45 protein-coding genes (1 of these 45 only partly in view) are annotated in these 57,671 nt (G+C 66.3%); 21 read left to right on the top strand and 24 right to left on the bottom strand.

The window, feature by feature from the left end:
• Positions 1 to 42 precede the first annotated feature (42 nt).
• The 12 genes from FHS02_RS13135 to FHS02_RS13080 all read left to right on the top strand — a co-directional run bounded on the left by FHS02_RS13135 (position 43) and on the right by FHS02_RS13080 (position 15,454).
• A complete protein-coding gene (locus FHS02_RS13135; protein ID WP_137317117.1) occupies positions 43 to 318 on the top strand; it encodes a hypothetical protein in 276 nt (91 codons plus the stop codon).
• A 1-nt stretch (position 319) separates the two neighbouring features.
• Positions 320 to 1,504: a GGDEF domain-containing protein gene (locus tag FHS02_RS13130; protein ID WP_137317118.1), complete on the top strand. Its 1,185-nt coding sequence runs from the start codon at positions 320 to 322 to the stop codon at positions 1,502 to 1,504.
• Positions 1,505 to 1,625: 121 nt separating this feature from the next.
• Complete coding sequence (locus FHS02_RS13125) at positions 1,626 to 3,080, top strand: Ppx/GppA phosphatase family protein (RefSeq protein ID WP_137317119.1); 1,455 nt, start codon at positions 1,626 to 1,628, stop codon at positions 3,078 to 3,080.
• Between the two features lie 127 nt (positions 3,081 to 3,207).
• On the top strand, positions 3,208 to 5,607 hold the full coding sequence (locus FHS02_RS13120) for a hybrid sensor histidine kinase/response regulator (protein WP_175424961.1): 2,400 nt from the start codon (positions 3,208 to 3,210) through the stop codon (positions 5,605 to 5,607).
• A gap of 189 nt (positions 5,608 to 5,796) precedes the next feature.
• Positions 5,797 to 6,420: an exopolysaccharide biosynthesis protein gene (locus FHS02_RS13115; RefSeq protein WP_137317121.1), complete on the top strand. Its 624-nt coding sequence runs from the start codon at positions 5,797 to 5,799 to the stop codon at positions 6,418 to 6,420.
• Positions 6,421 to 6,732: 312 nt separating this feature from the next.
• On the top strand, positions 6,733 to 7,479 hold the full coding sequence (locus tag FHS02_RS13110; protein ID WP_137317122.1) for a carbonic anhydrase: 747 nt from the start codon (positions 6,733 to 6,735) through the stop codon (positions 7,477 to 7,479).
• A 113-nt stretch (positions 7,480 to 7,592) separates the two neighbouring features.
• Positions 7,593 to 8,834, top strand: a complete 1,242-nt coding sequence (locus FHS02_RS13105; protein WP_137317123.1) for a Gfo/Idh/MocA family protein — start codon at positions 7,593 to 7,595, stop codon at positions 8,832 to 8,834.
• A 165-nt stretch (positions 8,835 to 8,999) separates the two neighbouring features.
• Positions 9,000 to 9,866 (top strand): transporter substrate-binding domain-containing protein, encoded by an 867-nt coding sequence (locus FHS02_RS13100; protein WP_137317124.1) that lies wholly within the window; start codon positions 9,000 to 9,002, stop codon positions 9,864 to 9,866.
• Entirely contained in the window at positions 9,863 to 13,330 is a 3,468-nt protein-coding gene (locus tag FHS02_RS13095) for a response regulator (protein WP_137317125.1), read from the top strand. The genes FHS02_RS13100 and FHS02_RS13095 overlap by 4 nt, the downstream gene beginning before the upstream one ends.
• Complete coding sequence (locus tag FHS02_RS13090) at positions 13,327 to 13,788, top strand: response regulator (RefSeq protein ID WP_137317126.1); 462 nt, start codon at positions 13,327 to 13,329, stop codon at positions 13,786 to 13,788. Before FHS02_RS13095 ends, FHS02_RS13090 begins: the two co-directional genes overlap by 4 nt.
• A gap of 86 nt (positions 13,789 to 13,874) precedes the next feature.
• Positions 13,875 to 14,525: a hypothetical protein gene (locus tag FHS02_RS13085; RefSeq protein ID WP_137317127.1), complete on the top strand. Its 651-nt coding sequence runs from the start codon at positions 13,875 to 13,877 to the stop codon at positions 14,523 to 14,525.
• Positions 14,526 to 14,671: 146 nt separating this feature from the next.
• Positions 14,672 to 15,454, top strand: a complete 783-nt coding sequence (locus FHS02_RS13080) for a GNAT family N-acetyltransferase (RefSeq protein WP_137317128.1) — start codon at positions 14,672 to 14,674, stop codon at positions 15,452 to 15,454.
• Positions 15,455 to 15,695: 241 nt separating this feature from the next.
• Here the strand turns inward: FHS02_RS13080 and FHS02_RS13075 are convergent, their stop codons facing one another.
• The 8 genes from FHS02_RS13075 to FHS02_RS13040 form a co-directional block, all read right to left on the bottom strand.
• Positions 15,696 to 18,884, bottom strand: coding sequence for an efflux RND transporter permease subunit (locus FHS02_RS13075; protein ID WP_137317129.1), 3,189 nt, complete (start codon positions 18,882 to 18,884; stop codon positions 15,696 to 15,698).
• A 2-nt stretch (positions 18,885 to 18,886) separates the two neighbouring features.
• Complete coding sequence (locus FHS02_RS13070; RefSeq protein ID WP_137317130.1) at positions 18,887 to 20,104, bottom strand: efflux RND transporter periplasmic adaptor subunit; 1,218 nt, start codon at positions 20,102 to 20,104, stop codon at positions 18,887 to 18,889.
• A gap of 380 nt (positions 20,105 to 20,484) precedes the next feature.
• Positions 20,485 to 20,772, bottom strand: a complete 288-nt coding sequence (locus FHS02_RS13065) for a hypothetical protein (protein ID WP_131146637.1) — start codon at positions 20,770 to 20,772, stop codon at positions 20,485 to 20,487.
• Positions 20,773 to 20,908: 136 nt separating this feature from the next.
• Positions 20,909 to 21,589 carry an ABC transporter ATP-binding protein gene (locus FHS02_RS13060; RefSeq protein ID WP_137317131.1) on the bottom strand — a complete coding sequence of 227 codons (681 nt, stop codon included), beginning with the start codon at positions 21,587 to 21,589 and terminating at the stop codon, positions 20,909 to 20,911.
• Between the two features lie 25 nt (positions 21,590 to 21,614).
• On the bottom strand, positions 21,615 to 22,409 hold the full coding sequence (phnE, locus tag FHS02_RS13055; protein WP_137317132.1) for a phosphonate ABC transporter, permease protein PhnE: 795 nt from the start codon (positions 22,407 to 22,409) through the stop codon (positions 21,615 to 21,617).
• Positions 22,406 to 23,251 carry a PhnE/PtxC family ABC transporter permease gene (locus FHS02_RS13050; RefSeq protein WP_137317133.1) on the bottom strand — a complete coding sequence of 282 codons (846 nt, stop codon included), beginning with the start codon at positions 23,249 to 23,251 and terminating at the stop codon, positions 22,406 to 22,408. The genes phnE and FHS02_RS13050 overlap by 4 nt, the downstream gene beginning before the upstream one ends.
• Positions 23,252 to 23,311: 60 nt before the next feature.
• Complete coding sequence (locus FHS02_RS13045; protein WP_229422441.1) at positions 23,312 to 24,160, bottom strand: phosphonate ABC transporter ATP-binding protein; 849 nt, start codon at positions 24,158 to 24,160, stop codon at positions 23,312 to 23,314.
• A gap of 1 nt (position 24,161) precedes the next feature.
• Complete coding sequence (locus FHS02_RS13040; RefSeq protein ID WP_137317134.1) at positions 24,162 to 25,022, bottom strand: putative selenate ABC transporter substrate-binding protein; 861 nt, start codon at positions 25,020 to 25,022, stop codon at positions 24,162 to 24,164.
• A 334-nt stretch (positions 25,023 to 25,356) separates the two neighbouring features.
• Here FHS02_RS13040 and egtD point away from each other — a divergent pair, with 334 nt between their 5' ends.
• Entirely contained in the window at positions 25,357 to 26,325 is a 969-nt protein-coding gene (egtD, locus tag FHS02_RS13035; protein ID WP_371861443.1) for an L-histidine N(alpha)-methyltransferase, read from the top strand.
• Between the two features lie 16 nt (positions 26,326 to 26,341).
• Entirely contained in the window at positions 26,342 to 27,595 is a 1,254-nt protein-coding gene (gene egtB, locus FHS02_RS13030; protein ID WP_137317136.1) for an ergothioneine biosynthesis protein EgtB, read from the top strand.
• A 187-nt stretch (positions 27,596 to 27,782) separates the two neighbouring features.
• Here egtB and leuA read toward each other — a convergent pair whose 3' ends face one another.
• The 3 genes from leuA to senB all read right to left on the bottom strand — a co-directional run bounded on the left by leuA (position 27,783) and on the right by senB (position 32,190).
• Positions 27,783 to 29,480, bottom strand: a complete 1,698-nt coding sequence (leuA, locus tag FHS02_RS13025) for a 2-isopropylmalate synthase (RefSeq protein ID WP_137317137.1) — start codon at positions 29,478 to 29,480, stop codon at positions 27,783 to 27,785.
• Positions 29,481 to 30,142: 662 nt separating this feature from the next.
• On the bottom strand, positions 30,143 to 31,192 hold the full coding sequence (gene selD / locus FHS02_RS13020) for a selenide, water dikinase SelD (protein ID WP_137317138.1): 1,050 nt from the start codon (positions 31,190 to 31,192) through the stop codon (positions 30,143 to 30,145).
• Positions 31,189 to 32,190, bottom strand: coding sequence for a selenoneine biosynthesis selenosugar synthase SenB (gene senB / locus FHS02_RS13015; protein ID WP_137317139.1), 1,002 nt, complete (start codon positions 32,188 to 32,190; stop codon positions 31,189 to 31,191). The genes selD and senB overlap by 4 nt, the downstream gene beginning before the upstream one ends.
• Positions 32,191 to 32,206: 16 nt before the next feature.
• Here senB and senA point away from each other — a divergent pair, with 16 nt between their 5' ends.
• Together senA and mqo are read left to right on the top strand one after the other, a co-directional pair.
• Positions 32,207 to 33,409, top strand: a complete 1,203-nt coding sequence (senA, locus tag FHS02_RS13010) for a selenoneine synthase SenA (RefSeq protein ID WP_229430075.1) — start codon at positions 32,207 to 32,209, stop codon at positions 33,407 to 33,409.
• Between the two features lie 518 nt (positions 33,410 to 33,927).
• Positions 33,928 to 35,526, top strand: a complete 1,599-nt coding sequence (mqo, locus tag FHS02_RS13005) for a malate dehydrogenase (quinone) (protein WP_137317140.1) — start codon at positions 33,928 to 33,930, stop codon at positions 35,524 to 35,526.
• Between the two features lie 109 nt (positions 35,527 to 35,635).
• On the opposite strand, the gene gloA2 is transcribed toward mqo, so the two are convergent.
• From gloA2 to FHS02_RS12975, 6 genes are all read right to left on the bottom strand, one after another.
• The gene (gene gloA2, locus FHS02_RS13000; RefSeq protein ID WP_137317141.1) at positions 35,636 to 36,019 is read right to left on the bottom strand and encodes an SMU1112c/YaeR family gloxylase I-like metalloprotein; all 384 of its coding nucleotides are present in this window, start codon (positions 36,017 to 36,019) and stop codon (positions 35,636 to 35,638) included.
• A gap of 61 nt (positions 36,020 to 36,080) precedes the next feature.
• Positions 36,081 to 38,153, bottom strand: coding sequence for a S9 family peptidase (locus FHS02_RS12995; RefSeq protein ID WP_137317142.1), 2,073 nt, complete (start codon positions 38,151 to 38,153; stop codon positions 36,081 to 36,083).
• Between the two features lie 343 nt (positions 38,154 to 38,496).
• Positions 38,497 to 39,603 carry a catalase family protein gene (locus tag FHS02_RS12990; protein ID WP_137317143.1) on the bottom strand — a complete coding sequence of 369 codons (1,107 nt, stop codon included), beginning with the start codon at positions 39,601 to 39,603 and terminating at the stop codon, positions 38,497 to 38,499.
• Between the two features lie 253 nt (positions 39,604 to 39,856).
• Positions 39,857 to 41,140, bottom strand: a complete 1,284-nt coding sequence (locus FHS02_RS12985; RefSeq protein ID WP_137317144.1) for a Glu/Leu/Phe/Val family dehydrogenase — start codon at positions 41,138 to 41,140, stop codon at positions 39,857 to 39,859.
• A gap of 145 nt (positions 41,141 to 41,285) precedes the next feature.
• Positions 41,286 to 42,257: a LysR family transcriptional regulator gene (locus FHS02_RS12980; protein WP_137317145.1), complete on the bottom strand. Its 972-nt coding sequence runs from the start codon at positions 42,255 to 42,257 to the stop codon at positions 41,286 to 41,288.
• A gap of 114 nt (positions 42,258 to 42,371) precedes the next feature.
• Positions 42,372 to 42,827 carry a MarR family winged helix-turn-helix transcriptional regulator gene (locus tag FHS02_RS12975; RefSeq protein ID WP_137317146.1) on the bottom strand — a complete coding sequence of 152 codons (456 nt, stop codon included), beginning with the start codon at positions 42,825 to 42,827 and terminating at the stop codon, positions 42,372 to 42,374.
• A 121-nt stretch (positions 42,828 to 42,948) separates the two neighbouring features.
• Between FHS02_RS12975 and mepK the strand changes: the two genes are divergently transcribed.
• Positions 42,949 to 43,485 (top strand): peptidoglycan L,D-endopeptidase MepK, encoded by a 537-nt coding sequence (gene mepK / locus FHS02_RS12970; protein ID WP_137317147.1) that lies wholly within the window; start codon positions 42,949 to 42,951, stop codon positions 43,483 to 43,485.
• 136 nt (positions 43,486 to 43,621) lie between these two features.
• Here the strand turns inward: mepK and FHS02_RS12965 are convergent, their stop codons facing one another.
• The 5 genes from FHS02_RS12965 to FHS02_RS12945 form a co-directional block, all read right to left on the bottom strand.
• Positions 43,622 to 44,374: a M23 family metallopeptidase gene (locus tag FHS02_RS12965; protein WP_137317148.1), complete on the bottom strand. Its 753-nt coding sequence runs from the start codon at positions 44,372 to 44,374 to the stop codon at positions 43,622 to 43,624.
• 18 nt (positions 44,375 to 44,392) lie between these two features.
• Positions 44,393 to 45,460: a L,D-transpeptidase family protein gene (locus FHS02_RS12960; RefSeq protein WP_137317149.1), complete on the bottom strand. Its 1,068-nt coding sequence runs from the start codon at positions 45,458 to 45,460 to the stop codon at positions 44,393 to 44,395.
• A 135-nt stretch (positions 45,461 to 45,595) separates the two neighbouring features.
• A complete protein-coding gene (locus FHS02_RS12955) occupies positions 45,596 to 47,116 on the bottom strand; it encodes a DEAD/DEAH box helicase (protein WP_137317150.1) in 1,521 nt (506 codons plus the stop codon).
• A gap of 469 nt (positions 47,117 to 47,585) precedes the next feature.
• Positions 47,586 to 48,377 carry an enoyl-ACP reductase FabI gene (gene fabI / locus FHS02_RS12950; RefSeq protein ID WP_137317151.1) on the bottom strand — a complete coding sequence of 264 codons (792 nt, stop codon included), beginning with the start codon at positions 48,375 to 48,377 and terminating at the stop codon, positions 47,586 to 47,588.
• A 289-nt stretch (positions 48,378 to 48,666) separates the two neighbouring features.
• A complete protein-coding gene (locus FHS02_RS12945; protein ID WP_137317152.1) occupies positions 48,667 to 50,028 on the bottom strand; it encodes a transglycosylase SLT domain-containing protein in 1,362 nt (453 codons plus the stop codon).
• Between the two features lie 258 nt (positions 50,029 to 50,286).
• Here FHS02_RS12945 and FHS02_RS12940 point away from each other — a divergent pair, with 258 nt between their 5' ends.
• Together FHS02_RS12940 and FHS02_RS12935 are read left to right on the top strand one after the other, a co-directional pair.
• Positions 50,287 to 50,862, top strand: a complete 576-nt coding sequence (locus FHS02_RS12940; RefSeq protein WP_137317153.1) for a DUF1415 domain-containing protein — start codon at positions 50,287 to 50,289, stop codon at positions 50,860 to 50,862.
• Complete coding sequence (locus tag FHS02_RS12935; RefSeq protein ID WP_137317154.1) at positions 50,859 to 51,053, top strand: DUF1289 domain-containing protein; 195 nt, start codon at positions 50,859 to 50,861, stop codon at positions 51,051 to 51,053. The genes FHS02_RS12940 and FHS02_RS12935 overlap by 4 nt, the downstream gene beginning before the upstream one ends.
• A gap of 63 nt (positions 51,054 to 51,116) precedes the next feature.
• Here FHS02_RS12935 and FHS02_RS12930 read toward each other — a convergent pair whose 3' ends face one another.
• Entirely contained in the window at positions 51,117 to 51,638 is a 522-nt protein-coding gene (locus FHS02_RS12930; protein ID WP_137317155.1) for a DUF1993 domain-containing protein, read from the bottom strand.
• 188 nt (positions 51,639 to 51,826) lie between these two features.
• Between FHS02_RS12930 and FHS02_RS12925 the strand changes: the two genes are divergently transcribed.
• Together FHS02_RS12925 and FHS02_RS12920 are read left to right on the top strand one after the other, a co-directional pair.
• Entirely contained in the window at positions 51,827 to 54,943 is a 3,117-nt protein-coding gene (locus FHS02_RS12925; protein ID WP_137317156.1) for a bifunctional diguanylate cyclase/phosphodiesterase, read from the top strand.
• Entirely contained in the window at positions 54,944 to 57,214 is a 2,271-nt protein-coding gene (locus tag FHS02_RS12920; RefSeq protein ID WP_137317157.1) for a xanthine dehydrogenase family protein molybdopterin-binding subunit, read from the top strand.
• Between the two features lie 19 nt (positions 57,215 to 57,233).
• Here FHS02_RS12920 and FHS02_RS12915 read toward each other — a convergent pair whose 3' ends face one another.
• A protein-coding gene (locus FHS02_RS12915) for an MFS transporter (RefSeq protein WP_137317158.1) crosses the window boundary here: on the bottom strand, positions 57,234 to 57,671 show its final stretch. The gene runs 744 nt beyond the window's last position; only the last 438 of its 1,182 coding nucleotides appear in the window; its start codon lies beyond the right edge, outside the window — the gene reads right to left on this strand; the stop codon is at positions 57,234 to 57,236.

The following is a 57,671-nucleotide window of genomic DNA, read 5'->3' as shown; positions in this document are numbered from 1 at the left end:
CACTGACCCACCGGCACGGCCGGCTCTCGATGGAGATTACTGATGTTCCTGGACCACCCGACCATTACCGCCACCAACAGCTTCACGGAGCCCGACCGCATCGAGCGCCTGAACCGCGTGTATGGTTATGCGGCCGCGCTGGCCGATGTGGCAGGCCGGCAGAACTTCATCGAGAAATGCAGCCAGCTGCATGACCACAAGGGCACGCTGATCGTGTTCTGGCACGACGCGCCGAGCGAGGAGGAAAAGGAATTCTTCGTCCGGGCGTGGGCATCGAAAGTGGGCGACGGCACCACCAACGTCGAGCACGAGATCTGACGTGGACGTCAGGACGCTGGTCCTCACCCTGGCGCTCGGTAACCTGGCGCTGTGCGCAGCGCTGTTCTTCCACGATACGGACAACCGCCAGCGCGGCGGGCTGGCCAGCTTCGCGCTGGCCCGGCAACTCCAGGCGGTGGCCTGGCTGCTGCTGTATTTCCGCGGTGTGATTCCCGAACTGCTGGCCGGCCCGGTCGCCAACGTGCTGCTGTTTGCCGGCGTGGCGTTCGATGCCGGCGCGCTGTGGGAGCGTGCCGGGCGCCCCGGCTGGCGGCGCGTGGTCCTGCCGGCGCTGGGCGCATGCGCCGCCGCCTGGCTGGCCTGCTTCGTGGCGGGCGTGGAGACCGGTATACGGGTGGCGGCAGGTTCGGCCATCGTCGGCGCGTTCTATCTTGCCGGCGCGGCGGCCCTGGTGTCCGGCTGGCGCCAGGCAACGATGCTGCGGCGTTTCCTGGCGGTGTCGCTGTCGGTGCTGGGGCTGGCGATCGCCGGCCGCGGCCTGCTGGCCATGGCCCTGTCGCTCGGGCTGCTGCAGGGCTGGGCCGGTGTCGCGCCGGTCCACCTGCAGGGCGTGGGCTATGTGGCATTCTACCTGGCGATGCTGATCGGCAGTACCGGCTACCTGCTGCTGGCGCGCGAGACGCTGCAGGGCGAACTGGCGCGTCTGGAAGTGGTGGATGCGCTGACGGACGTACCGAACCGCCGCGGCTTCTACGGGGCGCTGGCGCCGTGGCTGGCGCTGGCGCGCCGCCCCGGCACGCCGACCGCGCTGCTGATCCTCAACCTGGACGGCTTCAAGCGCGTCAACGACCATTACGGCCACGCGGTGGGCGACAAGGTGCTGAAGGCCATGGTCGAAGCCTGTCGCCGCCAGTTGCGCGACAGCGACCTGATGGGCCGGCTGGGCGGCGCCGAGTTCGCGATCCAGCTGCCGCGCACCACGCTGGCCGACGCTGTCCACGTGGCCGAGCGGATCCGCGCCTCGATCGAAGCCAATCCGGTGAAGGCCGAGCGCGCGGTGATCTCGCTGACCGCCAGCCTGGGCGTGACGACGATCCGCGCCGACGATTCCACCGTCAGCCTGTTCAAGCGTGCCGACGAGGCGCTGCAGGCGGCCAAGCTGCGCGGCCGCAACAACGTCGTGGCCGCGCAGCCACCGCAGGAAGGCGAAAGCACGGGCACCTGAGCGGTTCGTCCGCAACCGTGCGCCGGCGGCAATGCCCGCACGCGATCCTGTCATCAAGCCGTCATGCGGGCGGTCTAATGTGATAGGATTTTCTATATAAACAATATAAATGGATTCTCCGATGTATGCAGCGGTCGATCTCGGATCGAACAGTTTCCGCCTGTCGATAGGCAAACACGATGGCGACACGATCCGCGTGCTGAAGAGCATGCGCGAACCCATCCGGCTTGCCGCCGGACTCGATGCCGCCGGCAACCTCACCGAAGCGGCCCAGCAGCGCGCCATCGCCTGCCTGCAGAACTTCGCGATCACGCTGTCGGCCTACCAGCTCGACGCGGTGCGGGTGGTGGCCACGTCCACCATGCGCCAGGCGCAGAATATCGCCACGTTCCTGCCGCAGTGCGAGGAGGCCATTGGTTTTCCGATCGAGATCATTTCCGGCGAGGAAGAGGGCCGGCTGATCTACATGGGCGTGGCCAGCGCGCTGGCCCAGCCGAACGAGCGGCGCCTCGTGGTCGACATCGGCGGCGGCTCGACCGAGCTGATCCTGGGCCGCGGCCCCGACATCGAGCGGGTGGAGTCGTTCAGCGTGGGCAGCGTGAAGCAGAGCCTGGCGTTCTTCGTCAACGGCTATGTCGACGCGCCGTCGTACGAGGCGGCCATCCTGTCCGCGCGCAGCCATTTCGAGGATGGCGCGCCGCCGTACATGCCGCAGTTCTGGAAACGGGCCTACGGCTCGTCCGGCACGATCCGCTCGATCGCCGAGGTCATCGAGAAAAACGGCCTGGGCAAGGGCATCACGCCGGACAGCCTGGAGGCGCTGAAGCAGCGCTTCATCGCGCTGGGCCACGTCAACCGCATCGACCTGCCGGGCCTGCGCCCGGACCGGGCATCGACAGTGGTGGGCGGCCTGGCGATCCTGATCGGCGTGATGCACGAACTCGATATCGACGAGCTGACGCCGATCGAGGCCGGCCTGCGGATGGGCGTGATGTGGGACCTGACCATGCGCGAGATGCGGCGCGACCGCCGCGAGCAGTCGGCGCGCGACTTCGCCCGCAAATTCCACGTGGACGAGGCCCGCGCCGCGCGTGTGGCCGACGATGCGCTGGCGCTGCTCGAGCAGCTGAAGCCGTCCAGCGAGGCCACCAGCCGCCTGCTGTACTGGAGCGCGCTGCTGCACGAGGTGGGGCAGGCCGTGTCGCAGACCGGCCACCACAAGCATGCCGCCTACCTGATCGAGCATGCCGACCTGCCGGGCTTCACGGACCGCGAGCAGCGCACGATGAGCCGGTTGCTGATGGCGCAGAAAGGCAACCTGCGCAAGGTCGAGGAATTCCTCGCCGACGGCGACTTCGCCCGTGCCGTGGTCGCGCTGCGGCTGGCGATCGTCTTCATGCACGCGCGCATCGCCGTGGCCGATGCGCAGCCGAAGCTGCGGATGAAGAACCGCATCGAACTGGAATTGCCGCGCGCGCTCGTCAGCGGTCATCCGACGCTGTCGTACTGGATCGAGAAGGAACAGGAAAACTGGGACGAAGTTGGCGTGGACCTGGGCCTGCGCACCGTGACCTGAAGCCTCGGGCGGGCCGGCGGGCTCGGTGACGCCGTTTTTCGGGAGATTGTGGCATTCTCGGCAGCGATGCTGCTGCCGCGGAACGCCCCGGTGCCGCAGCCCCGTCATCGAGGCCAAGGAACCAGACTTGCACATTTCACCCATCGCCGCGCCCGACTATCAGGCCCTGTTCGATGCCGCGCCCGCGCCTTGCCTGGTGGTCACGGCAACACTGCACGTCGCGTCCGTTAACCAGGCGTACCTGCAGGCGACGAAAACAGTGCGCGACGACATCGCCGGCCGCTACCTGTTCGACGTCTTCCCCGACAATCCCGCCGATCCGTCGGCCACCGGCGTGGCGAACCTGCGGGCATCCCTGCAGCGGGTCCTGCAGGACCGGTGCGCCGACACGATGGCCGTGCAGAGATATCGCATTCCCGTCGCGACGCCGGGCGGTACCCGCGTCGAGGAACGCGACTGGAGCGCCGTCAATACGCCCGTATTCGACGCCGCCGGCGGGATCAGCCATATCAGCCTGTGGTTCGGCGCGTCCGACCTGCACGACCGGAAAATGGCCGAGGCGGCGCTGCGCAAAAGCGAGGAGCGCTATCGCTCGCTGTTCGAGTCGATCGATGAAGGGTTCTGCATCATACGGATGGTGTTCGACGAACGCGGCCACCCTGTCGACTACGTGTTCTGCGCCACCAATCCCAGCTTCCGGCACCAGACCGGCCTGGTCGACGCGGTGGGCAGATCCATGCGCGAACTGGCGCCGGAACACGAATCCCACTGGTTCGACATCTATGGCCGGGTTGCCACGACGGGCGAACCGCTGCGTTTCGAAAACCAGGCCAGGGCCCTCGACCGCTGGTTCGACGTGTTCGCCTTCCGGATCGAGGAAGACGACGGCCCGAGAGTGGCGTTGCTGTTCAAGGACATCACCGAACAGAAGCGCATGACGGAAACGCTGCGCCGCAGCGAGAGCGCCGCCATCGAGTCGGCGCGGCAGGCCGAATCCGAGCGGTACCGGCTGGACGCGCTGTTGCAGGCGGCGCCGGTGGGGATCGTCGTCAGCGATGCAAAGGGTGCGATCCTGCTCGCCAACGCAGCCCACCGCCAGCTATGGGGCGAGCGGCAGCCCGGCGCCACGGACGTCGACCAGTTCGATGCCTGGAAAGGCTGGTGGGCCGATCACTCGGAACGGCACGGAAGGCTGCTGGGGCCCCGCGAATGGACCACTGCCCGCATCCTGGACGGCGAGCAACATCCGCGCGACCTGGTGACGATCGAATCGTTCGACGTGCCCCCGGTCCGTCGCACGGTCCTGATCACGGGCGCCCCGGTGAGGGACCGCGAGGGCGCGATCGTCGGCGCGGTGGTGGCGCAGATGGACATCAGCGACCGCATCAAGGCCGAGGACGCGTTGCGCCAGGCCGACCGGCGCAAGGACGAATTCCTGGCGATGCTGGCCCACGAGTTGCGCAACCCGCTGGCGCCGATCGCCGCGGCGGCCGATCTGCTGGCGCTGGGCAAGGCGGATGAAGCCCGGAACCGGCAAACCAGCGGCATCATCGCGCGCCAGGTCAAGCACATGACCGGGCTGGTCGACGACCTGCTGGACGTTTCGCGCGTCACACGCGGCCTGGTAAAGCTGGACAAGACAAGGCTCGATGCAAAGAAGGTCCTGGCCGATGCCGTCGAACAGGTGCGGCCGCTCATCGAGGCGCGGCGCCACGCGCTGGCCGTGGTGGTGCCGCCGGATCCTGTCTTCGTCATGGGGGATGCCAAGCGGCTCGTCCAGGTTGTTTCCAACCTGCTCAACAACGCGGCCAAATATACGCCGGAGGGCGGCGACATCGAGCTGGCCATGGCGCTCGACGGCGGCGAGGTCGAGCTCGCCGTTGCCGACAGCGGCATCGGCCTGACGCCGGAATTCCAGGCCCTGGCATTCGAGCTGTTCACCCAGGCGGCGCGCACCTCGGACCGGTCGCAGGGCGGCCTCGGCATCGGCCTGGCGCTGGTGCGCAGCCTGGTGGAACTGCATGGCGGCCGCATCGCCGTACACAGCGGCGGCGTCGGCATGGGCAGCCGCTTCGCCGTACGGCTGCCGCGCCTGGACGACGTGGCCGCCAACGTTGTCCTTGAAGCGGGCCCGGCGGCCACGCATGGCGCGTGCCGGAAACTGAAGGTCATGGTGGTGGACGATAATGCCGATGCGGCGCAGATGCTGGGCATCGTCGTCGAAGCGATGGGACACCAGGCGATCGTCGTCAATCACCCGCGCCGGGCGATCGAACGTTCGCGCATCGACTTGCCGGACATTTACCTGCTCGATATCGGCTTGCCCGACATGGACGGTTACGAACTGGCGCGACAGCTCCGGTCGCAGCCCGAGACGGCGCGGGCGACGCTGATCGCCGTCACCGGCTATGGCCAGGAACAGGACCGGCTGGCGGCACTGCGCGCCGGCTTCGACCAGCACTTCGCCAAGCCGATCGACAGCGCACGACTGGCTGCCGTGTTGACGGATTCGGCGTCGGCAACGTGACAGAGCACTGGCTTTTGCCTTGTTGGCAATATTCGCTATACTATGGCGCCGCGCGGCTTGATAAGCGCCATGCATGCCGCATTTAATCGCACATGCAGGCCCATGCAGGTACTTGCGGGTACATGCGTGCATTAGAGTGCGCATGAGGGCACATCAGCGCGCACCAGCGCACAACCACGAAAGAATCTCATGCACGGTGAAACCATTTCACAACGAATCCGCACGCTGGTCCGCTCGCTGCCGCGCACCGGCATCACGCTGAGCGAACTGATCCATCGCGTCGGCAACGACGGCCTGTTGCTGCTGACCGCGCTGCTCACGCTGGTGTTCCTGATTCCCGTATCGATTCCCGGCGTCAGTACCGTGTTCGGCGGCGCGATCCTGCTGATCGGCCTGTCGCGCCTGTTCGGGCGCGAGCTGTGGATTCCGGCAAGGATGCGCGAGAAGGTGATCGGCACCAGGAAGCTGCGCCCGGTATTGCGCAAGGCGCTGCCGTGGTTGCAGAAGATCGAACGCGTCAGCCGCCCCAACCGCATCCGCTGGCTGGTCGCCGATGGCGCCGTGAACCGCATGAACGACGTGTCGATGATCCTGGGCGCCGTGCTGTTGATGATGCCGTTCGGGATGATCCCGTTCAGCAATACCTTCCCGGCCGTGGCGCTGCTGTTCTTCGCCATCGGCCTGCTGCAGCGCGATGGCGTGTGCGTGCTGCTGGGCTACATTGCCAACCTGGTCACGATCGCGTACTTCGGCGTACTCGTCACCGGCGGCGGCCTGGCCGCGCGCGAGGCGTTCAACCGCCTGAGCGCCTGACAAGACTCCCCGTCCGCGTTGCAGCGCCTCGGCCTGAAGGTTCGGCCAGGCGCCGCGTTCATTCGCGTCACTTCGTTCCCGTCACTTCGTTCCCTCCACTTCAGTCCGGCACGGCCTTTCCCCCTGGGAGAGGTGCGCCGCAATCCCGTCGCCGATACTGGCGCCAGTGGCTGCAGCGCGACTTTTAAGTTTCCCCTCATCTTGCCTTAACTAAATGTTAGCGATGATTTCGCTAACGTTGCCGCTGCCGAACCGCGCGGTCATGGGGCCCGCGCGTTCGTCGCCGTAACCTCATTCAACGAACGGATCATCATGAAAAAAACATTGCTGATGCTGGCAGCCGCACTGGCCGCCATGGGAAGTGCACACGCAGCGGACAAGGCCGCCGCGCACTGGGAATACACGGGCAAGTCCGGCAGCGCGCACTGGGGCGAACTGGAACAGGATTTCTCCGCGTGCAAGCTGGGCAAGGCGCAATCGCCGATCGACATCCGCCACGAGAAGGCCGGCATGCCGGCACCGATCGGGTTCGACTACACGGCCAGCACCGCGGACATCGTGAACACCGGCCACACCGTGCAGGTCAACCCGGCACACGGCGGCACTGTGCACCTGGCGAGCGGCGATTACCAGCTCGTGCAGGTTCACTTCCACACCCCCAGCGAAGAGAAAATCCACGGCAAGCGTTATCCGCTGGTCGCCCACATGGTGCACAAGAACGATGCCGGCGAGCTGGCGGTGGTGGCAGTGCTGTTCAGGCAGGGCAGGGAAAATGCCGCGCTGAAGCCGGTATTCGCCGGACTGCCGGCACACGCGGGCGACAAGCATCCCGTTGACGGCGAGTTCGACGCGGGCGCGCTGCTGCCGGCGCAGCATGCCTACTATGCCTACATGGGTTCGCTGACGACGCCGCCGTGCAGCGAGGGCGTGCACTGGCAGGTGCTGAAGCAGCCGGTGGAAGTGTCGAAGGCGCAGCTGTCCGCGTTCCGCAAGCTGTACCCGATGAACGCCCGCCCGGTGCAGCCGCTGAACGGACGGGTGGTCGAAGTAACGGGCTGATCGCGGGCCGGACCGGCTGGCGGGACAGGGCGCTTTGCTGGAAGGCAAGCGAGCGCTGCTGTCCAGGACAGCATGCGAGGATGCCTCCCTTCATCCAGAAAGGAGGGCTTTGCATGAACCGAGACCAGCCGCCGCGCCGCGATTTCCTGCGTTATGTGGGAACCCTGGCCGCCCTGTCCACGCCCGCGCTGCATGCCGGTGCCAGCGAAAAGGACAAGGTGGAATTCCCGCCCATCTATGACAAGTCCGAGAAGCCGGAAAAGACCGAGCCGCCGGCCGACCCGTGGAACGAGCGGGTCGGCATCGCCCTCGTCGGGCTGGGGCGCATCACCGTCAACGAAATGCTGCCCGCGCTTGCGCAATGCAGGCATGCCAAGCCCGTGGCGCTGGTCACCGGGGACCGCGCCAAGGGCCTGAAGATCGCGCACCAGTACAACATTCCCGAGAGCGCGGTGCTCGACTACAAGGACTACGACAGGCTGGCGCAGATGCCGGATGTGCAGGGCGTCTACCTCGGGTTGCCCAATCATATGCACCTCGAATATACCGTGCGCGCCGCCCGCGCCGGCAAGCACGTGCTGTGCGAAAAGCCGATGGCCAACAGCGTGGCCGAGTGCCGCCAGATGATCGACGCCTGCCGCAAGGCCGGACGCAAGCTGATGATCGCCTACCGCAGCCAGTACGAGCCGATGGACCGGGCGCTGGCCGGCATGGTGCGCGAGAAGAAGCTGGGCGCGCTGAAGGAATTCGTGTCCGTCAATTCGCAGAACATGGGCGATCCGCAGCACTGGCGGCTCAAGCGCGCGCTGGCCGGCGGCGGCGCCTTGCCGGACATCGGCCTGTATTGCATCAATGCGGCGCGCTTCCTCAGCGGCGAAGAGCCCAACGAGGTGATCGGCAACATCTGGTCGACACCGGGCGATGCGCGCTTCCGCGAAGTCGAGGAATCCTGCCAGTTCATCCTGCGTTTCCCCAGCGGCTTCATCGCCAGCTGCTCCACCAGCTATGCGGCGCACAAGTCGCAGCACTTCCGCCTGAACGGTGCACAGGGGTGGGCCGAGATGAACCCGGCCTATGCCTATCGCGGCCTGAAGCTGACGGTGTCGCGCGTGGTGGACGGCAAGGAGCAGGCCACCGATATCCAGGTCGAGGAAAAGAACCAGTTCGCCCTCGAGATGGATCACTTCGCACAGTGCATCCAGCAGGACAGGGAAGTGCACACGCCGGGCGAGGAGGGGCTGCAGGACCAGCGCATCATGGAAGCGATCTACGAATCGGCGCGCACGCGCAGGGCCGTGAAGCTCACGCCGCCCGGGCGCACGCGGGGGCCGGAACCGCAGCAGGAGGCGGGCTGACGGCCGAAGTCGTTGCAGTCGCGCCTTGGCGGCGCTTCCAGGATGCCGCGCTCCCCCGATTCGCCGTTGCCGCCACCAGCGGTGCACTGGAAATATTGTCAAACAGAATGTACCCCTGCCTTGTAGTTTTGCTTACACTATAGGCTTGCGAGCATGGAGGCGGGGATGACGGTCGGGAGCGCTTGGCGCGGGAAGCTGCTGGTGGGGTTGCTGGGCATTGGCGCCGGGCTGGCGGCCGTGCCGGCATACGCCATGCAAGCCTCCTCTTTGCAAGCCTCCCCCTTGCAAGCCTCCCCCTTGCTAGCCGCCGCGGTGCCCACCGTCACGCTGTGCTACGAGCGCGCCAACGTGCAGCCGTGGCGCACCGAGGATGGCCGCGGCCTGAACTTCGAGCTGCTCAGGCTGGTGGGCCAGCGCGAGAACATCCGCTTCGATTTCCAGAGCATGCCGTGGAAGCGCTGCCTGGCGCAGCTGCAGGCCAATGCGGTCGACGGCGCGTTCGCCGTCAGCTTCAAGACGGACCGCCGCGAGATCGGCGAATACCCGGGCGGTGCCACGCCCGACGCGGCCAAGCGCATGCACATCGACCGCTACATCCTGATCCGCCGCAAGGGCAGCAACGTGGAGTGGGATGGCAAGGCGCTGCACAACGTCGACGGCGCCATCGGCGCCCAGCTCGGCTATTCCGTCACCGACCTGCTGCGCAGCCTGAACGTCACCGTCGACGAAGGCAGCCAGCGTTCCGACGAACTGGTGCGCAAGCTGCTGGCCGGGCGGCTCGCCGCGGCGGCCGTCGGCGGCGGCGATGCCCGCACGCTGCTGGCCGGCCCCTTTGGCGCCCAGATCGAGGCGCTGCCGCGGCCGCTGATCGAGAAACCGTATTTCCTGCTGCTGTCGCACCGGCTGGTGGAGCGCCAGCCACAGCTGGCACGGCGCATCTGGGATGCCGTGGAAGCGGTGCGCGACGGCGAGCAATACCGCAAGCTCGAGAAATCCGCACTGCCGGCGGCCGGCAAGGGCAAGCAACCTTGATACGACGGGCGAATGTACTGCACACCCTGCGGGATGCCTGGCGGCGCGACATCGTGCTGCGCCTGGCTGTATCGATCTTCCTGGCCGTCGCGCTGTCCACGGCCGCCTACACCACCTATGCCGTGCGCACGCTGCACGCCGAGGCCGAGCTGCAACTGCAGGAGCGCTCCGAGCGGCTCGTGACGGTGCTGTCGCAGGCATTGGCGCGGCCGCTGTTCGACATCAACGGCGCGGCCATCACCAGCGTGGTCGACGCGATGCGCGCCACGCCGGAAGTGCTGATGCTGCGCGTGCTGGCGCCGAACGGCACCGAGCTGGCCGGCTTCGGTACCGGCAAGTACGGCGCCGCCAGCGCAATCACCGTGCACCGCGACATCAGCTTCCAGGATGGCGCCCGCAACTACAAGGTGGGTGCGATCGACCTCACGTATTCGCGGCGCGAGACCGACCAGGCCCTGCAGCGGCAGCTGCTGAACGCGCTGATGGTCAACCTGCTGCTGGCGCTGACGATCGTCGGCTCGGTCTTCGTGGTGGCCCGCAAGGCCGTGCGGCCGTTCGGCGACATCCAGAAATCGCTGGAAAAGCTCGCCCAGGGCAAGACCGATATCCAGCTTTCCGGCATCGGCCGCGCCGACCAGGTGGGCCGCCTTTCCATCGCGGTGCGCAGCTTCCGCGACACGCTGACCCGGCTGCGCTATGCGGAAAGCGAACTGCGCGAGCTGAACGGCGACCTGGAACAGAAGATCGACACGCGCACTCAGGAACTGAAGCGCACCATCGCCGCGGCGCGCGACAGCGAAAGGAAGCTGCGCGCGATCGTCGATACCGCGCTCGATGCCGTCGTCAACATGGACCGCAACGGCCGCGTGGTGGGCTGGAACCGCCAGGCCGAAATGATCTTCGGCTACGCGCGCGACGAAGCGCTGGGCCAGCAGCTCGACACGCTCATCATTCCGCCGCGCTACCGCGACGACCACCGCAAGGGCATGGCACGCTACCTGGCCGGCGACGGCCCGGGCGAAGTGCTGGACCGGCGTATCGAGGTCGAGGCGCTGCACGCGGACGGCACCGAGTTCCCCATCGAACTGTCGATCACGCGCATCGACCTCGATGCCGGCGAGTTCGAGTTCTGCGGCTTCATCCGCGACATCTCCGAACGGCGCGAGCGCGAACAGAAGCTGGTGGCCGCCAATGTGCGGGCGGAGGCGGCCAACATCGCCAAGTCCGAATTCCTGGCCAACATGAGTCATGAGATCCGCACGCCGATGAGCGCGATCATCGGCATGGCCTACCTGGCGCTGCGCACCGACCTGAACACCAAGCAGCACGATTACGTCAGCAAGATCCACCGCGCCGCGCTGGCGCTGCTGGGCATCATCAACGATATCCTGGATTTTTCAAAGATCGAGGCGGGCCGCCTGGAAGTCGAGCAGGTGCCGTTCTTCCTGGACGAGGTACTGGCCAACGTGGCCAGCGTGACCAGCCAGCGGGCGGCGGAAAAGCAGCTCGAATACCTGTTCAACGTGCCGCCATCGATTCCGCGCCACCTGGTGGGCGACCCGCTGCGGCTGGGGCAGGTGCTGATCAATCTCGTCAACAACGCCGTCAAGTTCACGCCGCAGGGCGAACTGGAACTGTGCTGCACGCAAATGCCGTCGCCGGGGCCGGCCCACGGGGCGGGCGCGGACCGGGTCGTGCTGCGCTTCTCCGTGCGCGACACGGGCATCGGCATGCCGGAAGAGCAGATGGGCAAGCTGTTCCGCGCCTTCAACCAGGCCGACGGCTCCACGTCGCGCCAGTTCGGCGGCACCGGCCTGGGCCTGTCGATCTCGCAGCAACTGGTGCGGCTGATGGGCGGTTCGATCCGCGTCGAGAGCGAGCAGGGCAGGGGTTCGGTCTTTTCGTTCGCGCTGGAATTCGGCCTGTCCGGGCAGCCGGAGCGCTCGCCGGTGGTGCCGGCCGCGCTGAACAACGCCCGCGTGCTGCTGGTGGACGACAGCCCGGTGGCGCTCGAAGTGCTGGGCGAGGCGGCGCGTGCGCTGCCCCTGCGGGTACAGACCGCGTCGTCCGGTGCCGAGGCACTGGCCGGCGTGGTGGCCGCCGACGCGGCCGCCGACCCGTATGCGCTGGTGCTGACCGACTGGCAGATGCCCGGCATGGACGGCATCGAGCTGGCGCGCCGGGTCGCCGCCGCGCCGCTGGAACGGCGGCCGGGCATGGTGCTGCTGACGGCATTCGGCCGCGAGGAGGTGCAGCGCGAGGCGGAAGATGCGGGCTTCGTCGGCTACCTGTTCAAGCCGATCGGGCAATCGGTGCTGGTCGATACGCTGGTGGCGCTGTTCTCGCCGCCGCGCCGGCACGGCCGGCCGGTCGATGCCGGCAAGCCCGGCATGACGGGCCGCGTGCTGCTGGTGGAAGACAATCCCGTCAACCAGCAGATCGCCGCCGAGCTGATGGGCATCCAGGGCATCGCGGTGGAGTTCGCCGGCAACGGCCGCGAGGCGCTGGACCGGCTGGCGCAGGTGGGCCCCGGCCACTACGACCTGCTGCTGATGGACCTGGAAATGCCGCTGCTCGATGGCCATGAAACCACGCTGGAACTGCGCCGCGACCGCCGCTTCGACGGCCTGCCCGTCATCGCCATGACGGCCCACGCGCTGGCCGACGTGCGCGAACGCTGCCTGGCCGAGGGCATGCAGGATTACGTCACCAAGCCGATCGACCCGGACATGCTGTATGCCACGCTGGCGCGCTGGCTGGGCCGGGCAATGCCGCCGGTGGCGCCGCGGCCGCCGCGCCTGCTGCGAATATTGGGCCAGGATGGCCTGCCGCTGCTGCCGGGGATCGACACCGCGCGCGGCTTGCGCCACGTGGCCGGCAACGAGACGCTGTACCTGCAATTGCTGGACCGGTTCCGCAACTCGCAGCGCGATGCCGCCAATGAAGTGGCGACCGAGTTGCTGCACTGCGAACGCGACGCCGCCCGCAAGCGCGCCCACACGCTGCGCGGCGTGGCCGGCAACGTGGGCGCGAACGCCGTCGAAGCGGCCGCCCGGGCCATCGAGGAGCTGCTCGACGGGGGCGAGGTGCCGGCGGCCACCCTGGTCGAGGAACTGAGCGGGGCGCTGCGCACCGCCATTGCCGGCCTGGATGCCCATTTCGCCACCACGCCGGGCGCCGGCGGCGAGGCCGGCACCGGTAAAGCGGGCGCCGTGTCCGGAGCGGAGGAGGGAACGGCGGCGGAGGTGCAGGCAGAGGTGCAGGCAAAAGCGGCGCTGGCCAAGCTGCGCGAACTGCTGGCTGCGTACAGCGGCGACAGCAATGACTATTTTGCCGGCGCGCGCGCGGCGCTGGTGGCCGTGCTGTCGCCGCCGGTGCTGGAGCGGGTAGCCGCGCACATCGCCAGCTATGAATTCGACGCGGCGCGCCAGGCGCTCGACGCCGCAGCTCCGGAGACACCATGAACGCCGCCCGCCCCACCATCCTGATCGTCGACGACACGCCGGACAACATCATGCTGCTGGCGGCGCTGCTGAAGGAGAAGTACCAGACGAAAGTCGCCACCAATGGCGCCACCGCCTTGCAGATCCTGGCCGGCGGCGGCGTCGACCTGGTGCTGATGGACGTGACGATGCCCGGAATGGATGGCCACGAGGCATGCCGCCGCATCGCGCAGGACCCGCGCACGGCCGACGTGCCGGTGATCTTCCTGAGTGCGAAGAGCCAGCCGGAAGACGAGGCACGCGGGCTGGCGGCGGGCGCGGTAGACTACATCGTCCGGCCGATCAGCCCGCCGACCCTGTTCGCGCGCGTGGCCACGCACCTGGCCCTGCGCGCGGCGCGCCGCGAACTGGCGAGCCGCAACGCGCAACTCGAAGCGCTGCTGGCACGCCGTAACGGCGGTGCCGCAGGTGAGCCTTGAAGTTGCCGCGGAATTGCGGGGACAGGTGCTCTTTTCCCGAAAATGGTATATATTGTTTATATAGTTCAACTTTTTCAGGAGCATCAATGAACGCCAAGACCGATGTGATCAAGACTTCCGCCGATACCGCCACCAAGCCTGCCGCCCCGGCCGCCGAGAAGCCGGCCGCGAAAACCGCGGCACGCAAGCCGGCCGCCGCGAAGGAAGCCGCCGTGAAGGAAGCAGCAGTGAAGGAAGGCCAGGCGAAGGAAGCCGCTGCGGAAACGCCGTCGGCTGCGCCGGCCAAGGCGAAAGCGCCGAAGGCGGCAGCGAAGGCCGAAGCCGCCGTCGCTGCCAAGCCTGCAAAGGCCAAGGCCGCGCAGCCGAAAGCCGTGAAGGTGGAAGCGCCGGCCGCGCAGGCCGAACCGAAGGCAGCCAAGGCGGCCAAGGCCATCGCCAAGCCGGCAAAGGCTGCCAAGGCCGTAGCCAGGCCGGCGGCCAAGCCGGCCAAGCCGGTCGAGAAAGCACCGGCGCCGCGCAAGGAACGCCTGGTGCGCGACAGCTTCACGATGCCGGAAGCGGAATACGCGGTGCTCGGCGATGTGAAGAAAGCCTGCCTGAAAGCCGGCTTCGAGATCAAGAAGAGCGAACTGCTGCGCGTCGGCGTGGCGCTGATCAGCCAGATCGACATGGCCACGCTGCAGAACGTACTGGCCTCGCTGCCGCAACTGAAGACGGGCCGCCCAAAGAAAGACTGAGCGCTTCCGGCGCCGGCGCATCGGCTTCCGTCCTGGAAGCCGATGCGCCGGCGCGACGGTCACCAAACCGACACGCCGCTGTCATGTTGCTGAAGTAATCCGCCGTTACGCTGTGCTTCGTCTCCACTTCACCGAGAGGACGAAGCATGCAGCAGACGACCATCGCCAGCAGCGCCCGCGCGCCGCGCCCCCGCCTTGTAACGAGCATCGCCACCACCGCCGAGGAATTGCGCGAAGCACAGCGCTTGCGCTACCGTGTCTTCATCGAAGGCCTGGGCCTGAAGGCGCTGGCGCGGCCGGACGGCCTCGATTGCGACGAGTTCGACGAACACTGCGATCACCTGCTGGTGCGCGACGCCATCACGCTGGAGGTGGTCGGCACCTACCGCGTGCTGGCGCCGGCCGGTGCGCGCCGGCTCGGCCGCTTCTACTCCGAGGGCGAGTTCGACATGGGACGCCTGAATCCGCTGCGCGGCCGCATCATCGAAGCGGGGCGCGCCTGCATCCATCCGGCTTACCGCGGCGGCAGCGTCATCATGCTGCTGTGGGCGGCACTGGCCGAGTACATGGAACGGCAGGGCTGCGATTACCTGGCCGGCTGCGCCAGCATCAGCGTCGCGGACGGCGGCCATAACGCCGTCGCCGTGTACCAGCAACTGCGCGAGACCCGCATGGGGCCCGCCGAGTACCGCGTCACGCCGCACCTGCCATTCCCCCACACGAAGATCGCACCGGCCGCCACGGCCAGCGTGCCGCCCCTGCTGAAGGGCTACATGCGCTCCGGCGCGTGGATCTGCGGCGAGCCGGCCTGGGATCCCGATTTCGACAGCGCCGACCTGTTCCTGCTGATGCCGCTGGCAAACCTGGATGCGCGCTATGCGAAGCATTATGGCGTGGATGGATCGGTGGAGATGGCGATCGCGGCGTGACGTCGGTCGGGCTCGATGTTGCGGTTAGCGGTTGAGTTGCAGGGGTCTGTCCCCGGTAAGTGTGAACATTGGCGCTCGCCGGCAGCGCTTCGAGGGGACTGACCCCGGTTTTTGCTGGCGCCATCAATTCGCTGGCAAAGGACCGGGGTCAGTCCCCTGACCTTGCCGCTGGCAAGCACTACCACTATTCCTTACCGGGGACAGACCCCTGCGGATCGACCGTGGTTTGTGCCATCGATCTTTACTTCACGACCCCGCCCAGTCCCGTGTCGGCATGGTGCCGCCTGTGCGGCGCCGTGCCGGAGATGCGCAGCGCGAACGTGCGCAGCAGCACGTAGAACAGCGGCGTGAGGAACAGCCCGAAGAAGGTGACACCCAGCATGCCGGCGAACACGGCCACGCCCATCGCGTGCCGCATCTCGGCGCCGGCGCCGCTGGAAAACACCAGCGGCAGCACACCCATGATGAACGCGATCGACGTCATCAGGATCGGCCGCAGCCGCAGCCGGCACGCTTCCAGCGCGGCCTGCACCACGCTGCGGCCATGGTCTTCCAGCTCGCGGGCGAATTCCACGATCAGGATCGCATTCTTCGATGCCAGCCCCACCAGCACGAACAGTGCGATCTGCGTGAACACGTTGTTGTCGCCGCCGGTCAGTTTCACGCCGACCAGCGCGCACAGGATCGACATCGGCACGATCAGGATCACGGCCAGCGGCAGGGTCCAGCTTTCGTACTGCGCGGCCAGCACGAGGAATACCAGCAGCACGCACAGGGGGAACACGTACACCATCGTGTTGCCGGACAGGATTTCCTGGTACGTCAGTTCGGTCCATTCATAGGTGATCCCCTTGGGCAGCGTGTCGCGGGCCAGCGCCGTCATGGCTTCCTGCGCCTGGCCGGACGATACGCCGGGCGCGGGGCCGCCGCTGATGTCGGCCGCCAGGTAGGCGTTGTAGCGGTTGACCATGTCCGGCCCGTACGTGTCGCTGATGCGCATCAGCGACGACAGCGGGATCATTTCTCCCTTGTCGCTGCGCACCTTCAGCTGCGCGATCTGCTCGCGCTGCGAGCGGAACGGCGCATCGGCCTGTACCACCACCTGGTAGGTCCTGCCGAACTGGTTGAAGTCGTTCACGTACAGCGAGCCGAGGTTGATCTGCAAGGCCTGGTACACCGATTGCAGCGGCACGCCGAGCTGCTTGGCGCGGGTGCGGTCGACGTCGGCGAACAGTTGCGGCACGTTGATCTGGTAGCTGGAAAACACCCCGGCCAGTTGCGGCGTTTGCCATGCCTTGGCCTGCAGCGCCTGCACCGCGCCGTACAGCGCGTCGTAGCCGAGGTTGCCCCGGTCCTCGACCATCATCTTGAAGCCGCCGATCGATCCCAGGCCGTTCACGGGCGGCGGCGGGAAGACCATGATGAACGCATCCTCGATCGCCCCCAGCCGCTTGTTGACCTCGACCGCGATGGCGTCGCCGGAGAGATTGGCCGACGTCCTTTCGCCGAACGGCTTCAGGCCGATGAACACGATGCCCGTGTTCGGCGCGTTGATGAAACCGTTGATCGACAGGCCGGGAAAGGCCACCGCGTCCATCACCCCCGGCACGTCCTTGGCGATGGCCGACATGCGGCGGATCACGGCGTCGGTGCGGTCCAGCGCGGCCGCATCGGGAAGCTGCGCGAAGCCGACCAGGTACTGCTTGTCCTGCTGCGGCACGAAGCCGGATGGCACGGCGCGGAACACGAACACCGCCGCCACCGTCAGTGCCAGGTACACGCCGATGCCGAGGCTCTTGCGCGCCATCACGCCCTGCACGCCACGGCCATAGGATGCCGATGCGCGGCCGAAGAAGCGGTTGAACCAGCCGAAGAACGGCCCCAGTACCTTGTCCATCGCGCGTGTCAGGCGGTCCTTCGGCGCATCGTGCGCGCGCAGCAATGCCGCCGACAGCGCCGGCGCCAGCGTCAGCGAGCACAGTGCCGAGATCACGGTGGAGATCGCGATGGTCAGCGCGAACTGGCGGTAGAACTGGCCCGTCAGCCCCGCCACGAAGGCGATCGGCACGAATACGGCGCACAGCACCAGCGCGATCGCGATGATCGGGCCGGAGACTTCCTTCATCGCCTGGATCGTCGCATCGTGCGGCGTCAACCCTGCGGCGATGTTGCGCTCGACGTTCTCCACCACGACGATCGCATCGTCGACCACGATGCCGATCGCCAGTACCAGGCCGAACAGCGACAGCGTGTTGATCGAAAAGCCGAACAGCAGCATCACGGCGAACGTGCCGACGATCGATACCGGCACCGCCAGCAGCGGAATGATCGATGCGCGCCAGGTCTGCAGGAACACGATCACCACCAGTACTACCAGCGCCACCGCCTCGAGCAGCGTGTGGATGACGGCGCGGATCGACTCGCGCACGAACTGCGTGGGGTCGTAGACGACCTGCCATTCCACATCCTCGGGGAAGTCCGCTTCGAGTCTCTTCAGCGTGGCGCGCACGTCGTCGGACAATTGCAGCGCGTTGGCGCCCGGCGCCTCGAAGATGCCGATCGCGGCCGCCGACTTGTTGTTCAGCAGCGAACGGAGCGAATACGAGTTCGAGCCCAGCTCGACGCGGGCCACGTCGCGCAGCAAAGTCACGGCGCCGTCGTCGCCGGTGCGCACGATGATGGCGCCGAACTCGTCGACCGTCTTCAGGCGCCCGGTCGTGTTGACGGTGAGCTGGAACTGCGACCCCCTGGTGGGCGAGGCGCCGACCACGCCCGCTGCCACCTGCACGTTCTGTTCGCGGATGGCATCGGTCACGTCGGCAGCCGTCATGCCGCGCGCGGCCAGCTTCTGCGGGTCGATCCACACGCGCATCGCGTAGTCGCCGGCGCCGAACAGGATCACTTCGCCCATGCCGGGAATGCGCGCCAGCTGGTCCTTCACGTTCAGCACCGCGTAGTTGCGCAGGTAGACGTCGTCGTAGCGGCCCTTCGGCGACACCAGGTGGGCCACCAGCGTCAGGTTCGGCGACGACTTGGCCGTCGTCACGCCGATCTGCCGCACTTCCTCGGGCAGCCGGGGCAGCGCGCGCTGCACGCGGTTCTGCACCTGTGTCTCGGCCTGCTCGACGTTGGTGCCGACCTTGAAGGTGACGGTCAGCGCCAGCGCGCCATCGGAGGTGCCCTTGGAATCCATGTACAGCATGTGCTCGACGCCGTTGATCTGTTCCTCCAGCGGCGCGGCCACCGTTTCGGCGATCACCTTCGGGTTGGCGCCGGGATACTGGGCACGCACCACCACGGAGGGCGGCACCACTTCCGGATATTCGGAAACGGGCAGTGCGGCGATCGACATCAGGCCCGCCACGAAGATCAGGATCGACAGCACGGCCGCGAAGATGGGCTTGTCGACGAAGAAGCGGGGGAAGTTCATCGTCAGCCCGCCTTCGGCTGCGTTGCCGGATCGCCGCCGGCCCGTGCCGGCGCATCCGGATCGGTATCCATCGGCACCAGCTTCGGTTGCAGCGGCGCACCGGGACGCACCCGCTGCAGGCCGCCGACGATGACCTGCTCGCCGCGCGCCAGCCCCTTGCGGACGATGCGCAGGCCATCCGCCGCCGGCCCCAGCACCACCGGCCGGTACTCGGCCTTGCCGTTCCTGACGACGTAGACGAACTTGCGGTCCTGGTCGGTGCTCACGGCGCGGTCGTGGATCAGCAGCACGCGCGCGGCGCCGCCGCTGCCTTTGCCGTGATCGCCCGCTGCGATCTGCACGCGCGCGAACAGGCCGGGCACCAGCGTGCCGTCGGCGTTGGCAAAGGTGGCGCGCATGCGCACGCTGCCGGTGGCCGGGTCGAGACGGTTGTCGACGAATTCCAGCCTGCCTTCGTGCGGGAAGCCCGTTTCGTTGGCCAGGCCAATCCGCACGCGCACCGGCGCCTGCGCCGCGGCGTCGCGCCGGGAACGCACGCGCAGGTAGGTATCCTCGTCGCCGTCGAAGCTGGCGTAGATGCGGTCCGTCGATACCACGGAGGTCAGCACGGCATTCTGGTCGACCAGGTTGCCGACCGTGATCTCGGCCTTGCTGGCGCGCCCGGCGATCGGCGCCGTCACGCGCGTATAGCCGAGGTTCAGGCGTGCCGTTTCCACTTCGGCCTGGGCCGACCGGGCCGCCGCATCCAGTTCCTTTTGCGCGGCGGCGCGTTCGTCGAATTCGCGGCTGGCAATCGCGCGGTCGGCCAGCAGCCGTTCGGCCCGTTCCAGCTCGACCTTGGCCAGCCCGGCCCGCGCCCTGGCGGAATTCACGTTGGCTTCGGCCCGTTCGAGTTCGGCCTGGTAGGGGCGCGGATCGATCGTGAACAGCGGCTGGCCCTTTTTCACCAGTGCGCCGGGCGTGAATTGCACGGCGGTGATGTAGCCGGGTACGCGCGGGCGGATCTCGACCCGTTCGACCGCTTCGAGGCGGCCGGAAAACTCCTGCGTCTCGACGATGTCTTTCTCGATGACGGTAGCGGTGGAAACGGGGGCGGGCGGCGGTGCGGCGGCGGGCTGGCCACCGGCGCGGTCGCAACCGATGAGAAGGAGCGCGGGGATCACCAGGGCGGCGGCCGCGCATAGCGAGCGATGCAAAGGCTGGCGGGACGGTTCGGACATCGCTTTACCCTCCGGAAACGGCAGGTATGCCGTGCACCAGTGTAGGGCGAGCTGGGGAGGGCGGCTTCTCCCTAAAGGAAGACGATCAGGTTCGACAAGCTGAGCGGCTGCAGGTAGCGTGATGGCCTGGGAAGTGAATGACGCCTGTTGCGCGAATGCCGGGAGGGGAATGCTGGGGGATGCTGCGAGGGGAATGCCGCGGATGCCTGACGCGGATACCCGGTACGGAAACTTGGTGCAAATTCTTGGTACGGATACTAACTGCCGGTATTTATCGCTGGTGCTTGCTACGGATACTTATTGAATCAATTGCGGATTATTTACAACAGAAAGAAAAGAAGGGCGCCGGTAATGCGATGCCGGCGCCAGGCATTGCACGGTCAGTGCACGGACGCATTGGTCAGTTCTTTGAGTTCCCGGATGCTCAATTCCGACTTCTCATGCATGCGCAGCAGGATGGTTGCCCCGACCGCCAGCTTGCGATGCCGGATCTTGCTGATGATCGGCGGCTGCACCTCGAGCACCCGGCACAGCTCGGCGTCGTTCTTGAGGTTCATCCGTTCGATCAACGTATCCAGCAACTTGTTCGGCACGAAGCTGGAAGGCTCCAGCGCCCGCGCCCGGTTCATTGCTTCGATGAGTTCCATTTTCTTTTGCCTTACGCTCATTTGCTCCTCCCTGAGTAGATCGTGAAAAGGCGTGGGGCTTGTTGGACTTATAAATATATTGATAACCAAGCAAGTTAACTAAATCATACTACGGCTGGAAAAAAAAGCGCGCGTCCTATACAAAAAATATGACGTGTTAATGACCAAACGGCTTGACACCCGTAGCATCCTGCAATCCAGCTCGCGTAAGGATGAGCGTGCGGTCGGCCATCGCGGCAGCCGCTTCGGAATGAGTGACCATGATCGTGCAGGCCCCGCTGGCGCGGATTTCCGTACGCAGTACGCCGAGCACGGCATGGGCGGTGTCCGGGTCGAGGTTGCCGGTGGGCTCGTCGGCCAGCACCAGCGCGGGGCGGTGCACCAGCGCCCGGGCGATCGCTACCCGCTGCATCTCACCGCCGGACAACTCATGCGGATAGCCGTGCTCGCGCCCCGCCAGGCCGACGGCGCCCAGCATCTCGGCGGCACGCGCCTGCGGCAGGCCGTTGAGCAGCAGCGGCAGCGCCACGTTCTGCAGCAGGGTCAGGTGGGGAAGCACGTGGAATGCCTGGAAAATGAAGCCCATGCGCTGGCGGCGCAGGCGGGTGGCGGCATCGTCGTCCAGCGACGCCATCGCCACGCCGTCGACGAGGATCGGCGCTTCGACGCCGGGATCGGGGTGGTCCAGGCCGGCGATCAGGTTCAGCAACGTCGATTTGCCGACGCCGGAGTCGCCCATGATGGCGACGAATTCGCCGGCCCGGAAGCGGTACGACAGTTTGGACAGCACCGGGCGGTTGCCGCCATACGACTTGCTCAGATCGCGCAATTCCAGCATCGGTTTCCCTGCAGTAGTTGGTTTTTCAGCGGGTTAGCAGGCGGCGCAGCCAGAAGCTGGCGCCATCCACCAGGGCCACCAGCAGCAGCATGGCCAGGATGACAGTGGCGGCCTTTTGCATCTGGAACAGCGACAGGTGGTATTTCAGCATCTGGCCCAGGCCGCCGGCGCCGACCACGCCGAGAATGGCGGCGGCGCGGATATTGTTTTCCCAGCGATACAGCGTGTACGACAGCATTTGCGGCAGCGTCTGCGGCAGCGTGGCGTAGAAAAACGCCGCCATCGGCGTGGCGCCGTTGGTGCGCAGGCTTTGCTCGGGCAGCGGCGTGGCGTTTTCCAGCGCGTCGGCGAACAGGCGGCCCAGCACGCCGGCGGTGTGGGCGCCCAGCGCCAGCGTGCCGGGGAACGGGCCCAGGCCCGCGGCGATCAGCAGCACGGAGGCCCACACCAGTTCCGGGATCGAGCGCAGCACGTTCAGCACCGCGCGTACGACGCTTCGCAGCGGGCGGCCGAAGCGGCCGGCCGCCGGAATCGCCAGCAGTACGCCGGCCAGTACCGCCAGCAGCGTGCCGACCGCGGACATCGCCAGCGTTTCGGCGCTGGCGATCGCCGTTTTCGTGAGGAAGCCGGCGGCCATTTCCGGCGGCGCGAAACCGCCGATGAATTCAGCCACGCTGGCGACCGCGTCGGCGGTGAATAAATCGGCGAAATGCAGCGGCAGGCTGGCGAAGCTGGCCACGACCAGCGCGGCCAGCAGCAGCGCCAGGAAGGTGCCGGACCAGCGGCGCGGCGGCGCGGAGGGCATGCGTGGAGCGTTCATCCGAGGCGCTTCCTCAACTGTTTCGATACCAGGTCGGCGCAGGCGACCAGCAGCACGAAGACCAGCAGCATCGCCGATACTTCGCCGCCGGCCAGCATCTTCATCGATTCGTCCATGCGCTGGCCCAGGCCGCCGGCGCCGACGAAGCCCATCACGACGGACCCGCGGATCGCGCATTCCCAGCGGTACACGGTGTACGACACCAGTTCGGATGCCGACTCCGGCAGCGCGCCGTACAGCAGCGCGGCCAGGCGCGAGCCGCCATTGGCCAGCAGCGTGTCGCTGGCGTGCCGCTCGGACGATTCGAGGATTTCGGCATAGACCTTGCCCAGCATGCCGCTGTAGGTGAGGGCGATGGCCAGCACGCCGGCGGTGGGCCCCAGGCCGATGATGCGCACGAACAGCAGCGCCCACACCAGTTCCGGCACGCTGCGCAGCAGCACCAGCAGCCAGCGCACGCCCTGGCGCACGGCGCGCGCGGGCAGCGCCATGCGCCCGGTGCCGAGCCGCGAGATCGACAGGCGCTCGGTGATGACCAGCGTGGCCGGAATGGCGCCCAGCAGCGCCAGCGTCAGGCCGGCCGTGGCGATGGCCACCGTCTGCCAGGTCTCGCGCAGCAGCAACTGCAGGAACTCGGGCGAATGCGCCGGCGGCAGGAAGTCGGCGAGGAAGCGCAGCGTGGCGGCCAGGCTGTCGCCATCGAACAGGATGGCGGGCTTGAATTCGCTGGCCACCAGCATCGGCCAGAGGACCAGCAGCGCCACGACCGTGTACGTGACGCGGCCGCGCCAGGCGGGATCGGGGTGGCGCGCGGAATAGGGGGCGGCGGGAATACTCTGCATTGGATCGGCTGACTGGATCGACTAACTGGCTCGGCTGGCGGCGGGCGACATGGCTGGCGGCTACAGGCAGGCACCGACGGCCAGCTTGGCAGGCAGGTCGTCGGGATGCGGCATGTTCGCCGGCGGCTGTTCGTTCAGGTACAGCTCGTCGATCATCGCCTGCGTGACCTGTTCGCGAGGCAGGTCGAACACGATGCGGCCTTCCTTCAGCGCCACGATGCGGGGAAAATGGGCCAGTGCCAGGTCCACCTGGTGCAGGCTGCATACGAGGGCGGCCTTGCGCGCCGCCGCTTCCTGCTGCAGCGTCGTCAACGTCAGCTGCGACAGCGCCGGATCGAGCGCCGACAGCGGTTCGTCGACCAGCAAGGCATGCGCCGACGACAGCAGCAGCCGCGCCAGGCCGCAGCGCTGGCGCTCGCCGCCGGACAGCCGGTCGACGCGCGCATACAGCTTGTCGCCCAGGTTGAAACGGGACAGGGCGCGCCATGCGGCCTCGGGATCGGCCGGCCTGACCAGCGACACCAACGCCTGCCACAGGCTCCATTGCGGCAGCCGCGCGGCGAGGACAGCGGTGACCACGCGCTGGCGCGGCGGCAGCGGCGGCGTCTGCGGCGCCAGGAACAGCCGCGCGCGCAGCTTGTGCCGCTCCCGTTCGGACAGGCGCCACGGATCGGTGCCGAAGGCCTCGAAGGTGCCGCCGTCGGGCGCATGCCCCACCGACAGCGTGGCCAGCAGCGTGGTTTTGCCGGCGCCGGAAGGGCCGATCAGCGCGAGCTGTTCGCCCGGCCGCACGGCCAGCGTGATGTCTTGCAGCGCATACGCCCGCGTGCCGCCCGCGTGGCGGGCGGACAGGCCGTCGAGCCGATATACCGGCGTCTCTGCAGGCACGCTTACGCGGTCGGACTGCACGTTACTTCTTCAGCAGGCCGGCGTTCTTGGCAGCCGTTTCGATGGCCCCGTAGTTTTCCGGTTTGGTGGGAATGAATTTCGTGGCGCGCTGCAGTTCCAGGATTTCCTTGCCTTCCGGCGTGGACGGATCCAGGGCCAGGAAGGCATCCGTGATCTTCTTCTTCAGGTCGGCCGGCATGTCGGCACGCACCGTCCAGTTGTAGTCGTAGTAGGTGGGCGTGGTGTAGAACACGCGCACTTTCGACGGATCGACCTTTTTCTCGCCGACCAGCTTTTCCCATACCGAGATGTTCAATGCGCCCGCATCGACCTTGCCGCCGGCGACAGCGGCCACGGTGGCGTCGTGCGCGCCGGAGAAGGCGATGCGCTTCAGGTCGCTGTCCGGATCGACCTGCGCGGCCAGCAGGAACGAACGGGGCATCAGGTGGCCGGACGTCGACGATTCGGAACCGAACGACAGCGTCTTGCCTTTCAGGTCGGCCAGCTTCGTGATGGACGGCGACGTGGTGATGAACACGGAACGGAATTTCTCATCTTCCACGCGCTGCACCAGCGGCACCACCTGGCCCTTGCTGCGATCCTTGGCCTGCACGAACGTGAAGCCGCCGAACCAGACCATGTCGAGCTTCTTGTTGACCAGGCCTTCGACGGATGCGGCGTAGTCGGTAACCGGCGTGAACTCGACCTTCAGGCCGGTCTTCTTCGACAGGTACTCGCCCAGCGGCTTGAACTTGCGCTGCAGTTCGGTCGGCGCCTCGTCCGGAATGGCGGACACGCGCAGCACCTGCTGGGCGTGGGCGGACAGGGAAAGCAGGGTGCCGAGGGCGAATGCGCCGAGCGCACGTTGGAAGGTAGGTTTCATGACCAGGAAATAAAATTGTTATTGAATGAAAACGCGGAATGAAAACGCGGAATGAAAACGCGGAATGAAAACGCGGAATGAAAAGCAGAATAAAAAAACGGAACGAAAAACGCTCACGGACGGTTCAGGGGAACCTGCCAGGGTGCCCTTGCGGACTCTCTGCCGTGCCGCTCTGCCATGTGTAATTGAGTATCATAGCAAAACTGCCTTCGCCGGCCTGCCGTTAACAAGATCGACCGATAAGAACAGGAACAGCGCCATGCCAATGACCAGTACCGCCACCGCGCTACGCGTGCCCTCAGCCAGTATGTCCAGCAGACCCGGTAATTCCGATATGTCCGATATGACCGCCATGACCGCCATGACCGGGCCGCACGGCGACCGCGCCACGATCGCCGAGCTCGGCGCCGGACTGCTGGCCCCGCAAGCACGCACTTCGCCGAAGTACCTGTACGACAGCCTCGGATCGCGGCTGTTCGAAGCGATCTGCGAACTGCCCGAGTATTATCCCACGCGTACCGAAGCGGCGATCTTTGCCGCGCACGGCGCCGACATCGCCCGCCGCATCGGCACCGGCAGCACGCTGATCGACCTGGGCGCCGGCAATTGCGCGAAGGCTGCCAGCCTGTTCCCCTTGCTTCAGCCGCAACAATACGTGCCGATCGACATCTCGCGCGATTTCCTGAACGAGGCGGTCAGCCGGCTCCGGCAACGTTTTCCATCGATTGCCATGACGGCGCTGGCGCTCGACCTTTCCGGCCCGTTCGCGTTGCCGCCCGCCGTGAACGCGGCGCGCAGGGTGTTCTTCTATCCCGGTTCCTCGATCGGCAACTTCGCACCGCATGAAGCCATCGCCTTCCTGCGCCGGGTGCGCGAGAACACGTCCGCCGACGGCGGCCTGCTGATCGGCGTCGACCTGGTCAAGGATGCGGCCGTGCTGGATGCCGCCTACGACGACGCGATCGGCGTCACGGCCGCGTTCAACCTGAACATGCTGCGCCACGTGAACCACCTGGCCGGCGCCGATTTCGATGTGCGCCAGTGGCGCCACGTGGCCTTCTTCAATGCCGAGGAAAGCCGCATCGAGATGCACCTTGAAGCGCGTACCGCGCTCACCGTGCGCTGGGCCGGCGGCGAGCGCCGTTTCGCCCGTGGCGAGCGCATCCACACCGAGGACAGCTACAAGTACACGCCCGACAGCTTCGCCGACCTGCTGGCGCAGGCCGGCTTTGCCGCGGATGCGGTATGGACCGACGATGCAGGCTGGTTCGCCGTGATGCACGCGCGCGCGGCGGCGGCATAGGGGCCAGGAGGACAGCATGCAACTGAACGATCCGGCCGTGTGGACGGCCCGCTACCGCGCCGTGCGCGAACATTCGCTGGCGCTGGCCGCGCCGCTGTCCGACGAGGATTGCGGTGCCCAGTCGATGCCGGACGCCAGTCCGATCAAGTGGCACCTGGCGCACACCACCTGGTTCTTCGAGACCTTCATCCTCGAGGCGATGGAGGGCGATTTCCAGCCATTCCACCCGGCGTTCCGGGTGCTGTTCAATTCGTACTACAACGGCGTGGGGCAGAAGCATCCGCGGCCGCAGCGCGGCTTGCTGACGCGCCCGCCGATGGCGCAGGTGCGCGCCTACCGGGTCGATGTCGATACCCGCATCGCCGCGCTGATCGGCAGCGGGCTCGACGCCGATGCGCGTTCGCGCCTCGCCGCGCTGCTCACGCTGGGCCTGCAGCACGAACAGCAGCACCAGGAACTGATGCTGACGGACGTGAAGCACCTGCTGGCGCAGAATGGCCTGTATCCCGAATATCGTGCCGAACCGTTGCCGGCCGCTGCGCCGGCCGCGGCGATCGCCTGGCTGCCGTTCGACGGCGGCGTGACGCAAATCGGTTACGACGGCGACGGCTTCTGCTTCGACAACGAGCTGCCGCGCCACCGCCAGTTCGTGGAACCGTTCGCGCTGGCATCGCGGCTGGTGACGAACGGCGAATACCTGGCGTTCATCGAGGCGGGCGGCTATCGCGATGCGGGCTTGTGGCTGGCCGAAGGGTGGGACTGGATCGGTGCGCAGGGCCTCGACAGGCCGCTGTACTGGCACCGCGGCGACGATGGCCAGTGGCATGAATTCACGCTGATGGGCTTGCAGCCGCTGGATCCGCACCGGCCGCTGGCGCATGTCTCGCTGTTCGAGGCGGACGCCTACGCGCACTGGGCCGGGGCCAGGCTGCCGACCGAGGCGGAATGGGAACACGCGGCGCGCAGTGCCGGCGTGAAGCCGGGGGCGCCGCCGCCGTTGCCGCACCCGGGCGGCGCCACGCCGCCGGAAGCGTTGCACGACATGTTCGATCACTGCTGGCAGTGGACCAGCAGCAGCTATGCGCCGTATCCCGGCTTCAGGCCGGCGGCCGGTGCCATCGGCGAGTACAACGGCAAGTTCATGGTGAACCAGTACGTGCTGCGCGGCTCGTCATGCGCCACGCCGGCCGGGCATGCGCGGGCCAGCTACCGGAATTTCTTCCCGGCGGGAGCGCGGTGGCAGTTTACGGGGATACGGCTGGCAAGGTGAGCAGCTGGTGTCAGACATTTTTTTCGGGTGCATTATCCGAAAAAGGTGTCTGACACCGGTTTCCCGCGCGGCTTCGTGAACGCCAGCGAAAACCGGTGTCTGACACTATTTTCCTGCGAAAAATAATGTCAGACACCAGGCACAAAAAAGCGCACCGGGGTGCGCTTTTTTTTTCAAGCCAGCCCGATCAGGCCGCGGCGTCGCTCGCCGTGGCCGGTGCCGCTTCCTTCTGCTGCAACTGGCGATTCACCGCCGACAATACCGCCTTGAACGATGCCGTCACGATATTGCTGTCGATGCCGGCGCCAAACAGCGTCGGGCCGTTGTCGAGGCGCAGTTCGACGTAGCAGGCCGCCTTGGCGTTGGCGCCGTGGCCGATCGCGTGCTCGTGGTAGTCCATCAGCTTGACGTCCAGGCCCAGCGCGTCGACGAACGCGTCGATCGGGCCGTTGCCGCCGCCCTGCAGCGCCAGCGTGGCGCCACGGTGCAGCAGGCCGATGTCGATCTGCACCGATTCATCGGCGCTGCTGTCTTCCACCATCTTGTGCGCCACGTAGGCATACGGCGAGGTCTGCGCAAGGTACTCGCGCTCGAAGATCTCGTGGATGCCGTCGGACGTGATTTCCAGGCCGGTCTGGTCGGCCACGGCCTGCACGGCGCGCGAGAACTCGATCTGCAGGCGGCGCGGCAGCACCAGGCCGTAGTCCTGTTCCAGCAGGTAGCTCATGCCGCCCTTGCCGGACTGGCTGTTGACGCGGATCACCGCGTCGTAGCTGCGGCCCAGGTCGGCCGGATCGATCGGCAGGTAGGGGATTTCCCACTCCGCGCCCGGCTGCTGTTTTGCAAAACCCTTCTTGATCGCGTCCTGGTGCGAGCCGGAGAATGCGGTGAACACCAGGTCGCCCACGTACGGGTGGCGCGGGTGCACCGGCAACTGGTTGCATTCCTCGACGACCTTGCGGACCGAATCGATGTCCGAGAAGTCCAGGCCCGGATGGACGCCCTGGGTGTACAGGTTCAGCGCCAGCGTGACCAGGTCGACGTTGCCGGTCCGTTCGCCATTGCCGAACAGGCAGCCTTCGACGCGCTCGGCGCCGGCCAGCACGGCCAGTTCGGCCGAGGCGACGGCGGTGCCGCGGTCGTTGTGGGGATGGACGCTGATGATGACCGCATCGCGGCGCTCGATGTTACGGCACATCCATTCGATCTGGTCGGCGTACACGTTCGGCATGCTGCATTCCACCGTGGTGGGCAGGTTGACGATCATCTTCTTTTCCGGCGTGGGCTGCCAGATCGCGGTAACCGCGTCGACGATCTGCTTGGAGAAGTCCAGTTCCGTCGTCGAGAACGATTCCGGCGTGTATTCGAAGGTCCAGTTGGTTTCCGGGTGCTGGGCCAGCAATTCCTTGACCAGCGTGGTGCCCGTGGTGGCGATGTTCACGATCTCTTCGCGCGACATGTTGAACACCACCTTGCGGAATACCGGGGCCACCGAGTTGTACAGGTGGACGATGGCGTTCTTCGCGCCGGCCGCGGCCTGCACGGTGCGGCGGATCAGTTCGTCGCGCGACTGGGTCAGCACGATGATGGTCACGTCGTCCGGGATGCGGTTCTCGTCGATCAGCTTGCGCACGAAGTCGAAATCGGTCTGCGATGCCGAAGGGAAGCCCACTTCGATTTCCTTCAGGCCCGTCTTGATCAGCAGCTCGAAGAAGCGAAGCTTCTTCTCCACGCTCATCGGCTCGATCAGCGCCTGGTTACCGTCGCGCAGGTCGGTGCTCATCCAGATCGGCGGCGTGGCGATGGTCTTGTTCGGCCAGGTGCGGTCGGCCAGCTGGACGGGCGGGAAGGCGCGGTATTTCGCGGCAGGGTTCTGCAACATCATGGTGTACTCCTGGGTTCTCGAATTTTGTCGGGCAAACCGACGCTGTCAGTAGCGTTACTTCGGTCGCGTGCATGTGGCGGAGGGCTGCCTGGTGGGCCACGGGGCGCTAGACCAGGCAACCGGTCGCTAGCGATAGCGATCGCATCAGCGACGGTGCGCGTGCGATGGTTGCGACGGTAGGGCAATGGATGGCGGGCATCGGTGCATCTTTCCTGACTGTGAGACTGTGCGGCTTATGGCCGGCTTTGGAGGGTACAGCAGTTGTGCAGCGCGCACAGGGGTGAAACGATCAGGCGCGTGCTAGCAGGTGCGTTGCCAGCGGTAGGCCGGCAAGCGATAGCAGGAAAGCGGATAGTTGCGGATGCGTGAACATGGCATCAATGTAAGAGAAGGGCTTTGCTATTGTCAAGACAATTCGGCCCCAAACGTGGTATCGGCACAGCCCTAAAACCGGTGGCGCATCAGGGGTTTCGCGGAACATCGCTCCGCTGCGCAGGCATTCTGGAAAAAAACCGGTGACAGACACCAGTTAATTTGAAACATTCCTGAAAACCGGTGACAGACACCCGTTAATTTGAAATGTTTCCCAAAAATCGGAGCCTGTCACCGGTTTCGTGTCACCGGTTTCGTGCTGCGCCACCGGTTTTGCGTGCTGGACTGCGTCAGGCGGCGACCTGCACGCGGGCGTCGCCCTCGGTCATCTCGCCGATCACGGCGGCGGCTTCGAAGCCGTTGTCGCGGAAAATGGCCAGTACCTCGTCGACTGCCGCCGGATCGCACGACACCAGCAGCCCGCCCGAGGTTTGCGGGTCGGTCAGCAGCGTGTGCTGGGCCGGCGTGACGTTCGACGACAGCGTCACGTCCTTGCCATAGGCGTCCCAGTTGCGGCCGGAGGCGCCGGTGAAGATGCCGTCGTGCGCCAGCTGTTCGACGCCGGGCAGCAGCGGGATCTGCGACATCGTCAGCCTGGCGGTGAGCCGTGCGCCGCGCGCCAGTTCCAGCAGGTGGCCCAGCAGGCCGAAGCCGGTGACGTCGGTCAGCGCGTGCACGCCCGGCAGTTCGGACAGCGCCTTGCCCGGCTTGTTCAATTTCGTGGTGTTGGCGATCATCGCCGCGTACCCTTCGTCGCCCAGCAGGTTCTTCTTCAGCGCGGCCGACAGCACGCCCACGCCCAGCGGCTTGCCCAGCACGAGCACGTCGCCGGCCCTGGCGTCGGCGTTGCGCTTGATCTTCGACGGATGCACGAGGCCCAGCACCACCAGCCCGTAGATCGGCTCGACCGAATCGATCGTGTGGCCGCCGGCGATCGGAATGCCCGCTTCGGCGCAGATCGACTCGCCGCCCTTGATGATCTGGCCGATCGTCTCGACCGGCAGCTTGTTGATCGGCATGCCCACCAGCGCCAGCGCCATGATCGGCGTGCCGCCCATCGCGTACACGTCGGAAATCGCATTGGTGGCGGCGATGCGGCCGAAGTCGAACGGGTCGTCGACGATCGGCATGAAGAAATCGGTGGTGGCGATCAGCGCCTGCTCGTCGTTGAGCTGGTAGACGGCGGCGTCGTCGGCCGTTTCGATGCCGACCAGCAGTTCCTTCGGCACCGGGAAGCCGCTGGAATTTTTCAGGATCTCGGACAGCACGCCGGGCGCGATCTTGCAGCCGCAGCCGCCGCCGTGGGAAAACGAGGTGAGTTTGATCGGTTCAGTAGTCATGTTTTTTTGCCAATTGGGTGTCGGGGTGTCGATGGGAGCAGATTATCCACCAGCGCCAGCAATGCTGCCCGCTCCGCCTCCGGAGCAAACAGCGGCACGCGGGCGGCACATTGGGCGCGCAGGGTGGCGAGGAAGGCGCCGTCCTGCACGCTGCGGTCGATCAGGCGGGCCAGGGCGGCCGCGTCGCCGGCCGGGAAAAAGCCCGCGTAGCCGTCGCCCAGCATGCCCCGGTTGCCGCTGATGTCGCTGGCCAGCACGGGCACGCCGCTGGTGATCGCCTCGACGATGACGTTGGCGCCGCCTTCCATCGTCGAGCAGATGGCCAGCGCGTGGCTGCGGCGGATGCAGTCGCGCGTCAGCTCGCGGGAGGCGCCGCCCAGCCAGGCGTAATGTTCCAGATCGGCTGCGGTGCGTTCGGCGAGGCGTCCGAGATCCGCATCGAGTGCCGCGCCGATATGCTGCATGAACACATCCGGCGCCTTCACCAGCGCCGCGGCGCGCATGAACGTGGCCGGATCCTTTACGCCGCGCAGGTGGCCGGCCATCGTGATGTCTTGACGGCCGGGCAGGCCGGGCAGCGGTGCCAGCGCTTCGGCGGACTGGTAGATCACGTGGGCATTCGGCCGGATGGCGTCCGGCAGTTCGTCCAGCGCCGCCGGTTGCAGCACCACCAGCGCATCGGCCAAGGCGAGCGCCCCTTCTGCCTCGGCATCGTGGTGGATGTCATGGTAGACGTCGGTGCCCGTCAGCACGAGCAGCGCCGGCCGGTCAGGGTAATGCCGCCGGAAATCAGCCAGCGACGGCGCGGAGCGGCGCGCATGCAGCGCGATCAGCAGGTCCGGCGCGGGCCATTGTTCCGACCATCGTTCCTGGATGACAATGTCGTAATCGCCGCGCAGGAAATGCGCCCAGCGGTCGGCCGTGTGCCAGTTGCCGTTGTTGTCGCGCGCCGTGCCCGGACTCACGATACAGATCGATGGTTTGCCGGAAGCTGCCATTGGTTACAATCCTTCAATGAATTCCATTACCGCCTCTTTTCGCACCGCGCGCACGCAGCAGCTGGCCGAGGCCATGCAGGATGCGCGGCATTATACGCTCGCCCTGTTCGACTGTTTCGCGGCCGCCGGCATGGACGTGCCGCGCAACGTGCCGCAGCTTCGCATTGTCAATCCGCCGTTGTGGGAGCTGGGCCATACGGCCTGGTTCGCCGAATGGTTCATCCTGCGCGAGGCACTGTCGAGCCACCCGGCGGATGCGCAGTTCGCCTCGCTGCTGACCAAGGGCGACGACTGGTTCGATTCGGCCAACGTGCCGCACCGCAGCCGCTGGACGCTGGACCTGCCGACCACCGGCGGTGTCAAAACCTACTGCCATGAAGTGCTGGACCGCGTGGTCGACAAGCTGTCGCGCGAGGCCAATACCGACGAGGCGCTGTACCCGTACCGCCTGGCGCTGGCGCACGAGGACATGCATGGCGAAGCGTACCTTTACACGCTGCAGACGCTCGGCCTGGATGCGCCGGCGCACCTGGCGCACGATGAACCTGCGTCCGCTGACCGCGGCAGCATCCGCTTCCCGGGCGGCACCCTGCAGCAGGGCTGCGCGGCCGATACCGCCGGCTTCGTGTTCGACAACGAAAAGGTCGCGCATCCGGTCTACGTGGCGCCGTTCCACATGGATGCCGGCCTGGTGACCAATGCCCGGTACATGGATTTCATCGCCGATGGGGGCTACGACAACCGGCAATTCTGGAGCACGGGGGGGGCCGCGTGGCTGATGCGGCAGGAGCGTTCCGCGCCGCGCTACTGGCAGCGCGACGGCGGCGGCTGGCGTACCGTGCGTTTCGGCCGCCCGGCCATGCTGAATCCGGACGAACCGGTGCGGCACGTGAGCCTGTACGAGGCGCAGGCTTACTGCGCGTGGGCCGGCCGCCGGCTGCCGACGGAGGCGGAATGGGAATTCGCCGCGCTGCATGGCCACCCGGCGTTCCGCTGGGGGCAGCTGTGGGAATGGACAGCCTCGCCGTTCGAGCCCTATCCCGGTTTCACCGCGGACCGCTACCGCGAGTATTCGGCACCGTGGTTCGGCACGCACCAGGTACTGCGCGGAGCGTCGTTTGCCACGCCATCGCGCTTCGGCTCAGCGAAATTCCGCAATTTCTTCATGCCCGAGCGGGACGATATCTTCTGCGGCTTCAGGACGTGCGCCTGGGACTAGCCCGATCGCCGGGCAGGGGCGATCCGGATGTCCAGGCCGCATGCAGGGAAGGGGGCTTGCGCCGGACCCAAGGGACTCATAGAAGACCCAAGGGCTTATAAAGACCGGCGGGTCTTGTAGAGGACCTGCGGGTCTTATAGAGGACCTAAGTATTATCCCGAATAGGTGACATGCCGCCTCGCGGCCTAAGATTCGTCGCCCTCCACCGGGCCTTGTACCTTCAATAGACGCCGGAACGATCACGTGCCTTCCGCATGCCGGAAGCGGCACGCCGTCGTTTGCCGCCTGTCTTCTGTCATGGCTGATCGATCCAGTTCCTGTATCGCTCCGTGACGTTGCTTCCGCTGTGCGTCGTGTTGCCCGATCTTCGTGGCCGCACGCTCTTTCCGGAATTTTTTTGGCCGGCCCACCGGGTCTGCCGGAAGTATGCCGCAAGGAGCCATTGAAGTTTTTTGCAACCAGATCTTGGCCGATGCCGGTATTGCCGGCATTGCCATATTGTCCAGGTAATACCAATCATGCGTAGATCGCTTGTAGTCCTGTTATCTTGTTTCATCCTTTCATCCTGCACCAAGTCGCCGCCGCCGTCGGCGGACAAGCCGGTCGACGTGGTACTGGTCGGCGCGGGCGTCATGAGCGCCACCCTTGGCACGATGCTCCATGAGCTGCAGCCCGGCCTGACCATGCAGATGTTCGAACGCCTCGATTCGGTGTCGGCCGAGAGCTCCGACGCGATGAATAACGCCGGTACCGGCCACTCCGGTTTCGCGGAGCTGAACTACACACCGGAAACGCCGGACGGCGGCATCGAGACCAAGAAGGCCGTCGACATCAACGAGCAGTTCGAAGTGTCCAAGCAGTTCTGGGCCTACCAGGTGCAGAAGGGCTACCTGGGCGATCCGCGCACCTTCATCAACAACGTGCCGCACATGTCGTTCGTATGGGGCGACGAGAACATCGCCTACCTGAAGAAGCGCTACGCTGCCCTGCAGAAGGAAAACCTGTTCAAGGGCATGGTCTATACGGAAGACCAGGAACAGCTGCGCCAGTGGATTCCGCTGGTGATGAATGGCCGCGACAAGAACCAGAAAGTGGCGGCGACGCGGATGGAAATCGGCACCGACGTCAACTACGGCACGCTCACGCGCAGCATGGTGAAGCACCTGACCGAGAAGGGCGGCATGACGCTGTCGCTGCGCCACCAGGTCGAAGACATCAAGCGCGGTAACGACGGCAACTGGAACGTGACGGTCAAGAACCTCGCCGACAATTCGCTGAAGACGGTGCGCGCGAAGTTCGTCTTCATCGGCGCCGGCGGCGGCTCGCTGCCGTTGCTGGAAAAGAGCGGCATTCCCGAAGCGAAGGGCTTCGGCGGCGTGCCGGTCGGCGGCCAGTGGCTCGTCACGACCAATCCCGAACTGATCAAGCAGCACTACGCGAAGGTGTACGGCAAGGCATCCGTGGGTTCGCCGCCGATGTCGGTGCCGCACCTGGATACCCGCATCATCGACGGCAAGCAGGCGCTGTTGTTCGGCCCGTTCGCCACGTTCTCGACGAAGTTCCTGAAGAACGGTTCGTGGATCGACCTGCCGGCGTCCGTCGGCAGCGACAACGTCAGGCCGATGATGCAGGCCGGCTATGACAATATCCCGCTGACGAAGTACCTGGTCGAGCAGGTGATGCAATCGCCGGAAGACCGCCTGGCCACGCTGCGCGACTACCTGCCGGAAGCGAAACTGGAAGACTGGACGCTGGTCAACGCCGGCCAGCGCGTGCAGATCGTCAAGGACGATCCGAAAAAGGGCGGCCTGCTGCAGTTCGGCACCGAAGTGGTCAGCTCCGCCGACGGTACCATGAGCGCGCTGCTGGGCGCGTCGCCCGGCGCCTCGACCGCCGCGCCGATCATGCTGAAAGTGATCGAGAAGTCGTCGTTCAAGGCCCAGCTGGCAACGCCGGAATGGCAGGCGAAGATGAAGGAAATGGTGCCGTCGTATGGCCGCAAGCTGAATCCCGATCCGGCCTACGCGAACCAGATCCGCCAGCAGAGCAGCACCGTGCTGGGCCTGAAGGCGATCACGCTGGACGTGCCGGCCGCGGAGCAGCAGGCAGCGAAATAACCCCGTCACGGGCCCTGGCCCGGGTATGAAAAAATCCCCTTCCGGGCCTGGCACGGAAGGGGATTTTTTATGGCGGGCGAGGGCGGTCGCGCCGGGACCCGGCCGGCCCTCAGCCTTCGTACAGCTCCAGCGGCAGGCCATCGGGGTCGGCGAAGAACGTGAAGCGCTTGCCGGTGTATTCATCGATGCGGACCGGCTCGACGGCCACGCCCTGCCGTTCAAGATGCGCCTTGCATTCCTCGACATCGTCGACCGCGAAGGCCAGGTGGCGCAAGCCGCGCGCTTCCGGATACGAAGGGCGCTCGGGCGCAAGGGGGAAGGAAAATAGTTCGACCTGGGAGCCGTCCGGCAGTCGCAGGTCCAGCTTGAAGGATTGCCGCGCCTCACGGTAGTTCTCGGCAACGACGGACAAGCCGAGCACCCTGGTGTAGAAATGCCTGGAGCGCGCATAGTCGGAGCAGATGATGGCGGCGTGGTGGATTCTCTTGAGCATCGGCGTCCTTGTCAGCGTGGGTTGAATCGGCCGGATGGCGGCTGCCGTCCGGCCGGGCATGTCACTTCTTCAGGTGTTCATCGAGCCAGCCGATCACCGTGTGATGCCACTGGATCGAATTGGCCGGCTTCAGTACCCAGTGGTTCTCGTCCGGGAATACCAGCAGCTTCGACTTGATGCCCTGCCGCTGCAGCGCGGTGAAGGTGCCCAGCGCCTGGGCGGTCGGGATGCGGAAGTCCAGGTCGCCCTGGATCACCAGCATCGGCGTCTTCCACTTCGCCACATGGTGCACCGGGTTGAATTTCTCGTAGCCTTCCGGGTTGGCGTAAGGCGTGCCGCCGTTTTCCCATTCGGTGAACCACAGTTCCTCGGTCGAGTAACCCATGCCGCGCTGGTCGAACACGCCGTCGTGGTTGACGATGCACTTGAAGCTGTCGCTCCAGTTACCCTCGATCCAGTTCATCATGTAGCCGCCGTACGAGGCACCCAGCGCGCAGGCGTTCGCCGTGTCGAGCCATGGATACTTCTGGCCGGCCGCGGCGAGGCCCTTCTTCAGGTCTTCCAGCGGCTTGCCGCCCCAGTCGCCGCTGATCGAATCCGTGAATGCCTGGCCATAGCCGGTCGAGCCGTGGAAGTCGATGAACACTGTCGCGTAGCCGGCGCCGGCATACACCTGCGGGTTCCAGCGGTAGCTCCACGCGTTGCCGAAGCTGCCCTGCGGGCCGCCGTGCACGAGGAAGGCCACCGGGTACTTCCTGCCCGGCTCCGCATTCCACGGCTTCATCACATAGCCGTAGACCCTCTCGCCATTGGCGCCGGCGAACGAGAACTGTTCATACTCGCCCATCTTCACGCCGGCCAGGCGCTCGCGGTTCGCCTGCGTCAGCTGGATGGCCTTGCCGCCGGCCAGCTTGTACAGCTGGGCGCCATCGTGCAGGCTGTTCTGCGCCATGACGACGGTATCGCGCTTCGCATCGAATTCCGCGACATAGCCCTTGTCCGTCAGCGCGGCGACCTTGCCGCTGGCGACGTCGAGCGAGAACAGGCGGTGGTTGCCGATATCGTCGGCGTTGGCCAGCAGCGCCTTGCCGTCCGGGCGCCAGCGGTAGTCGGCGATCGAACGGTCCCAGCTCTCGGCCAGCACGCGCTTCTTGCCGGTGGCAACGTCCTGCAGGATCATGTGGAAGCGGTCCGCTTCGAAGCCGGGGCGCTTCATCGCGAGGTAGGCGAGGGTCTTGCCGTCCGGGGAGAATTGCGGCTTGGTGTCCCAGGCGGGATTGTCGGCCGTCAGGTTGCGCGGCGCGGCGCCGCCGGCGGCCGGCACCTCATACAGGTCGAAGTTGGTCGACCAGGCTTCGCTGCTGCCCGCCACGCGCACGGAGAACACGATGCGCTGGCCGTCGGGGCTGAACGTATATTCGCCGCGGTCGCCGAACGGCTTGCTGGTGATGTCGCCATCGAGCGTGCCGGACAGGCTGACCGCGCTGGCGGCAGGGGTGGAACCCAGGGGCACCGAGTACAGCACGTTGCGCTTGCCGTCCGCCCACGTATCCCAGTGGCGCACGAACATCTGGTCGTACAGCTTGCCGGTGGCCTTGCCGGCGGCGCGCTCGTCGTTGCGCTTCTTCGTGCAGGCCAGGTCGGCGCAATCGCGGAACACGGCCAGCGTTACCGCCAGGCGATCGCCCTTCGGGGAGACGTGGAAGCTGTCGACATCGAGCGGCAGGTCCGTCACCCTGACGGCTTCGCCGCCGCCTGCCGGCAAGCGCCACACCTGCGACGAGCCGGAGCGGCTGGACAGGAAATAGACGGCGTCGCCGCTGGCCGACCATTCGGGGTCGAGGCTGCTCGCATCGTGGGACGTGAGCTGCTGCGGGGCTGGAGGAGTGGACTGCGTCGCTGCGCGCAGGTCGATCATCCACAGCTGGGTCGTGCCGCGGTTCTTTTCCAGGCTGGTGCTGCGCACGGTGTAGACGACGCGCGAGGCGTCGGGCGACAGCACGGGGCTGCCGACGCGCTCCATGCTCGCCAAGTCTTCGATGGTGAGGCCGCGTGGCGCCGCCATCGCGAGTGGGGCGGCCGATAAGGCAACCGCCGCGAGAGCGGCGCTGGTTGCCAGCAGGCGTAGGGTCATCCGGTTTCTCCGATCTTCAAAAAGGGGAGGCCGGCGCGCGCCGGCCAAGGCGCGCATGATAGCAAATGCATTCCGCCGGATGACTGCTGCCGAGCCCGTGTACCGGTGCCAGGCACGGTGACACGGGCTCAGCCAGGCAGGAACCCGGAATCGTCGGGAAATATCGGTGGGGGGACTGCAGCCGAGCCCGTGTTCCGGTGCCAGGCACGCTGACACGGGCTCAGCCATGCAGGAGCCGGGATTCGTCGGGAAATTTCGGTGGGATGATTGCTGCCGAGCCCGTGTCCCGGTGCCAGGCACGAGGACACGGGCTCGGCAACCGGTGCCGGCGGCGCTGGATGCGTCAGTGCGCCTTGTGATCGAACGGCAGCCCGTCCAGCGATTCGGGTTCGACGATCGCCTCGCCGCGGCGCCGGGCGCGCAGTTTCGACGACATCTCGTAGGCCGCCTTGCGCACGCGGTTGATGGAACCCAGCGGCCGGTGCGCGGCCAGGCCGTGCCAGACCGAGAAGCTCATGCCGTCGTCGACTGCCTCGGAGAGCGCCTCGCTCCAGCCGATCTGCGGCGGCGCCACGACGCGCGCCACGGTCACGTAAGGGCTCAGGTCTTCCGGCCATTCGCCCGAGGCATCCTCGACCGGCATTTCCTCGATGTTGGTGCAAAGCTGGACGCGCAGGTCCCATTCGCCGCCTTGCTGGGCAAAGTGCTCGGCGACGACCTGGCGCAGCACGTCCGCGCCGGCCGCGTAGTCGACCGGGGCATCCTTCAGGCGCGTCAGCCCAACGGCCGTCGGCACCAGCGCCCATTTCGCCATGTACCGGCCGAACAGGAACGGCACCTGGCTGTAGTAGGTCTCGCCGAGCGGATGGGTGGCCGGGTGGCCGCCCAGGCCCTTCAGTTGCGCGCTCTCGCCGCCGGCTTTTTCCACCGCTTTCTCGACCTGCCGCAGCGCGGCCGAGAGCATCTTCTTCAATGCGGGCGCCTTGTCGGTGGTAGCGGCGAGCATCGTCAGCCCGCCGAGGAAAGCCTTCGGGCCGGCATTCAGGAAGGTGGTGGCATTGACGAGCACGAAGTCTTGCGTGGCATCGTTTTCACTGCCGGGCAGGCGCGGGCCCTGCACGCCGAGCACCTTCAGCGCCATGCCGCGCGGCGTGGAAACGCTGTCTTCCAGCACGTCGCCGGGCGTGGTCGACAGCCGCATCACGACCGGATACGTGCCGGGCCCGGCGAACAGGCCCTGCGCCAGCACGGACGGCAGGTCCGGCAGCACGCGCAGCTCGGCGCGCAGCAGGCCGTGGCTCTTGGCATGGACGCTGCGCAGCGGCCGGCCGGTATCGGTGAAGGTCGTGTCCGCGATGGAGTGCAGCACGTCGAGCAGGTCGGCCTGCGTGTCGGCCTCGCCGTCTTCCGGCACTTCGTAACGCGGGTCGTATTCGATCGGTGGGCGCATGGCTGTTCCTTGTTGCTGGTCTTGAACACCATGCCATTCTGGCGCGCCGCGGGGCTGGTTGTCTGTGAGCCAGCAAACAAATACCGGCGGTTTCGAGGCGGCCGCTACCGGCGCGCGCAAAGAAAAAGGCGCTGCCTCGCGGCAGCGCCTTCCACTGTCTCCCCCGCTTCTCTTGCGGAATTGTCGGGACTCTTTGCTACATTGATCTTTGCCAGCGCAATCTTGCCAGCGCAATCCTTGCCAGTGCCTGCCGTTACGGATACAGGCCGCGCACCTCGCGCGCCTGCAGCACGCGGGTGCAGGCCAGGATGAAGGTGGCCGTGCGCAGCGACACCTTCTTATCCTGCGCCACTTCCCACACCGCGCTGAACGCCTCCTGCATGATGCGGGTCAGGCGGGCATTGATCTCGTCCTCGCTCCAGAAGAAGCTGGAGAAATCCTGCACCCACTCGAAGTAGGACACGGTCACGCCGCCGGCATTGGCCAGCACGTCCGGCACGATGAGGATGTCCTTGTCGTTGAGGATGTCGTCGGCTTCCGGCGTGGTCGGGCCGTTGGCGCCTTCGAGGATGATCTTGGTGCGGATACGCGGAGCATTCGCCGCCGTGATCTGCTGTTCGAGCGCGGCCGGGATCAGGATGTCCGACGCCACGTCCCAGAACGCATCGCGGTCGAGGAACGCGTCGGCGCCGGGGAAGCCATTTACGCCGCCGGTCTCGGCGACGTAGCGATGCAGTTGGGCAGTATCGAGGCCGCCTTCGTTGACGATCGTGCCGGTGTGATCCTGCACGGCGACGATCTTCGCGCCGGCCTCGGCGAACATCGTGGCGGCCACGCCGCCCACGTTGCCGAAGCCCTGCACGGCGACGCGCGCACCGGCGATCGCCACGCCGCGCTGGCGCGCCGCTTCTCGGCCGACCACGAACACGCCGCGGCCGGTGGCTTCGCGCCGGCCCAGCGAGCCGCCCAGCGAGATCGGTTTGCCGGTCACCACGCCGGTCGACAGGTTACCTTCGATCATCGCGTAGGAATCCATCATCCACGCCATCACCTGCTCGTTGGTGTTCACGTCCGGTGCCGGGATGTCCTTGGTCGGGCCGATGATCAGGCTGATCTCGCTCGTGTAGCGGCGGGTCAGGCGCTGCAGCTCGCCTTTCGACAGCGTCTTCGGATCGACGCGGATGCCGCCCTTGGCGCCGCCGTATGGCACGTTGACCGCGGCATTCTTGACCGTCATCCATGCGGACAGGGCCATCACTTCCGACAGGGTCACGTCCTGGTGGAAGCGCACGCCGCCCTTGCCCGGACCGCGCGACATGTTGTGCTGCACCCGGTAGCCCTCGAAGTGGGCGATCGACCCGTCATCGCGCTCGATCGGCACGTCGACGGTGAGGATGCGCTTCGGGCGCTTCAGCGTTTCGACCCAGCGCGACAGGGCGCCCAGGTGGGGCGTGACGCGGTCGATCTGCTGCAGGTACTGGCCCCATGGTCCGAGATCGTCGGCATTGAGGTAGGAAGGCAAGGCATGGCTGATCATGGTGATGACTCCTGATGTTGGGTTGGCGGCTCGTTACCGCCAGCGAGGCGAATCATAGGATGGCCGCCTGTTTCCCTGCCAATGCCGCTTGCGCATCCGGCTATGCAAAAAATGCATAACGTGGTTTTGCGCTGCCGGGGATCGCCTAGCGCTCCGATGCCGGCACGCGCCGCTTCGCCGCGGGCGGCTGCAATTGCGCGGCGAGGAAATCCCACAGTGCGGCGACCAGCGGCTTGCCCGGCCGCGCCGGCGACGGGCGCTCGCGGTACAGCCGGATATCCATCTCGATTTCCCAGCTGCCGCCCGTGTCGGCCGGTGCCAGCAGCTTCTGCTTCACCTCGCGCGTGACGGCCGATTCAGGCAGGAAGGCGATGCCGCGCCCTTCCAGCGCCATCATCTTCAGGCCCTCGGCCATATCGGTTTCATAGCGTTTGTCCAGGTGCAGCGCGGGCCTGGCGTCGGCCAGGATCAGGTCGACCATCCGGCCCAGGTAGGCATTGGTGGTGTACGACAGGAAGGGCAGCGGTGCTGCTTTCCGGCCCGGCAGCGTGAACATCGGCTGGCGCGCCTTGTCGCAGCGGGCATAGGCGCGCAGCGCCTCGCGGCCCATCACCAGCATGTCGTAGCGGCCCGGATCGAGCTGCACCGGCTGGCGCGGATGGTGGTAGCACAGCAGCAGGTCGCAGCCGCCTTCCACCAGCTGCAGCACGGCGTCGTGCACGTTCAGTGCCATCAGGCGGCTGTGCAGCGGGCCAAGTTCGGGGCCGAAGTCTTCTTCCAGTTTCGTGATCCACTTCGGCACGAACGTCAGCGACAGCGTGTGCGGCACGGCCAGGTCGATCGTCGTTTGCGCGGCCACCCGCTTGTGCCGCAGCAGTTCGCGTACGCCGTTGATCTGGCCCAGCATTTCCAGCGCCTGCTCGTAGAACACGTGGCCGGCCGGCGTGAGCCGGGTAGGGAAGGTGGTGCGATCGATCAGGTCCGTGCCGAGCCAGTTTTCCAACGACTGGATGCGGCGCGAGAACGCCGGCTGCGTCACGTGGCGCAGCTGCGCCGAGCGGCTGAAGTTATTGGTCTCGACCAGCGAGATGAAGTCTTCCAGCCATTTGGTTTCCATCGTGCGTTCCCGTTGTATTGCGCGGTTGTGTTGTGCCGCTCGTTGCGCCGCTCGCTGCGCGGTTCATTGCGCGGCTGCCCAAGGCCGGCATTGTAGCGGCGTCAGCCGGTGCGTTCATGCGCCCGGCCCCAGGATGTTGCCGAGCACGGCCGTGAGCGAGTCCAGCTGGTCCTGCGGCGCATGCCGGAGCAGGTCGGCGCAGGTTTCGCGGGCCGTGTGCAGCGCATTGTCGAGCAGCTCGTGGCCAGCCGGCGTGATCGCCGCGAAGCCGACCCGCGCGTCGCGCTCGTCCGCCAGGCGTGCCACCAGGCCGGTTTTTTCCATCGGTAGCAGGGTACGGGTGACGCCGGATGCCGTCAGGCCCTGGCGCTCGGCGAGGTCGACGCGGCGCAGGCGTCCACCCGGGGCTTTCGACAGGTGGTGCAGCAGCATGAAGTCGCCGAACGACAGGCCGTGATGGCCGCCCAGTACTGCGTCGAGCCGGCGGACCACGGTGGCCTGCGCGCGTGCCAGGCGCAGGCAGAAGTCCAGGGCGGCGACGCCGCGGTCGTTGTCGGAGTGATTATCCATCAGGGATCCTTGAAGTGAGCTTGAACGATGTTTGAAGTGTGCTTGAGTAATCAAGTATATGACAAAGAGTTGCAACGCGCCATAAAATCCGCACGTCGGCGAACAGGAGTATCATTCACCCATGAACAAACGTCGATCATTCCTCAAGAAATCGGTAGCCGTCGCGTCCGCATTGAGCATGCCCGCGCTGGCCCGTGCCGCGGTGGCGGCTCCGCACGAACGCATCCTGCGCTTCCACAACACGCACACGGGCGAATCGCTCAAGAGCGTGTTCTGGGCCGAAGGGGAGTTCATTCCCGACGCACTGCAGGACATCAACAAGCTGCTGCGCGATCACCGCAGCAACACCATTGCGACGATCGATCCGGCGCTGCTGCTGCTGGTCGAGAAGGTCTCCGCCCAGTTCGGCAGCAATAACGTCGTGCACATCATTTCCGGCTATCGTTCGCCGGAAACCAACCGCAAGCTGGCCGCCGCCAGCGGTGGCGTGGCCAGGCACAGCATGCACCTCGAAGGCAAGGCGATCGACTTGCGCATCCCCGGCAAGGACTTGCGGCAGGTGCACAAGGCGGCGCTGGCGCTGAAGTCCGGCGGCGTGGGGTATTACCACGATTCGCAGTTCGTGCACATGGATACGGGGCGGGTACGCCACTGGTAGCCTTCCGCGCTGGCAGGCTTTCGCCCCCGTAGTCCTCTGGCGACCTGAAGCAAGAGGGAGCACCGTTGCCTGGCTTTGATCCCGGATGAGTCACCCGGAATCCGTCGGGCATCGCGCTATCTGGTCGGGCATCGCGCTATCTGGCGACTGCCGCCAGGTACGGATACGGGTTCACCGGCGTGCCTTCCCACCATTTCTTGTCCGCGCCCAGTTCGAAGATCGCGAAATGCAGGTGCGGCGCGTTCGGGTCGGAATTGCCCGTTACGCCCACGTAGCCGATCATCTGGCCACGCCGGATCGTGCTGCCTTCCTTGAGCTCCGGCGCATAGCTGTCCAGGTGGGCATAGTAATACGCGTATTTTTCCGACGGATCGAACTGGTACACGGTCAAGCCGCCCGGCTTGCTGGTGAACAGCTTGGTAATCTTGCCGTCCGCCACCGCAAGGACGGGCGTGCCTTTCGGCGCGGGGATATCCAACGCCAGGTGTTGGCGCTCGGTACCGCGCGGCTGGCTGAAAGTATCGGACAGTTCGCGCGGACTGACGCCGGCCACCGGCAGCAGCAGGGGGCCGATCGCCGGTTTCACGTCGATGTCGAAACTGGTGGTTGCCGGATCGACCGGGGCCGGCGGCTGCACCTCCGGCAGGTCCTTGGACGAGATTGGAACGCCGGCGGCACCGCCGGCGCCGCCTGCAGGTACGGCTGCGCCTGCGGCTGGTGCAGGGGCCGGTACGGCGGCTGTCGGCCCGGCGGGAAGCGGGGCGGGAAGCGGGGCGGGAGTCACCGCTGTTTCCTGGGGAACGGTCGGCGGCACGTCACGCCCCAGCCACAACACCGTTCCCACCACGCCGAGCGCGGCACCCAGCAGCAAGGTCAGCAGCCATTTCATCAAGCGTCTCCGTCTGTTTTAGTCTTGCAGGATCACTTCGAAGCCCGGCGATACGACATTCGCGACCTTGGCGGCGTCCCAGTTCGTCAGGCGGATGCAGCCGTGCGATTCGGTCTTGCCGATCTTCGACGGCACCGGCGTGCCGTGGATGCCATAGTGTTCCTTCGACAGGTCGATCCACACCACGCCCACCGGGTTGTTCGGCCCCGGCTTGATCATCGCCTTGCCCTCGCCGGGCTTGGCATCCCAGAACAGTTTCGGGTTGTAGCGGTAATCCGGGTTGCGGCCGACGCCATTGATCTTCCAGGTGCCGACCGGCAGCGGATCGTGTTCGCTGCCCGTGCTGGCGGGGAACTGGGCGATGACCTTGCCGCTGTCGTCGAGCAGGGACAGCGTGCGGTCCGAGTCGTCGACGACCAGCCTGGCGGCCGCAGGCAGGGGACCGGACGCGCCCGTGTTGGGCACGAGGATCTTCTCGCCCGCTTGCATGAAGTTCTTGCCGGGATTCATTTGCTTGAGCAGCTCCGGGCTGGAATGGAAGCGTTCGCCCAGGGCTTCCTCGATCGTTTCATAGTGCAGCGAAGCCAGCTTGGCCTTGTCCGCCATCGATTCCGGGACGGGGCCGTACGGACCCTGCACGTCGACATCCGTGATCGTATAGGTACCGAGGAGCGGCTGGCGGTCTTCCAGCGCGGCCGAGGTGGCCTGGTCCAGCGTGCCCGTGACCTGCAGGCCGCGTGCCTTCTGGAAGCCGGCGATCGCCTGGCGCATGTTGCTGCCGACCTTGCCATCGATCTCGCCGGGCGAGAAGTGGGCGCGGTCCAGCAGGATCTGGGCACGCAGGTCGGGCGGCACCTGGTCCGGCGTGATGGGCGCCGGGGCCGATGGCTGGCCGGGCTGAGCAGGCTGGCCCGCTTGCGTGGCGCCGGCGGGCGTCGACGGCTGAGCTTGCGTCGCGGGTTGAGCCTGCGGCGCGGGTTGTGCGGACGGCGTCGGCTGGGCAGGTGGTGCAGGCCGGGCCGTCGGCGTGTTCTGGGCATGCGCCAGCGGCGCAGCGAGGAGCAGGGTTAGGGCGAGCTTTTTCATGTCCCAAGTGTGCCGCGCAGTCGAGCCGCGTTCTGTACGGCAGCGTACATGTGCGCTGCTGAGCAGCTGAACAGCGCAAAAAAAAACCGCCGGGCGAACCCGGCGGTTTTTCATGCTACGGCTTCACGCTGGCGATCAGCGTTCGCCCCACGGACGGCGCGGTGCGTCGGAACGCGGAGCGCTGTCGCGACGGAAACCGCCGCCTTCCTTGCGTGCCGGCGCGCCTTCACGGCGGAAGCCGCCTTCCGGACGCGGTGCACCGTCGGCGCGGAATGGCGTGCCTTCGCTGCGGTAGTGGCTGCTGTCGCGGGCGAAGCCGCCTTCACGCGGTGCGCCGCCTTCGCGCGGGTAGGCAGGCTTCGAGAAGCTGCGCTGGCCCGCCGGCTTGCCGCCGCGGCCTTCGCCCGGCTTCCAGCCCGGACGTGCCGCGGAACGCGGTGCCGCCGCCTTCTTCGGCTCGAAGCCTTCCACCACGTTGACCGGGATCGACTGCTTCGTGAAGCGTTCGATGCGGCGCACGTTCATGTTTTCCGAATGGTTCACCAGCGAGATCGCCAGGCCATTGCGGCCGGCGCGGCCGGTGCGGCCGATACGGTGCACGTAGTCTTCGGCGAACTTCGGCAGGTCGTAGTTGAACACGTGGGTGATCGTCGGCACGTCGATGCCGCGCGCGGCAACGTCGGTGGCGACCAGCACTTTCACGGTACCGCGGCGCATGCTGTCGAGCGTGCGGTTACGGGCGCCCTGGTGCATGTCGCCATGCAGTGCGGCGGCCGAGAAACCGGCGATGTTCAGGCGGTCGGCGATCGTGTCGGCATCGCGCTTGGTGGCCGTGAACACCACGGCCTGGTCCAGCGTTTCGTCGCGCAGCAGGTGATCGAGCAGGCGGTTCTTGTGCGACAGGTCGTCGACGAAGTGGACGCGCTGCGTGATGTTCTCGTGCTTGTTGGCAGCCTGCTTGATCTCGATCGTCATCGGATCCTTGGTGATGCGGCGGGCCATGTTGCCGACCGTGCCTTCCAGCGTGGCCGAGAACAGCATCGTCTGGCGCGAAGCCGGGGTGGCGGCAACGATCTTCTCGATGTCGTCGATGAAGCCCATGTCCAGCATGCGGTCGGCTTCGTCCAGGACCAGGATTTCCAGCTGGGAGAAGTCGATCTTGCCCGATTCCATGTGGTCGATCAGGCGACCCGGCGTTGCCACGATGATTTCAGGATTGCGCGACAGCAGTTGCATCTGTTTCGGGTACGGCATGCCGCCCAGGATCGCCACTGCTTTCAGGCGGCGCAGGTTCACTGCATACTTGTCGGTATTGGTGGTGACCTGCAAAGCCAGTTCGCGGGTCGGGGTCAGTACCAGCATCTTCGGCTGGGCTGCCTTGAAACGGGGACGCTCGCCGCGCGCCTGCGCAGCCTGCTTCTCCTGGTTCGGGGTGCGGCCGGCCGATTCCGCCGGGGCCATTTCGGCCAGGCGGTGCAGCGACGGCAGCATGAAGGCCGCGGTCTTGCCGGAGCCCGTTTGCGAGGAAACCAGCAGATCCTTCCCGGCCATTGCGGCGGGCAAAGCTTGTTCCTGGACTGGCGTAGGCGTGGTGTAGCCGGAATCCGTCAGGGCTTTCAGGATCGATGCGTGGAGACCTAGTGCTTCAAAACTCATGTATTTCTTTCGTAAAATTGCGCGTTCCTGCACAAGCGCAGAACGCAACATAGCAACGCCAACCAAACGAAATGACTCTAGACAGCAAGAATAGAAATTTCGGCACAAAAGCTTTGCGCCGGGACGGTGTCGAGCAGCGATATCCTGTAGATATCGTGCAGCCACTCAGGGGCGGGGGGCTTTTTATAAGCGCCATCCGGGCTTTGCATTAGCATGTGTTTGCATGCTGTATTGCTAAATGCACGGGCAAAGAAACCGGGATGCGCGAAGGCTTGCGAAGCTGATTAAATAGCTAAATAACTCTTATGTTCTTCTTCTTTGTGCGAAGTCTGTTGCAACGCACAAAGAGCATGATACCCGATTTCCATAAGTCCTGCACGGGTTTCTGAACCGTGCAGACAGGTCGGGACGATGCCGGCGCCCGCGTTGCGGAGGCACCGTCCCGGCGCGTGCCGGGATTGCTGGTAATTTACTGGTAATCGCTGGCGTTCAGGCCCATCACGTGGGAGAAACCGCCGTCCACGTAGATGATGTCGCCGGTGATGCCGGACGACAGCGGCGACAGCAGGAACGCCGCCGTGTTGCCCACTTCCTCGATCGTCACGTTACGGCGCAGCGGCGCATGGCTGGCGGCAAAGCCGAGCAGTTTCGAGAAATCCTTGATGCCCGAGGCGGCCAGCGTCTTGATCGGACCGGCCGAGATGCCGTTCGAGCGGATGCCCTTCTGGCCCAGGTTCTCGGCCAGGTAGCGTACCGATGCTTCCAGCGATGCCTTGGCCAGGCCCATCGTGTTGTAGTACGGGATCGCGCGCATGGCGCCCAGGTACGACAGCGTCAGGACCGACGAGCCTTCCTTCAGCAGCGGCAGCGCAGCCTTCACCATGGCCGGGAAGCTGTAGGCGGAGATATCGTGGGCTACGCGGAAGTTCTCGCGCGAGAAGCCGTCCAGGAATTCACCGGCGATCGCCTCGCGCGGCGCGAAGCCGATCGCGTGCACGAAGCCATCCAGGCTGTCCCAGCTCTGGCCCAGGTCGCGGAACAGCGCTTCGATCTGCTCATCGCTGGCCACGTCGCAATCGAACACCAGCTTGCTGCCGAACTCGGCGGCGAAATCGGTGATGCGGTCCTTGAAGCGTTCGCCAACGTAGGTGAAGGCCAGCTCGGCGCCTTCGCGGTGGCAGGCCTGCGCGATGCCATAGGCGATCGAGCGGTTGGACAGCAAGCCGGTGATAAGGATTTTTTTGCCTTGCAAGAAAGCCATGATTACTCCAATTGCCTGTTGCGCGCGTTCGGCGCAGCACGGGTTGTTGTTCTAGTTGGTGACGGACCAATCGATGACGGGTACGCATTACCGCAGGATCGAGATTGTATGGCTTGGGGACGGCGCCTGCAAGCTTGGCGGATTGCTATCCGGTGTGTGCCGGGCCGCGCCGCGGGCCATGCTGCGGTTCATCCTGCGGAGCATCCTGCAGTTCACCTGTAAACCGCAAAGGCTGCGGGGCCATCGGCCCCGCAGCCTTTGCGTGCGGGCGGTGCGATCGATCCGCCGGTCAGTTCCTGCGCTTCTTGCCGGCCTGGTCGCGCGAGACGCGCGCCTTGACCAGCTTGATCGGCGACTTGCTCTTGCCGCTGGAGGCCTTCGCCTTGCGGTAATTGCTGCGCTTGGCGACCGGTTCGTCGGCCACGCCGACGGTGGCGTTGTCGGCGATCTCGACAGGGATGTCGAAATGGGCACTGGTGGAAATCTTCGGCACCAGGATCGTCGAGCCGGCCGTCAGCACGCCGCGCGACGGCAGGTTGTTGGCCTTGCGGATCACGTCGGGCGTGGTGCGGAACTTCGACGCCAGCGAGGCGATGCTTTCGCGCGCGCTGCTGACGCGGTGCGTGGTCCAGGTGGACAGCGCCTGGCCCCACTGTGCCAGGTTCAGGTGGAACTTTTCCGCGTTTTCCTTCGGCAGCAGGATCTGCGTCTGTTCGCCGCCGGTGATCACGGGGCGCTTGAATTGCGGGTTCAGCGCCTTGAACTCATCCACCGACAGTTCGGCCAGTTGCGCGGCGATCGCCAGGTCGATGTCGCTGGTCTTGTCGACGGCCGTGAAATACGGCTCGTTGCGGATCAGCGGCAGCGACAGGCCGTAGCGCGCCGGGTTGGCGACGATGTTCTTCACGGCCTGCAGCTTGGGCACGTAGTTGCGCGTTTCCGCCGGCATCAGGTCGGCCAGGCTGTCGAAATCGGTCGGCTTGCCGGCGGCGCGGTTCTTCGCGATCGCCTTCTGCACCGAGCCTTCGCCCCAGTTGTACGCGGCGAGTGCCAGTTGCCAGTCGCCGAACATGTCGTACAGCTTTTGCAGGTAGGTCAGCGCGGCGTCGGTGGATGCCAGCACGGAGCGGCGGTCATCCTTGAAGGCGTTCTGCTTCAGGTTGAAATCGCGGCCGGTGCCGGGCATGAACTGCCACATGCCGCCCGCGTTCGCGCTCGATACGGCCACCGGATTGAACGCCGACTCGATGAACGGCAGCAGCGCCAGTTCGGTCGGCATATTGCGCTTTTCCAGTTCCGTGACCACGTGGAACAGGTACAGCGACGCCCGTGCCGACGTGCGGGCCATGTGGTCCGGCCGCTCGGCATACCAGTTGGCATGCTTCGACACGAGGGAATTGTTCAGGTCGGGAATCGAAAAGCCGGTGCGGATGCGGTTCCATACATCCGTTTCACGGAACGGATCGTCGGAGGATGTCTTGGTGGCGGTTGCGGGGGGCGTGGCGAGATTCGGTGCAGGTGCCTTGATGGCGGAGGACAGCGGGATCAGGGGGAGGGAAGCTCGGTCCGTCGCTACGGCGGACTCTACCGCCTGGCTGATCGCCGGTGCCACGGCAAGCGCCGCCAGCAGGGAGATGTACTTAATTCGCATAGTGCTCCATTGTGTTGTCGTCAGGTTAACCAGGGCAGGCCCAGGGCGGGACGGACTACCAATTCAAAGGCCGAGTTTAAGGACGTTGCCGGGCCGCCGTCAAGCAATATGTCGGCTCCGTTACAAAAAACTTGAGCAGCGGCATCGAGAGAAATAATGGCAAGATCCGTGTGGATCGCAGCGAAATAACAGCAAATGGCGAAAACGTCATCCGATGCGTACAATGGCGAACCAGTATTTCAAAGCCGGGATTTAATCATGAATAATAGTACGAACAGTGCCGCGGTGGACCACGCAAGCGCCATCGCGGCAACCGCGGACTGGCTGGAAAAGGCCGTGATCGGGCTGAACCTGTGCCCGTTCGCCAAGGCTGTCCACGTCAAGCGGCAGATCCGCTACGTGGTGTCCGATGCCACGACGCCCGAAGCACTGCTGGAAACCCTGATGGATGAGCTGCAACGGCTGTCGGACACACCCGCCGAGGAAGTCGATACGACGCTGATCATCCATCCCCAGGTATTGAATGACTTCGAGGACTACAACGAGTTCCTCGACGTGGCCGACGCCGCGCTTGAAGACATGGGACTGGTGGGCGAACTGCAGGTGGCCAGCTTCCACCCCGATTACCAGTTCGCCGATACCGATCGGAACGATATCGGCAATTATACCAACCGGTCGCCCTATCCCACGCTGCACCTGCTGCGCGAAGACAGTGTCGAGCGGGCCGTCGAAGCCTTTCCCGAAGCGGAAGCGATCTTCGAGAAAAACATCGAGACAATGGAAAACCTGGGCCACGAAGGCTGGGACAAGCTGTTTCCGCGGAAACAGCCATGACGGAGGAAAAGCTCCCCGAACGTCCGGACACGCCATGCGTGGCCGTGTGCTCGACGACGTTCGACGACGTTTGCCGCGGCTGCGGCCGTACCTATATCGAAGTGGCGCACTGGGTATCGATGTCGGCCGAGGACAAGGAAAAAGTCTGGCAGCGCATCCTGGCGCAAGGCTACCCGCGCCGCAACAGCTGAAAAGCTACATGCCAGCAAAGCAAAACCGGTGGCTTCGCCACCGGTTTTGCTTTGCGGTGTTCCTTACTGCGCTTGCTGAGGGATCGTGCCGATGAAGTCTTTCTTGCCGATCTCGATACCGTTGTGCCGCAGGATGTCGTAGGCGGTCGTGGCATGGAAGAAGAAGTGCGGCAGCACATAGTGCAGCAGGTAGGTCTGGCCGGTGAAGTGCCGGGTCTTCTCGCCGCTGCCGGTGGTGATCGCACGCTCCGCGCTGTGCTCAATCTCGTTGCGTGGCAGGCCGTCCAGGAAAACCAGCGTCTTCTTGATGCGCAGTTTCAGCTCGGCAAAGCTTTTTTCCGAGTCTTCCCAGGCCGGCACTTCCTGGCCGGCCAGCCGGGCGCCGGCGCCCTTGGCGAAATCGGTGGCGATCTGGATCTGGCGCGTGAATGGCAGCATGTCCGGGAACAGCCGGAATTGCAGCAGCGCGTTGGGGTCGATCCGCGTGGTCTCGACGTGTCTGTCGGCCTTGTCGAGGATCTCGAGCAGGCTGTTCAGGATCTGGTGGAATACGGGTACCGAGGCGGAATACAGTGAAAAACTCATGGCAGCTCCTGTCAAAGAGTGGCCATCATAACAAGTCCGGCGTGATGGCGAAGTTTTGCGTTGCCCGCATGCTTCGTTAATGTAAGGCATTCGTGACTTGCGTATCGCTTTGCAGCATAATTGCACCACGATAATTATGCACCGTGCAAGATGCTTCTGCTTCTGCTTCTCTCGCCTGCCGCTACCGCATGACCCGGCCGCCAACCAGCGGCCTGCGTGCCCGGCTGGGCGCGCTGTACGGCCAGTCCCTGTATGGATCCCTGCTGCTCGTCGTCTTCGGCGGGCTGATCGTGCCTGCCATCGTCGGCAGCTACCTGATGGTCGGCGTGCGCGAACAGCAGTCCACCCGCACCGCGCTGAACGAGGCACTGCAGCGCAATGCCGACATCCTGGCGCTGGGCATGCAGGAATCGCTGTGGAACATGAACGCCGAATCGGCGCGATTACTGGTGCAGTCGGTGATGCGCGACAGCTCGGTCGTGCAGGTGCGGGTCACCGGCCAGGCCGAGGCGCAGTTCATCCTCGCGGAAGCACCGCCGCGGCCGCTGGGCAACGTGGTGCGCGCCGAGCGCGACGTGATGGTACGGGGCGAGCGGATTGGCCAGGTCATGGTGGAGATGGACGACGCCCGCAGCCGCCAGGAACTGAACGACAAGCGCCGTTCCTACCTCTTCGTGCTGGCCGCGCAGCTGTCCGTGTCGCTGCTGCTGATCCTGCTGTTCCTGAACAAGCGCGTGATCGCGCCGCTGCGCCGGCTGATGCGCATGTCCGACCGGCTGGCGCAGGGCGACTTCGACACGCCGCTGAAAATCCGCGGCAACGACGAGCTGGGGCGCCTCGGTGCTCGGCTCGAGCAGACCCGCGAGGCGTTGCGCCGGCTGTTCGAGGACGTGCGCCAGCGCGAGGAGCGCTTTCGCACGATCGTGACGCAGGTGCCCGGCGCCGTGTTCCGCTACCGGCCGGATGGGCCGATCGAATTCGTCAGCGACGCCATCGAGGCGATCTCCGGCTTTACCGCGGCCCAGCTGATGCGCGGCACCACCCATTCCTGGGTCAACCTGATCACGGCGGAAGACCGCCGCGCCCAGCGCCGCGCCGTCAAGCGCGCCATCGACGAGGGGCGCGCGTATGAAACCGAGTACCGCATCGTCGATGCCAGCGGCACCGAGCGCTGGGTGCTGGAAACCGGCCAGCCGCAGGTGCCGCCGGAGGGCGGCGAACCGTGGGTCGACGGCATCCTGTCCGACATCAGCGAGCGCAAGGACAACGAGATGCGCATCGAGGCGCTGCTGGCCGAGCAGGGGGCGATCCTGGACAACGTGATGTTCGGCGTGATGTTCGTACGCCACCGAACCATCATGTCGGTGAACCGCCGCTGCGAGGAACTGTTCGGCTATGAACCGGGCGGCATGGTGGGCAACTCGACCGCCATCGTGTTTCCCACGGCGGACGCCTTCGAGGCGGCCGGCGCGCGCCAGTATCCGGCGCTGGGCCAGGGCCAGTACTTCAGCGAGGAGCGCCATTACCGCCGGCGCGACGGTTCGCTGTTGTGGTGCATGGTCAGCGGTTGCGCGATCGACCAGAACCGGCCGAACGAGGGCAGCATCTGGGTCTATGCCGACATCACGCCGCGCAAGGAAGCCGAGGACAAGCTGCGCCTGTCGGCCACGGTGCTCGAACACATTGCCGACGGCGTCGTGGTGGTCGACCGCGATGGCCTGATCGTCGCCGTCAACCCGGCGTTCACGCAGATCACCGGCTTTGCCGAAGCCGAGGCGCTGGGCCGCGACTTCAGCCTGACGCGCTCGGCGCGGCACGACGCGGCCTTCCACCAGCAGCTGTGGGAGGACCTGGTCGGCACCGGTGGCTGGCAGGGCGAGCTGTGGGCGCTGCGCAAGAACGGCGAACAGTTCCTGCAAGCGCTGACGATTACCGCGGTGCGCGATTCGCACGGTGTCACCACGCATTATGCGGGCGTGTTCAGCGACATCACGCTGGTCAAGGAAAACGAACGCAAGCTCGACCACCTGGCCCACCACGATTCGCTGACCGGCTTGCCGAACCGGCTGTTGTTCAACGACCGGCTGCAGCATGCGCTCGACCGCGCGCAGCGCAGCGCGGAGCAGCTGGCGCTGCTGTTCATCGACCTGGACCGGTTCAAGAACGTCAACGACACGCTGGGCCACCACATCGGCGACGAATTGCTCAAGCAGGTGGCGGACGCGCTGCGCGCGCGGCTGCGCGATGGCGATACGCTGGCGCGGCTGGGCGGCGACGAATTCGTGGTGCTGCTGGAAGGCGTCGGCGGCGAATACTCGGCCACGCTGGTGGCGGAAAAACTGGTGGCGATGTTCGAGCAGCCATTCACGGTCGCCGGCCATGAACTGTTCGTCACGTGCAGCATCGGTATCAGCCTGTACCCGCACGATGGCACCGACCGGAACGTGCTGATCAGGAATGCCGACGTGGCGATGTACCAGGCCAAGGCGCGCGGGCGCAATGGCTACCGCTTCTATGCGATGTCGATGACGGGCGAAGGCGTGGAGCGCCTGCGGCTGGAAACCTGGCTGCGCCGTTCGCTGGAAAAGAACGAAATGTTCCTGAATTACCAGCCGCAGGTGGAAATCGACACCGGGCGGCTGATCGGCGTGGAGGCACTGGTGCGCTGGAACCACCCCGAACTGGGCCTGGTGCCGCCGGCGCGCTTCATCCCGCTGGCCGAGGATTCGGGCTTCATCAGCCAGCTGGGCGAGTGGGTGCTGGCCCAGGCGTGCCGGCAGATGGTGCTCTGGCAGGAGGCCGGGCTGGTGGTGCCGAAGATCGCCGTCAACCTGTCGGTGCGCCAGTTCGAGCGGGGCACGATCGTGTTCACCGTTGGCGACATCCTGCGCCGTACGGGGCTGGAGCCGCACCGGCTGCAGCTGGAAGTGACGGAATCGCTGATCATGAACACGGGCGATGCGCTGCAGTACATCAACGGCCTGCACGCGCTGGGCGTCAGCCTGGCGATCGACGATTTCGGCACCGGTTACTCGTCGCTGGCCTACCTGAAGCAGATGCCCGTGCAGACGCTGAAGATCGACCGCTCGTTCATCAAGGACATCCACGCGGATGCCAACGACGAGGCGATCGCGATCGCCATCATCCAGCTCGGCAAGAGCATGAACCTGGCGGTGATCGCCGAAGGCGTGGAGACGGACGAACAGGCCGCCTTCCTGCTGCGCCACGGCTGCAACCAGGCGCAGGGTTATTTCTACAGCCGCCCGGTGATGCCGGACGACCTGCTGCAGCGCTGGCGGCCGTAAGTGGCACAGTCGACGCGGCGCCGCTTCCTGCTGGCCGGCGCCGCGGCGGCCGGCGCGCTGGTCGTCGGCTGGGGAGCGCTGCCGCCGCGGCAGCGCCTGAACACCGCGGTGCCGCTGGCACTCGACGGCGGTGCGGTGGCGCTGAACGGCTGGGTCGCGCTGGCGGCGGACAATACCGTGACCGTCGTCGTGCCGCGCGCCGAGATGGGGCAGGGCGTGCATACCGCGCTGCCGATGCTGGTGGCCGAAGAGCTGGACATGCCGCTGGCCCGGGTACGCATCGCCGCCGCGCCGCCCGACAAGATCTACGCCAACATCGCCGCGATCCGCGATGCGCTGCCATTCCACCCCGACGATACCGGCAATACGCAGGCCTTCGCCCGCTGGACGCTGGCCAAGGTGGCGCGCGAACTGGGCATCAGCCTGACGGGCGGCTCGACTTCCGTCAAGGATGCATGGCTGCCGATGCGCGAAGCCGGCGCGGCCGCGCGCGGCATGCTGGTCGCGGCCGCCGCACGGGCGTGGGGCGTGGCGCCGGACGGCATCCGCACCGCCGACGGTGAACTGTTCCACGATGCCAGCGGGCGCCGTGCCACCTACGGCAGTTTCGCCGCGGCCGCAGCGAGCGAAAATCCGGGCGATGCGATATTGAAGGAGCCGCACGCGTTCCGGCTGATCGGGCGCGCGGTGCCGCGGCGCGACGCGCGCACCAGGGTCGACGGCACGGCCCGTTTCGGCATCGATGCGCGGCCCGAGGGCATGGTGTACGCCGCGCTGCGCATGGCGCCGGCGCTCGGCGCCACGATCGCCGGCACCAACGCGGCCGGCGTGCTGCGCCTGCCCGGCGTGCTGAGCGTGATCGACATCAGCAATGCGTTCAGCTGGCGGCTGGCCGGGCACGACGGCGCGCCGGCCGGCGTGGCGGTCGTGGCGCGCACGTTCTGGCAGGCGAAGACGGCCGCCGAGGCGCATGCGATCCGCTGGGATGCCGGGCCGCATGCGGAACTGTCGAGCGACGGGATACATGATGACTTGCGCGCTGCCCTCGACGGCACGGAGCACCATGTATATTTCGCCCAGGGCGACGTCGCGGACGCGCAGGCGCACGGCCGCACGATCGACGCCGAATACAGCGCGCCGTTCCTGGCGCACGCGGCGATGGAACCGGTCAACTGCACCGCCCAGGTGGCCGATGGCAAGGTGCGGCTGTGGCTGTCCACGCAGGCGCCGTCGATCGCGATCGGCATCGCCGCGGCCGTCGCCGGTGTCGACCGCGAACAGGTCGAACTGCACGAGCACCTGCTGGGCGGCGGCTTCGGGCGCCGGCTCGAGGGCGACATGGTGGCACAGGCGGTTGCCATCGCCCGCGAGTGCCGCGGCCTGCCGGTGCAGATGATCTGGACGCGCGAGCAGGATCTCCGGCACGACGCCTACCGCCCGGCGGCGGTGGCGCGCCTGGCCGCGACGCTCGATGCGGCAGGCACCATCAAGAGCTGGGATTTCATCGGCGCGGGCGGCGCGCTGACGGACCACTTCCTGCGGCGCAATCTCGGCCTGCCGGGCGCGGGGCCGGACAAGACTACTGTCGAAGGCGCCTACGACATGCAGTATGCGATCCCGCACCAGCGCATCGCCCATGCCGCCGTGGCCAGCGCGGTCCCGCTGGGGAACTGGCGCTCGGTGGGGCATTCCTTCAATGCGTTCTTCAAGGAGAGCTTCATCGACGAGGTGGCACACGCGGCCGGCAAGGATCCGGTGGCGTTCCGCCGCGCCATGCTGCTCGGCCACCCGCGCCACGTAGCCGTACTCGATGCGGCGGTGCGCGCGGCCGGCACGCCGCCCGCGGGCCGCGCGCATGGCGTGGCGCTGCACCACAGCTTCGGCGCGATCGTGGCGCAGGTGGCCGAAGTGTCGGTGCACGACGGCGCGATCCGTGTGCACCGGGTGGTGTGCGCGATCGATTGCGGACTGGCCGTGAACCCGGGGCACGTTGCGCAGCAGATGGAATCGGCGGTGGCCTTCGGGCTGACGGCCGCGCTGGAGGGCGCGATCACGGTCGCAGGCGGCGCCGTGCAGCAGTCGAACTTCGGCGATTACCCGGTGCTGCGGATGGGGCAGGTGCCGCACGTGGACACGGTGATCGTGCTGTCCGGCGAGCCGCCGGAAGGGGTGGGCGAGCCCGGCGTGCCGCCGGTGGCGCCCGCGGTGGCCAACGCCGTCTTCCGGCTGACCGGACAGCGGCTGCGCAGCCTGCCGCTGCGGCTGGCGTAACGGGCCGCGGCATGCTGCTTCAGCGGGCAGCGCGACCGGCGGCGCGAACCGGTACACGCACCCACCAGAACAGCAGCGCCGCGATGCTGACGCCGGCGCCGAGCAGGCATGCCAGCGGCCAGCCGCCGGCGGCATGCGCGGCCGTGGCGGCCAGCGCGCCGGCGCCGCTGCCGGCGGCATAGAACAGCATGTAGCAGCCGACCATCCGGCCGGGCGCCGCGCCGCCGCGCAGCACCACGCTCTGGTTGACGACATGCAGCGCCTGGACTGCCAGGTCGAGCGCGACGATGCCGGCGGACAGCGCCAGCAGCGATGCCGGCGTGAATGCCAGCGGCACCCAGGCAACGCACAGCAGCAGCAGGGCTGCGCCGGTGACCCGTTCGCCATGGCCGCGATCGGCCAGGCGGCCGGCGCGCATGGCGCCCAGTGCGCCGGCCAGTCCGACCAGGCCGAAAGC

Origin of the sequence: Pseudoduganella umbonata (assembly GCF_014192225.1) — a bacterium.
In the GTDB taxonomy this organism is placed as follows: Bacteria; Pseudomonadota; Gammaproteobacteria; order Burkholderiales; family Burkholderiaceae_D; genus Rugamonas; species Rugamonas umbonata.
Note: the sequence above shows the minus strand (reverse complement) of the source record. Positions and strands in the feature narration are given on the sequence as shown.

What these genes read in the sequence shown, in the direction of transcription:
- FHS02_RS13135 (WP_137317117.1), top strand. Translation starts at nt 43, where the DNA reads ATGTTCCTGGACCACCCGACCATTACCGCCACCAACAGCTTCACGGAG.
- FHS02_RS13125 (WP_137317119.1), top strand. Translation starts at nt 1,626, where the DNA reads ATGTATGCAGCGGTCGATCTCGGATCGAACAGTTTCCGCCTGTCGATA.
- FHS02_RS13115 (WP_137317121.1), top strand. Translation starts at nt 5,797, where the DNA reads ATGCACGGTGAAACCATTTCACAACGAATCCGCACGCTGGTCCGCTCG.
- FHS02_RS13110 (WP_137317122.1), top strand. Translation starts at nt 6,733, where the DNA reads ATGAAAAAAACATTGCTGATGCTGGCAGCCGCACTGGCCGCCATGGGA.
- FHS02_RS13105 (WP_137317123.1), top strand. Translation starts at nt 7,593, where the DNA reads ATGAACCGAGACCAGCCGCCGCGCCGCGATTTCCTGCGTTATGTGGGA.
- FHS02_RS13100 (WP_137317124.1), top strand. Translation starts at nt 9,000, where the DNA reads ATGACGGTCGGGAGCGCTTGGCGCGGGAAGCTGCTGGTGGGGTTGCTG.
- FHS02_RS13090 (WP_137317126.1), top strand. Translation starts at nt 13,327, where the DNA reads ATGAACGCCGCCCGCCCCACCATCCTGATCGTCGACGACACGCCGGAC.
- FHS02_RS13085 (WP_137317127.1), top strand. Translation starts at nt 13,875, where the DNA reads ATGAACGCCAAGACCGATGTGATCAAGACTTCCGCCGATACCGCCACC.
- FHS02_RS13080 (WP_137317128.1), top strand. Translation starts at nt 14,672, where the DNA reads ATGCAGCAGACGACCATCGCCAGCAGCGCCCGCGCGCCGCGCCCCCGC.
- FHS02_RS13075 (WP_137317129.1), bottom strand. Translation starts at nt 18,884, where the DNA reads ATGAACTTCCCCCGCTTCTTCGTCGACAAGCCCATCTTCGCGGCCGTG.
- FHS02_RS13070 (WP_137317130.1), bottom strand. Translation starts at nt 20,104, where the DNA reads ATGTCCGAACCGTCCCGCCAGCCTTTGCATCGCTCGCTATGCGCGGCC.
- FHS02_RS13065 (WP_131146637.1), bottom strand. Translation starts at nt 20,772, where the DNA reads ATGAGCGTAAGGCAAAAGAAAATGGAACTCATCGAAGCAATGAACCGG.
- FHS02_RS13060 (WP_137317131.1), bottom strand. Translation starts at nt 21,589, where the DNA reads ATGCTGGAATTGCGCGATCTGAGCAAGTCGTATGGCGGCAACCGCCCG.
- phnE (WP_137317132.1), bottom strand. Translation starts at nt 22,409, where the DNA reads ATGAACGCTCCACGCATGCCCTCCGCGCCGCCGCGCCGCTGGTCCGGC.
- FHS02_RS13050 (WP_137317133.1), bottom strand. Translation starts at nt 23,251, where the DNA reads ATGCAGAGTATTCCCGCCGCCCCCTATTCCGCGCGCCACCCCGATCCC.
- FHS02_RS13040 (WP_137317134.1), bottom strand. Translation starts at nt 25,022, where the DNA reads ATGAAACCTACCTTCCAACGTGCGCTCGGCGCATTCGCCCTCGGCACC.
- egtD (WP_371861443.1), top strand. Translation starts at nt 25,357, where the DNA reads ATGTCCGATATGACCGCCATGACCGCCATGACCGGGCCGCACGGCGAC.
- egtB (WP_137317136.1), top strand. Translation starts at nt 26,342, where the DNA reads ATGCAACTGAACGATCCGGCCGTGTGGACGGCCCGCTACCGCGCCGTG.
- leuA (WP_137317137.1), bottom strand. Translation starts at nt 29,480, where the DNA reads ATGATGTTGCAGAACCCTGCCGCGAAATACCGCGCCTTCCCGCCCGTC.
- selD (WP_137317138.1), bottom strand. Translation starts at nt 31,192, where the DNA reads ATGACTACTGAACCGATCAAACTCACCTCGTTTTCCCACGGCGGCGGC.
- senB (WP_137317139.1), bottom strand. Translation starts at nt 32,190, where the DNA reads ATGGCAGCTTCCGGCAAACCATCGATCTGTATCGTGAGTCCGGGCACG.
- senA (WP_229430075.1), top strand. Translation starts at nt 32,207, where the DNA reads ATGAATTCCATTACCGCCTCTTTTCGCACCGCGCGCACGCAGCAGCTG.
- mqo (WP_137317140.1), top strand. Translation starts at nt 33,928, where the DNA reads ATGCGTAGATCGCTTGTAGTCCTGTTATCTTGTTTCATCCTTTCATCC.
- gloA2 (WP_137317141.1), bottom strand. Translation starts at nt 36,019, where the DNA reads ATGCTCAAGAGAATCCACCACGCCGCCATCATCTGCTCCGACTATGCG.
- FHS02_RS12995 (WP_137317142.1), bottom strand. Translation starts at nt 38,153, where the DNA reads ATGACCCTACGCCTGCTGGCAACCAGCGCCGCTCTCGCGGCGGTTGCC.
- FHS02_RS12990 (WP_137317143.1), bottom strand. Translation starts at nt 39,603, where the DNA reads ATGCGCCCACCGATCGAATACGACCCGCGTTACGAAGTGCCGGAAGAC.
- FHS02_RS12985 (WP_137317144.1), bottom strand. Translation starts at nt 41,140, where the DNA reads ATGATCAGCCATGCCTTGCCTTCCTACCTCAATGCCGACGATCTCGGA.
- FHS02_RS12980 (WP_137317145.1), bottom strand. Translation starts at nt 42,257, where the DNA reads ATGGAAACCAAATGGCTGGAAGACTTCATCTCGCTGGTCGAGACCAAT.
- FHS02_RS12975 (WP_137317146.1), bottom strand. Translation starts at nt 42,827, where the DNA reads ATGGATAATCACTCCGACAACGACCGCGGCGTCGCCGCCCTGGACTTC.
- mepK (WP_137317147.1), top strand. Translation starts at nt 42,949, where the DNA reads ATGAACAAACGTCGATCATTCCTCAAGAAATCGGTAGCCGTCGCGTCC.
- FHS02_RS12965 (WP_137317148.1), bottom strand. Translation starts at nt 44,374, where the DNA reads ATGAAATGGCTGCTGACCTTGCTGCTGGGTGCCGCGCTCGGCGTGGTG.
- FHS02_RS12960 (WP_137317149.1), bottom strand. Translation starts at nt 45,460, where the DNA reads ATGAAAAAGCTCGCCCTAACCCTGCTCCTCGCTGCGCCGCTGGCGCAT.
- FHS02_RS12955 (WP_137317150.1), bottom strand. Translation starts at nt 47,116, where the DNA reads ATGAGTTTTGAAGCACTAGGTCTCCACGCATCGATCCTGAAAGCCCTG.
- fabI (WP_137317151.1), bottom strand. Translation starts at nt 48,377, where the DNA reads ATGGCTTTCTTGCAAGGCAAAAAAATCCTTATCACCGGCTTGCTGTCC.
- FHS02_RS12945 (WP_137317152.1), bottom strand. Translation starts at nt 50,028, where the DNA reads ATGCGAATTAAGTACATCTCCCTGCTGGCGGCGCTTGCCGTGGCACCG.
- FHS02_RS12940 (WP_137317153.1), top strand. Translation starts at nt 50,287, where the DNA reads ATGAATAATAGTACGAACAGTGCCGCGGTGGACCACGCAAGCGCCATC.
- FHS02_RS12935 (WP_137317154.1), top strand. Translation starts at nt 50,859, where the DNA reads ATGACGGAGGAAAAGCTCCCCGAACGTCCGGACACGCCATGCGTGGCC.
- FHS02_RS12930 (WP_137317155.1), bottom strand. Translation starts at nt 51,638, where the DNA reads ATGAGTTTTTCACTGTATTCCGCCTCGGTACCCGTATTCCACCAGATC.
- FHS02_RS12925 (WP_137317156.1), top strand. Translation starts at nt 51,827, where the DNA reads ATGACCCGGCCGCCAACCAGCGGCCTGCGTGCCCGGCTGGGCGCGCTG.